The sequence below is a fragment of the Novosphingobium aerophilum genome, from assembly GCF_014230305.1.
In the GTDB taxonomy this organism is placed as follows: domain Bacteria; phylum Pseudomonadota; class Alphaproteobacteria; order Sphingomonadales; family Sphingomonadaceae; genus Novosphingobium; species Novosphingobium aerophilum.
In genome coordinates, this window is sequence record NZ_JACLAU010000003.1 from 57,672 (window position 1) to 115,342 (window position 57,671).

At 67.6% G+C, this 57,671-nt stretch carries 50 protein-coding genes (2 of these 50 cut by a window edge); 15 read left to right on the plus strand and 35 right to left on the minus strand.

From position 1 onward, the window contains the following. The 3 genes from trpD to lexA all read left to right on the plus strand — a co-directional run. On the plus strand, positions 1-814 hold the 3' portion of the coding sequence (gene trpD, locus H7F49_RS03755) for an anthranilate phosphoribosyltransferase (protein ID WP_185682232.1). The gene continues 182 nt to the left of window position 1, outside the view; 814 of the gene's 996 nt are visible here — the last part of the coding sequence; its start codon lies off the left edge, out of view; it ends in the stop codon at positions 812-814. Next, positions 811-1,605 carry an indole-3-glycerol phosphate synthase TrpC gene (trpC, locus tag H7F49_RS03760; protein ID WP_185682233.1) on the plus strand — a complete coding sequence of 265 codons (795 nt, stop codon included), beginning with the start codon at positions 811-813 and terminating at the stop codon, positions 1,603-1,605. The genes trpD and trpC overlap by 4 nt, the downstream gene beginning before the upstream one ends. 96 nt (positions 1,606-1,701) lie before the next feature. Then, on the plus strand, positions 1,702-2,388 hold the full coding sequence (lexA, locus tag H7F49_RS03765; RefSeq protein WP_185682350.1) for a transcriptional repressor LexA: 687 nt from the start codon (positions 1,702-1,704) through the stop codon (positions 2,386-2,388). Between the two features lie 43 nt (positions 2,389-2,431). On the opposite strand, the gene H7F49_RS03770 is transcribed toward lexA, so the two are convergent. Beyond that, positions 2,432-4,693: a ComEC/Rec2 family competence protein gene (locus tag H7F49_RS03770; RefSeq protein WP_185682234.1), complete on the minus strand. Its 2,262-nt coding sequence runs from the start codon at positions 4,691-4,693 to the stop codon at positions 2,432-2,434. 29 nt (positions 4,694-4,722) lie between these two features. Here H7F49_RS03770 and gltX point away from each other — a divergent pair, with 29 nt between their 5' ends. Together gltX and H7F49_RS03780 are read left to right on the plus strand one after the other, a co-directional pair. After that, the gene (gene gltX, locus H7F49_RS03775; RefSeq protein ID WP_185682235.1) at positions 4,723-6,177 is read left to right on the plus strand and encodes a glutamate--tRNA ligase; all 1,455 of its coding nucleotides are present in this window, start codon (positions 4,723-4,725) and stop codon (positions 6,175-6,177) included. An 18-nt stretch (positions 6,178-6,195) separates the two neighbouring features. Then, entirely contained in the window at positions 6,196-7,476 is a 1,281-nt protein-coding gene (locus H7F49_RS03780) for a citrate synthase (protein WP_185682236.1), read from the plus strand. A gap of 105 nt (positions 7,477-7,581) precedes the next feature. On the opposite strand, the gene H7F49_RS03785 is transcribed toward H7F49_RS03780, so the two are convergent. The 4 genes from H7F49_RS03785 to H7F49_RS03800 form a co-directional block, all read right to left on the minus strand. Continuing rightward, positions 7,582-8,952 (minus strand): sensor histidine kinase, encoded by a 1,371-nt coding sequence (locus tag H7F49_RS03785; protein ID WP_185682351.1) that lies wholly within the window; start codon positions 8,950-8,952, stop codon positions 7,582-7,584. Positions 8,953-8,957: 5 nt separating this feature from the next. Continuing rightward, positions 8,958-9,869: a hypothetical protein gene (locus H7F49_RS03790; RefSeq protein WP_185682237.1), complete on the minus strand. Its 912-nt coding sequence runs from the start codon at positions 9,867-9,869 to the stop codon at positions 8,958-8,960. 23 nt (positions 9,870-9,892) lie between these two features. After that, positions 9,893-11,068: a hypothetical protein gene (locus H7F49_RS03795; protein WP_185682238.1), complete on the minus strand. Its 1,176-nt coding sequence runs from the start codon at positions 11,066-11,068 to the stop codon at positions 9,893-9,895. A gap of 197 nt (positions 11,069-11,265) precedes the next feature. Further along, on the minus strand, positions 11,266-11,577 hold the full coding sequence (locus H7F49_RS03800) for an Hpt domain-containing protein (RefSeq protein WP_185682239.1): 312 nt from the start codon (positions 11,575-11,577) through the stop codon (positions 11,266-11,268). Positions 11,578-11,647: 70 nt separating this feature from the next. On the opposite strand from H7F49_RS03800, the gene H7F49_RS03805 reads away from it, so the two are divergent. Together H7F49_RS03805 and H7F49_RS03810 are read left to right on the plus strand one after the other, a co-directional pair. After that, entirely contained in the window at positions 11,648-14,272 is a 2,625-nt protein-coding gene (locus H7F49_RS03805) for an ATPase (RefSeq protein WP_185682240.1), read from the plus strand. 65 nt (positions 14,273-14,337) lie between these two features. Continuing rightward, positions 14,338-15,204, plus strand: coding sequence for a hypothetical protein (locus H7F49_RS03810; RefSeq protein WP_185682241.1), 867 nt, complete (start codon positions 14,338-14,340; stop codon positions 15,202-15,204). A 44-nt stretch (positions 15,205-15,248) separates the two neighbouring features. Here the strand turns inward: H7F49_RS03810 and H7F49_RS03815 are convergent, their stop codons facing one another. From H7F49_RS03815 to H7F49_RS03915, 21 genes are all read right to left on the minus strand, one after another. Next, complete coding sequence (locus tag H7F49_RS03815) at positions 15,249-15,533, minus strand: DUF1467 family protein (protein ID WP_185682242.1); 285 nt, start codon at positions 15,531-15,533, stop codon at positions 15,249-15,251. Positions 15,534-15,537: 4 nt separating this feature from the next. After that, the gene (locus tag H7F49_RS03820; RefSeq protein ID WP_185682243.1) at positions 15,538-17,172 is read right to left on the minus strand and encodes a ribonuclease J; all 1,635 of its coding nucleotides are present in this window, start codon (positions 17,170-17,172) and stop codon (positions 15,538-15,540) included. Continuing rightward, a complete protein-coding gene (locus tag H7F49_RS03825; RefSeq protein ID WP_185682244.1) occupies positions 17,169-17,948 on the minus strand; it encodes a type III pantothenate kinase in 780 nt (259 codons plus the stop codon). The genes H7F49_RS03820 and H7F49_RS03825 overlap by 4 nt, the downstream gene beginning before the upstream one ends. Before the next feature lie 12 nt (positions 17,949-17,960). Beyond that, positions 17,961-18,719: a biotin--[acetyl-CoA-carboxylase] ligase gene (locus tag H7F49_RS03830; protein ID WP_185682245.1), complete on the minus strand. Its 759-nt coding sequence runs from the start codon at positions 18,717-18,719 to the stop codon at positions 17,961-17,963. After that, positions 18,712-20,175, minus strand: a complete 1,464-nt coding sequence (gene nuoN / locus H7F49_RS03835) for an NADH-quinone oxidoreductase subunit NuoN (protein ID WP_185682246.1) — start codon at positions 20,173-20,175, stop codon at positions 18,712-18,714. The genes H7F49_RS03830 and nuoN overlap by 8 nt, the downstream gene beginning before the upstream one ends. Beyond that, positions 20,175-21,734 carry an NADH-quinone oxidoreductase subunit M gene (locus H7F49_RS03840; protein WP_185682247.1) on the minus strand — a complete coding sequence of 520 codons (1,560 nt, stop codon included), beginning with the start codon at positions 21,732-21,734 and terminating at the stop codon, positions 20,175-20,177. Before H7F49_RS03840 ends, nuoN begins: the two co-directional genes overlap by 1 nt. A gap of 31 nt (positions 21,735-21,765) precedes the next feature. Next, entirely contained in the window at positions 21,766-23,826 is a 2,061-nt protein-coding gene (gene nuoL, locus H7F49_RS03845; protein WP_185682248.1) for an NADH-quinone oxidoreductase subunit L, read from the minus strand. A gap of 6 nt (positions 23,827-23,832) precedes the next feature. Then, positions 23,833-24,138 (minus strand): NADH-quinone oxidoreductase subunit NuoK, encoded by a 306-nt coding sequence (gene nuoK / locus H7F49_RS03850; RefSeq protein WP_185682249.1) that lies wholly within the window; start codon positions 24,136-24,138, stop codon positions 23,833-23,835. A gap of 184 nt (positions 24,139-24,322) precedes the next feature. Continuing rightward, positions 24,323-24,940 carry an NADH-quinone oxidoreductase subunit J gene (locus tag H7F49_RS03855; RefSeq protein WP_185682250.1) on the minus strand — a complete coding sequence of 206 codons (618 nt, stop codon included), beginning with the start codon at positions 24,938-24,940 and terminating at the stop codon, positions 24,323-24,325. 12 nt (positions 24,941-24,952) lie between these two features. Beyond that, positions 24,953-25,438 carry an NADH-quinone oxidoreductase subunit NuoI gene (gene nuoI, locus H7F49_RS03860; RefSeq protein ID WP_185682251.1) on the minus strand — a complete coding sequence of 162 codons (486 nt, stop codon included), beginning with the start codon at positions 25,436-25,438 and terminating at the stop codon, positions 24,953-24,955. After that, positions 25,435-26,481 (minus strand): NADH-quinone oxidoreductase subunit NuoH, encoded by a 1,047-nt coding sequence (nuoH, locus tag H7F49_RS03865; protein WP_185682252.1) that lies wholly within the window; start codon positions 26,479-26,481, stop codon positions 25,435-25,437. The genes nuoI and nuoH overlap by 4 nt, the downstream gene beginning before the upstream one ends. A gap of 163 nt (positions 26,482-26,644) precedes the next feature. Further along, a complete protein-coding gene (gene nuoG / locus H7F49_RS03870) occupies positions 26,645-28,666 on the minus strand; it encodes an NADH-quinone oxidoreductase subunit NuoG (RefSeq protein ID WP_185682253.1) in 2,022 nt (673 codons plus the stop codon). 184 nt (positions 28,667-28,850) lie between these two features. Continuing rightward, positions 28,851-30,137: an NADH-quinone oxidoreductase subunit NuoF gene (gene nuoF, locus H7F49_RS03875; protein ID WP_185682254.1), complete on the minus strand. Its 1,287-nt coding sequence runs from the start codon at positions 30,135-30,137 to the stop codon at positions 28,851-28,853. 155 nt (positions 30,138-30,292) lie between these two features. Beyond that, entirely contained in the window at positions 30,293-30,961 is a 669-nt protein-coding gene (locus H7F49_RS03880) for a complex I 24 kDa subunit family protein (protein WP_185682255.1), read from the minus strand. Further along, positions 30,954-31,151 carry a hypothetical protein gene (locus tag H7F49_RS03885; protein ID WP_185682256.1) on the minus strand — a complete coding sequence of 66 codons (198 nt, stop codon included), beginning with the start codon at positions 31,149-31,151 and terminating at the stop codon, positions 30,954-30,956. The genes H7F49_RS03880 and H7F49_RS03885 overlap by 8 nt, the downstream gene beginning before the upstream one ends. Then, complete coding sequence (locus tag H7F49_RS03890) at positions 31,148-31,498, minus strand: nuclear transport factor 2 family protein (RefSeq protein WP_185682257.1); 351 nt, start codon at positions 31,496-31,498, stop codon at positions 31,148-31,150. The genes H7F49_RS03885 and H7F49_RS03890 overlap by 4 nt, the downstream gene beginning before the upstream one ends. Beyond that, positions 31,495-32,706, minus strand: a complete 1,212-nt coding sequence (locus H7F49_RS03895; RefSeq protein ID WP_185682258.1) for an NADH-quinone oxidoreductase subunit D — start codon at positions 32,704-32,706, stop codon at positions 31,495-31,497. The genes H7F49_RS03890 and H7F49_RS03895 overlap by 4 nt, the downstream gene beginning before the upstream one ends. A gap of 140 nt (positions 32,707-32,846) precedes the next feature. Beyond that, a complete protein-coding gene (locus tag H7F49_RS03900; protein WP_185682259.1) occupies positions 32,847-33,731 on the minus strand; it encodes an NADH-quinone oxidoreductase subunit C in 885 nt (294 codons plus the stop codon). Between the two features lie 106 nt (positions 33,732-33,837). Then, complete coding sequence (locus tag H7F49_RS03905) at positions 33,838-34,395, minus strand: NuoB/complex I 20 kDa subunit family protein (RefSeq protein ID WP_214647637.1); 558 nt, start codon at positions 34,393-34,395, stop codon at positions 33,838-33,840. Beyond that, positions 34,392-34,766, minus strand: a complete 375-nt coding sequence (locus tag H7F49_RS03910) for an NADH-quinone oxidoreductase subunit A (protein ID WP_185682260.1) — start codon at positions 34,764-34,766, stop codon at positions 34,392-34,394. Before H7F49_RS03910 ends, H7F49_RS03905 begins: the two co-directional genes overlap by 4 nt. A gap of 229 nt (positions 34,767-34,995) precedes the next feature. Continuing rightward, a complete protein-coding gene (locus tag H7F49_RS03915) occupies positions 34,996-35,508 on the minus strand; it encodes an SH3 domain-containing protein (protein WP_185682261.1) in 513 nt (170 codons plus the stop codon). Positions 35,509-35,721: 213 nt separating this feature from the next. Here H7F49_RS03915 and H7F49_RS03920 point away from each other — a divergent pair, with 213 nt between their 5' ends. Continuing rightward, positions 35,722-37,041, plus strand: a complete 1,320-nt coding sequence (locus tag H7F49_RS03920; RefSeq protein WP_185682262.1) for an ammonium transporter — start codon at positions 35,722-35,724, stop codon at positions 37,039-37,041. Between the two features lie 88 nt (positions 37,042-37,129). Here H7F49_RS03920 and H7F49_RS03925 read toward each other — a convergent pair whose 3' ends face one another. From H7F49_RS03925 to H7F49_RS03945, 5 genes are all read right to left on the minus strand, one after another. Continuing rightward, a complete protein-coding gene (locus tag H7F49_RS03925) occupies positions 37,130-37,576 on the minus strand; it encodes a hypothetical protein (protein WP_185682263.1) in 447 nt (148 codons plus the stop codon). Positions 37,577-38,032: 456 nt separating this feature from the next. After that, positions 38,033-39,439, minus strand: a complete 1,407-nt coding sequence (locus H7F49_RS03930; protein WP_185682264.1) for an NAD(P)H-dependent flavin oxidoreductase — start codon at positions 39,437-39,439, stop codon at positions 38,033-38,035. A 35-nt stretch (positions 39,440-39,474) separates the two neighbouring features. Continuing rightward, complete coding sequence (locus tag H7F49_RS03935; protein WP_407940286.1) at positions 39,475-40,227, minus strand: class I SAM-dependent methyltransferase; 753 nt, start codon at positions 40,225-40,227, stop codon at positions 39,475-39,477. Then, positions 40,224-41,351 carry a peptide chain release factor 2 gene (gene prfB, locus H7F49_RS03940; RefSeq protein ID WP_185682265.1) on the minus strand — a complete coding sequence of 376 codons (1,128 nt, stop codon included), beginning with the start codon at positions 41,349-41,351 and terminating at the stop codon, positions 40,224-40,226. The genes H7F49_RS03935 and prfB overlap by 4 nt, the downstream gene beginning before the upstream one ends. Positions 41,352-41,419: 68 nt before the next feature. Then, positions 41,420-41,962 carry a peroxiredoxin gene (locus H7F49_RS03945; RefSeq protein ID WP_185682266.1) on the minus strand — a complete coding sequence of 181 codons (543 nt, stop codon included), beginning with the start codon at positions 41,960-41,962 and terminating at the stop codon, positions 41,420-41,422. 371 nt (positions 41,963-42,333) lie between these two features. Here H7F49_RS03945 and H7F49_RS03950 point away from each other — a divergent pair, with 371 nt between their 5' ends. Then, positions 42,334-42,933, plus strand: coding sequence for a PEPxxWA-CTERM sorting domain-containing protein (locus tag H7F49_RS03950; protein ID WP_185682267.1), 600 nt, complete (start codon positions 42,334-42,336; stop codon positions 42,931-42,933). Positions 42,934-43,057: 124 nt separating this feature from the next. Here the strand turns inward: H7F49_RS03950 and H7F49_RS03955 are convergent, their stop codons facing one another. Both H7F49_RS03955 and H7F49_RS03960 read right to left on the minus strand, forming a co-directional pair. Then, positions 43,058-45,658 (minus strand): penicillin-binding protein 1A, encoded by a 2,601-nt coding sequence (locus H7F49_RS03955; RefSeq protein ID WP_185682268.1) that lies wholly within the window; start codon positions 45,656-45,658, stop codon positions 43,058-43,060. Positions 45,659-45,706: 48 nt separating this feature from the next. Further along, a complete protein-coding gene (locus H7F49_RS03960; RefSeq protein ID WP_185682269.1) occupies positions 45,707-46,645 on the minus strand; it encodes an N-acetylmuramoyl-L-alanine amidase family protein in 939 nt (312 codons plus the stop codon). A gap of 503 nt (positions 46,646-47,148) precedes the next feature. Between H7F49_RS03960 and H7F49_RS03965 the strand changes: the two genes are divergently transcribed. From H7F49_RS03965 to H7F49_RS03975, 3 genes are all read left to right on the plus strand, one after another. Continuing rightward, positions 47,149-49,941 (plus strand): Rne/Rng family ribonuclease, encoded by a 2,793-nt coding sequence (locus H7F49_RS03965; protein ID WP_185682270.1) that lies wholly within the window; start codon positions 47,149-47,151, stop codon positions 49,939-49,941. A gap of 393 nt (positions 49,942-50,334) precedes the next feature. After that, positions 50,335-50,970 carry a gluconate 2-dehydrogenase subunit 3 family protein gene (locus H7F49_RS03970; RefSeq protein ID WP_185682271.1) on the plus strand — a complete coding sequence of 212 codons (636 nt, stop codon included), beginning with the start codon at positions 50,335-50,337 and terminating at the stop codon, positions 50,968-50,970. Positions 50,971-50,981: 11 nt separating this feature from the next. Continuing rightward, positions 50,982-52,628 (plus strand): GMC family oxidoreductase, encoded by a 1,647-nt coding sequence (locus tag H7F49_RS03975; RefSeq protein ID WP_185682272.1) that lies wholly within the window; start codon positions 50,982-50,984, stop codon positions 52,626-52,628. Positions 52,629-52,659: 31 nt separating this feature from the next. On the opposite strand, the gene H7F49_RS03980 is transcribed toward H7F49_RS03975, so the two are convergent. Further along, positions 52,660-53,415, minus strand: a complete 756-nt coding sequence (locus tag H7F49_RS03980) for an SDR family NAD(P)-dependent oxidoreductase (RefSeq protein WP_185682273.1) — start codon at positions 53,413-53,415, stop codon at positions 52,660-52,662. A gap of 333 nt (positions 53,416-53,748) precedes the next feature. Here H7F49_RS03980 and H7F49_RS03985 point away from each other — a divergent pair, with 333 nt between their 5' ends. From H7F49_RS03985 to zapE, 3 genes are read left to right on the plus strand one after another with little or no spacing between them, the layout of a single operon-like run. Beyond that, positions 53,749-54,531: a succinate dehydrogenase iron-sulfur subunit gene (locus H7F49_RS03985; RefSeq protein WP_185682274.1), complete on the plus strand. Its 783-nt coding sequence runs from the start codon at positions 53,749-53,751 to the stop codon at positions 54,529-54,531. A gap of 1 nt (position 54,532) precedes the next feature. Further along, complete coding sequence (locus H7F49_RS19750) at positions 54,533-54,997, plus strand: PaaI family thioesterase (RefSeq protein WP_185682275.1); 465 nt, start codon at positions 54,533-54,535, stop codon at positions 54,995-54,997. After that, positions 54,994-56,136 carry a cell division protein ZapE gene (gene zapE, locus H7F49_RS03995; RefSeq protein WP_185682276.1) on the plus strand — a complete coding sequence of 381 codons (1,143 nt, stop codon included), beginning with the start codon at positions 54,994-54,996 and terminating at the stop codon, positions 56,134-56,136. The genes H7F49_RS19750 and zapE overlap by 4 nt, the downstream gene beginning before the upstream one ends. 336 nt (positions 56,137-56,472) lie before the next feature. Here zapE and H7F49_RS19470 read toward each other — a convergent pair whose 3' ends face one another. Next, positions 56,473-57,671, minus strand: partial view of an EAL domain-containing protein gene (locus H7F49_RS19470; protein ID WP_235981772.1) — the 3' portion only. Its footprint extends 1,054 nt past the window's final position; the window shows 1,199 of its 2,253 coding nt (coding positions 1,055-2,253); its start codon lies beyond the right edge, outside the window; it ends in the stop codon at positions 56,473-56,475.

The following is a 57,671-nucleotide window of genomic DNA, read 5'->3' on the forward strand; positions in this document are numbered from 1 at the left end:
GATGGTGCCGATTGCCGCCCCGGCGGGAGCGATCGACGTCTGCGGCACGGGCGGGGATGGGCTCCACACGCTCAATGTCTCCACCGCGGTCAGCCTGGTCGTGGCGGCCTGCGGGGTGCCGGTAGCCAAGCACGGCAACCGCGCCGCCAGTTCCAAGTCGGGTGCAGCCGACACCCTGGAAGCTCTGGGCCTCAACCTCGACCGGGTGGCCGAGACCGCCGAGGACACGCTGGCAGACCTCGGCATCTGCTTCCTCTTCGCGGGGCGGCACCACCCGGCCATGGGCCGGATCATGCCGATCCGCCGGGCGATCGGCCGACGCACGATCTTCAACCTGATGGGCCCCCTGGCCAATCCGGCGGGCGTCCGCCGCCAGCTCGTCGGCATCGCGCGTCCGGCCTATGTCCCGATCTACGCTCAGGCCATCGCCGCCCTGGGGACCGACCGGACCTTCGTGGTTTCGGGGGACGAGGGGCTCGACGAGTTGAGCCTGGCCGGCGGCAACGAGCTCGGCGTGGTCGAGCACGGACACGTGGCCATGCAGCGGGTCCAATGCGGTGACGCCGGCCTGCCTGCCGCACCGATCACCGCGATCCGCGGCGGCGATCCGGCGCACAATGCGGCCGCCCTCCGCGCCCTCCTGGCCGGTGAGCCCGGCCCCTATCGCGATGCGGTGCTGTTCAACGCGGCCGCTGCGCTCCTGGTGGCCGGTGAGGCCGGGGACTGGCCCTCCGCCGCCGAAGAGGCCGCCGAAGCCATCGACAAGGGGCTCGCCAAGACGCTGCTCGACTGCTGGATCAAGACCCTGAAATGACCGACAAGCTCACCGAAATCTGTACCGCCACCGGCGCCGAAGTGGCCCGGCGCAAGGCCCTGCGCAGCCTCGCCGAACTCGATGCCCTGGCCGCCGGGCAGTCCGCCCCGCGCGGGTTCGAGGCGGCACTGCGCCGGGCGGCAGCCAGCGGCTTCGGCCTCATCGCCGAAATCAAGAAGGCGTCGCCCTCGAAGGGACTGATCCGGGACGACTTCGATCCCCCGGCCCACGCCCGGGCCTACGAGGCCGGCGGCGCCACCTGCCTCTCGGTCCTGACCGATGCCCCCTATTTCCAGGGGCACGAGGACTATCTCGTCGCCGCCCGCGCCGCCTGCACCCTGCCCGTGATCCGCAAGGACTTCATGGTCGATCCCTGGCAGTGTGCCGAAGCCCGCGCGATGGGCGCCGACGCGATCCTGATCATCGTCGCCGCATTGGACGACGGGGCGATGGCCGAGATCGAGATAGCCGCGCGTGAACGCGGGATGGACGTGCTGGTCGAGGTCCACAACGAAGCCGAGATGGAGCGCGCCGCCCGGCTGTCGTCGCGCCTGATCGGGGTCAACAATCGCGATCTCAAGCGCTTCGTCACCGATCTGGGCACGACCGAACGCCTCGCCCCGCTCGCCCCCGAGGGGACACTGCTGGTGGCCGAGAGCGGGATCAATCATCATGCCGACCTGCTCAGGCTGTCGGCCTGCGGGGCGCGTTGCTTCCTGGTGGGAGAAAGCCTGATGCGCCAGGCCGACGTGGCCGCGGCCACGCGCGCCCTGTTGACCGGCGCCGCTTGACGCAAGGGCCAAAGTTGCCTAATTGTTCCGCGTTCGTTCACTGAACGATGCCGGAACATTCGCTTCCGCATCGCGCATGACGGGAGTGAGATGGCGATGCTGACCCGCAAACAGCACGAATTGATCCGGTTCATCCAGGCCCGCCTGGAAGAGACCGGGGTGTCCCCCTCGTTCGAGGAAATGAAAGAGGCGCTGGACCTGCGGTCCAAGTCCGGGGTCCACCGGCTGATCTCCGCACTGGAGGAACGCGGCTTCATCCGCCGCCTGCCGAACCGGGCGCGCGCGCTCGAGGTGTTGCGCCAGCCCGACGACGTAAGCGCGAAGGTGACGCCGCCCAAGGTCTGGGCCCCGGTCGCCCCGCAGACCCGCGCGCCGGCGATCCAGCCTGCCCCGGCCAACGACGTGATCGAAATCCCGCTGCACGGTCGGATCGCCGCCGGTGTCCCGATCGAGGCGCTGGAAAGCACCGCCACCCTGCCCGTCCCTGCGGCCCTGCTCGGTCCGGGGGAACACTATGCGCTTGAGGTGTCGGGGGATTCGATGATCGAAGCCGGCATCCTCGATGGGGACTATGCCCTGATCCGCCGGACCGACAGCGCCCGCGACGGAGAGATTGTCGTCGCGCTGGTCCGGGGCGAGGAGGCGACGCTCAAGTACCTCTATCGTGACGCCGGGCAGGTTCGGCTCGATCCGGCCAATGCGGCCTACGATCCGCAGTTCTATGCCCCGGGCGAGGTCATGGTTCAGGGCAAGCTCGCCGGACTGCTGCGACGCTATCACTGACAGGCCGGGCTGACCGGCTTCCACACAGCACGCAAGGGGCCGGTCAGACCGGCCCCTTTTGCTGTTGCGGAGGGCTGGTCCCGACCGGTGGCCGCGGGGTCGGCTGCGGCACCCAGCCATGATCGTCCGCCGGGGCGCGCACCGTCTCGATCCGTCCGGCAGTGAGCGTCAGGGCCAGGCCGCCGGTCCGATCGAGCAAGGCCCGATCGGCCTTCAGCCAGCGCGGGCGGCAGGCGGTCGGCAAGCGCCGATCGGCGATCACCAGGTCGGCCCGGTCGCAAGCGGCGACGATATCGCGCATCGGCGCGGGATCGTGTCCGCGGGCCAGCAGCAGGTGCCACACCCGATCGCCGCGCGGCAGCGCCAGGGCACAGAAATCTTCATTGCAGCGCACGCCCGGCTGGTCCGGCAAAGCGACGGGAGCGCCGTCGAGACCGGCCATCTCGTTCAAGGTGTCGCGGGCAAAACCGGGCCTGGGCTCGCGCAACAGGGCCAGCCGGCCCGGCATCATCCCGCTGACCGCCACGTGCCGTCCATCGGCCGAGACCAGGAGGTCGGGCGTGCGAACCAGCACCACCGCCGCGGCGCCCAGCGCGATCGGCACCAGCCCCCAGAGCCTGACCCGCCCCTGCCACAAGGCAAGCCACAGACCGCCCGCCAGCAGCAGGGCATAGGTCCCGCCCCCGAAGGCGGGGGAGAGCGTCACCGCCCCGGGTACGCGCGCCGCCGCATGGGCAAGATCGAGCAACAGGCCCAGCGCATGGCCCGCCAGCCACCACAGCGGCGCGCCCAGGCCCGTCAGATCGAAGGCCAGGGCCAACGCGACCAGCGGCATGATCACAAAGGTGGTCAGCGGGATCGCCACGACATTGGCCAGGGCCCCGATCAAACCCGCGCGGTGGAAGTGGAACAGGCCGATCGGCACCAAGGCCACTTCGACCACCACCCCGGTGATCAGCAGCCCGGCGGCCTTGCGCAGGGCCGTCGCCCACCACGCCTCCTCGCGCGGCTCGACCAGCCGGCGCATCCAGCCGGCACCGTGAAGGGCCACGATGGCCAGCACCGCCGCAAAGCTCAGTTGGAAGCTCGGCCCCATGATCGCCTCGGGCCAGACCAGCATGACAGCCAGGGCGGCCACGGCCAGCAGGCGCAGCGACAGGGGCTCACGGCCGAGCGCCACCGCGGCCATGATCAGCAGGGCGCCGACCATGCTGCGCACCGTCGGCACCTCGGCCCCGGTCAACAGGGTGTAGAACACCCCGGCCAGCGCGGCTGCCGCCGCCGCACAGAGCGGCAGGCGCAGGCGCAGGGCCAGCCACGGCCACAGCGCCAGCAGCCGCAGGACCAGCCAGTAACTGGCCGCCACCACCGCACTCACGTGCAATCCGCTGACCGACAGCAGGTGGCTCAGCCCGGCGTCGCGCAATGCCGCTTCGTCGGTCGGGGCGATGCCACCGCGATCGCCGCTGGCCAGGGCCGCGGCAATCCCGCCGCGCGAACCGGTCAGATGGGCGCCGATGTGTTCCGACAGGGCCGCGCGCAGCGGAGCCAGTCCGCCGACCGGCTGGCCCGGTTGCTCGACCGTCACCGGACCCAGGGCCGTGCCGGTCGCCGCGACCCCCTCGAACCAGGCGCTGCGGGCAAAGTCGTGCCCACCGGGCAGCATCGGGGGAGCGGGTGGCATCAACCGGGCTTTGACCCAGATCACCGCGCCGGCCCGCACCGCCGGGTCGGTCATCCCGACCGGCACGCGCAGCCGAACCCGGATCACCCGGTCGGCTCGACCCGGATCCCGCGTGACCAGGACGACCCGCCATTCGCCGCGGGCCGGGCGGTCTTCAACCGACAGCACCCGGCCGTTCAAGCTTCCGGCGAAAGGCCGCTGGATTGCCGGGACACCGACCTGGATCGACTTGTTCCAGACATGCGCCGTTCCCGCCGCCAGGGTCAGGCCAATCCCGGCCAGTCCCAGCCGGCAAAAGGGATAGGCCATGGCCGGCCGCAAACCCACCAGGCCAAGCGTGGCCAGGCCCAGCCCTGCGGCCATCAGCATGAGCCACTGCCCCGTGGTCGGCAGGACGAACCATGCCGCAATGCCACATCCGAAAGACACGGCCAGCCAGGGCGCCCGATCGAACGGGGCGTCGCTCAGAAACCGTTCGATCGGCCCGCAAATCCGGCCAAGCCCGCTGGACAAGGCGCCCCACCTGCGCCAAGAGGCGCGCTGCGCTGCAGCGCCGCCGGATGACGGAGTCTCGCCGGCGGGCGAGGAAGGTGCAAGCGCCGTGGCGGCAGGAACGGCCATGGCAGGATAAGGACAGGAAGGCGCGGATGATGGCAAGTGGCAGCGTGACCGGCGAAGCGGCTGCAGGCGGTCGCCGCGTCGTCACCCGCTTCGCGCCCTCGCCCACCGGCTACCTGCACATCGGCGGCGCCCGCACGGCCCTGTTCAACTGGCTGTTCGCCCGACACCATGGCGGCACCTACCTGCTGCGGATCGAGGACACCGACCGCGCCCGGTCGACCGAGCCGGCCATCGCCGCGATCTTCGACGGGCTGGAATGGCTGGGGCTGGCCGGAGATGAACCCGCCGTGTTCCAGTTCGCCCGCTCGGACCGGCACGCCCAGGTCGCCCATGCCCTGCTCGAAGCCGGGCATGCCTATCGCTGTTACCTGACCCAGGAAGAGCTGGCCGCCCGCCGCGAATGCGCCCAGGCCGAGCGCAAGCCATTCCGGATCGAAAGCGAGTGGCGTGATGCCGGTCCGGACCGCTGGCCGGCCGACCAGCCTTACGTCGTGCGGATCAAGGCTCCGCGTGAAGGCGAGACCGTGATCGATGACCAGGTCCAGGGCACCGTCACTGTCCGCAACGAGGAAATCGACGATTTCGTCATCCTGCGCAGCGATGGCACGCCAACCTACATGCTGGCCGTGGTGGTCGACGATCACGACATGGGTGTCACCCATGTGATCCGCGGTGACGATCACCTGAACAACGCCTTCCGCCAGTTGGTGATCATCCGCGCCATGCATGCCATCGAGGGCGGCTGGCCCGATCCGGTCTATGCCCACGTACCGCTGATCCATGGCTCCGACGGGGCCAAGCTGTCGAAGCGGCATGGCGCTTTGGGGGTCGATTCCTATCGCGACGAGATGGGCATCCTGCCCGAGGCCCTGTTCAACTACCTGTTGCGGCTCGGCTGGGGCCATGGCGATGACGAGATCATCAGCCGTGAGCAGGCCGTCGCCTGGTTCGACATCGCCCATGTCGGCAAGAGCCCGTCGCGCTTCGACCTCGCCAAGCTGCAGAACCTGAACGGCCATTACCTGCGCGAGGCGGACGACACCGCGCTCGCCGGGCTGGTGGCGGCGCGCATGGCCGGCCCTGTCGACCATGGCCTCCTGACCCGGGCCATGCCGGTGCTGAAGGTGCGCGCCAAGGACCTGAACGAGCTGGCGGCCGGAGCCGCGTTCCTGTTCGCCCAGCGCCCCCTGGCGATGGACGACAAGGCCGCGGCCCTGCTGACCGACGATGCGCGCGACCTGCTGGCCCGCATCGCCGCCATCCTCCGACCCCTGTCCGACTGGACAGCCGTCGAACTGGAGGCCAGTCTCAAGCAGGCCGCCGCGGACTGGGGTCTCGGCCTGGGCAAGCTGGCGCAACCGCTGCGCGCCGCCTTGACCGGGCAGACCACATCTCCCGGCATTTTCGATGTTCTGGATCTGCTCGGTCGCGACGAAAGCCTGGCGCGGATCTCCGCCCAGGCCGTGCCGGCCGAGCATGCATGACAACAAGGAGTTGAACAGGTGGGTAACGCAAAGCTGAATGCCGGCGGCACGGATCACGATTTCCCCGTTCTGAGCGGCTCGGTCGGTCCGGACGTGATCGACATCCGCAAGCTCTATGCCCAGACCGGCATGTTCACGTACGATCCGGGCTTCACCTCGACCGCGAGCTGCGAAAGCGCGCTGACCTACATCGACGGTGACGAGGGTGTGCTGCTCCATCGCGGCTATCCGATCGGCCAGTTGGCCGAGCAGTCGTCGTTCATGGAGGTCTGCTACCTGCTGCTCAACGGCGAGCTGCCGAGCCAGGCCGAGCTGAGCGATTTCAGCCGCACGATCACCCGCCACACCATGGTTCACGAGCAGCTGTCGAGCTTCTTCAGTGGATTCCGTCGCGATGCTCACCCGATGGCGGTGATGTGCGGCGTGGTTGGCGCGCTCTCGGCGTTCTACCACGATTCGACCGACATCTCCGACCCCGACCAGCGCCGGATCAGCGCCCACCGCCTGATCGCCAAGATGCCGACGATCGCGGCCATGGCCTACAAGTATTCGGTCGGTCAGCCCTTCGTCTATCCGCGCAACGACCTGTCCTACGCCGGCAACTTCCTGCGCATGACCTTCGGCGTTCCGGCCGAAGAATACGAAGTGATCCCGGCGGTCGAAAAGGCGATGGACCGGATCTTCATCCTCCACGCCGACCACGAGCAGAACGCCTCGACCTCGACCGTGCGGCTCGCCGGCTCGTCGGGCGCCAACCCGTTCGCCTGTATCGCGGCGGGCATCGCCTGCCTGTGGGGCCCGGCGCATGGCGGCGCGAACGAGGCCGCGCTCAACATGCTCAAGGAAATCGGCACGCCCGACAAGATCCCGCACTACATCGAGCGCGCCAAGGACAAGAACGATCCGTTCCGCCTGATGGGCTTCGGCCACCGCGTCTACAAGAACTACGATCCGCGCGCGACCGTGATGCAGAAGACCGTGCGCGAGGTGTTCGATGCGCTGAAGGTCACCGACCCGCTGTTCGAAACCGCGCTGCGGCTGGAAGAGATCGCCCTCAACGATCCCTACTTCGTCGAGAAGAAGCTGTTCCCGAACGTGGACTTCTACTCGGGCATCATCCTGTCGGCGATCGGCTTCCCGACCACCATGTTCACCGTGCTGTTCGCCCTGGCGCGCACCGTCGGCTGGGTGGCGCAGTGGAACGAGATGATCTCGGACCCCGGCCAGAAGATCGGCCGCCCGCGCCAGCTCTACACCGGGCCGACGCAGCGCGATTACGTGCCGGTCGCCCAGCGCTGAGGCGCGTGACCCGCACCCAGGTTGTGATCAGACAGAGCGGCGCCGACCTTGGGGTTGGCGCCGTTTCTCGTCGGGATCCTCTGGATTACCGCCGCGTGGCAGGCGTCAGTGGCCGGCCGGATCGGCGGCGGGAACCGTCAGGATGAAGCGGGCCCCCTGCCCCGGCGCACTCTCCACGGTCAGGTTGCCGCCCATCGCCCGGGCCAGCCGGCGCGAGATATAGAGGCCCAGTCCGGATCCGCCGTCGCCGCTCCGGCCCAGGCGCTCGAACTTCTCGAACACCTTGTCGTGCTGCGCCGGATCGAGCCCGGGCCCCTGATCGGCCACGATCACCCGCGCCATGGGGCCATCCTGCTCCAGCCGAATCCAGATCTGCGACCCTTCCGGAGCATAGCCCAGGGCATTGCCGACCAGGTTGAGCAGGACCTGCAGCACCCGGCGGAACTCCGCCACGGCCGGCAGGGCCTCACCCTCCTTGGGCGCATCGATGCGGATGCCGCGTTCGCGCGACTTGACCCCGAGGATGCCGGCCGCCTGCCGCGCCACTTCGGCCAGGTCGATCCGGTCGGGCGCCGTGGTGAAGTCATCGGCCTCCACCACCTCAAGGTCGGTCAGATCATCGATCAGGGCGAGCAGATGCTGCCCGGCCGTGGCAATATCGGCCGCATAGCCGCTGTATTCCTCGCTCAGCGGTCCGGCCAGGCGCGATCGGATCGTCTCGGCATTGGCGATGATCCGCGCGATCGGCTGGCGCAGCACGGGGGCCACCTCGCGCCCGATCATGCGGGCGCGGATCTGTTCGGCCACCGGGCTGGGCTCGGCCTGCTGCGGCGCGGGAAAGTCCGATCCGAGATACAGCTCGAACCCGGCGGGTTCCGCGCCGGGCAGACCGACCGGGACCAGCGTCGCCCGCCAGGGGCGGTCCGATCCGGCAACGGCCACCGGCGCGCCGTCCAGCAACCGCCAGTGCAAGGGTTGCTGGTGCGCGCTGCCCGGAATGGTGACGAAATCGGTCCAAGGCCGTCCGCGCCCGGCATCCATGCGAGCGGCCAGCTCGGCCAGCTCGGCAGTCTCGGCGGCGGCGTAGAGCACGTTCTGGCGCGCATCGAGGCGCGCGTGGAGCTCGGCAATCTGGCGTTCGGCCGCCAGCTTGCGCCGTGCGACATGGCCTTCGTCCTCGGCCGGCAGGGGTTTGGCGCGCCAGTGGCGAAACTCGATCAGGCAGCCGTCGTCCCGCGGATCGATCTCGACCCAGGCGGTCACGCTGTCGCCCCCGTCCTGCGCAATAATCGGTCGGGCCAGCTTCAGTCCCAGCATGCGGGCCTTGCCCACCGCTTCGCGCAGGGCCGGAATGGCGATCACGCCCGGCAGGTCCCCACCGCAGCGCAGTTGCAGCCCCAGCAACGGCTCATCGGCGGCGACCAGCCGGTCGGCGGCATCGGTGCGAGCGCGGGCGATGGAGGTGGACGCCGGCATATCGGTCACGCTGCCACGCCCTGCGCCAACAGCGCCGCGGCGCGGGCGGGATCGATCGTGAACCATTCCGCCGGAGGCAGTGCGTCCGGCTGGAGCAGCAGGACAGCAGCTTCGCGCCCGGCTGGCTCCACCCCGGCCGCCGCCAGCAGCAAGGCCAGGCGAAAGGGCCGGCCACTGGCCGAGGCCAGCACCACGTCGTCGCGCTCGTGCCCGGTGATCAGCGACAAGGCGCTGGCGAACAGCGAAAACCCGGCCTGCCGGGGATCGAGCGCCGCCGGAAAATCATCGCCCAGCCCCAGGCCAAGCTGGCCAAGAATACCGATCCGCCCGCGCCGCTCGTCATAGCCCGCCTTCAGGCCAGCCACCCCGGCGCCCTCTCCGCCGACGATGCGGGCGAGGGTCGACAGAGCGAGGTGGAGCAGATCGGCCGAGAGCTCGGCAGCTGTCAGCTCCATCCGCTGCTGGCGGCGCACGAAGCGGGTCTGCGCCGCCATCAGCGACATGGCCAGGGCCGCGATCTGCGGATCGGCCGCGCTGATCCGGTCCTGGATCAGGGGCGGCAGCAGCGGATCGACCCCCTGCAGGGCCATACGGCTGACGATCTGTCCTTCCAGCGCCAAGGCGTGAACGTGGCCGAGCAGCGGCGGGCTGTCGATCAGGGCGGCGATCAGCGCGTCGACCTGGCGAGCCCCCGGATTGTCGGATTCGAGCCGCGACAGTTCCAGCGCCAAGGACTCGAGCATCGCCCGCGTCCGCGCCACCGGCTCCTCGCCGAACAGGTCGTTGCTTTCCCCGGCGACAAGGTGACGCAGCACCGGCCCCACGGCCGCACGGTCGCGCCGGTCGCACGCCCATTCGTCCCACAGGGGATCGACGCCGGGAGCGGCATCCTTGATGGACGAACCGTCGGAATTCATGGCGGTGGAATAGAACAGTGTGGTTAAGCCCCGGTTATGATGCTGCGGTCGCCGCGGTCCTGACGACTGACCAAAAGGGCTGCCGTCGCCAGCAAGATGACACTGATCCCCAGGATCGCGGGAGCCACGACCCCGCCCGCCGCCAGCACGGCCAGAACCACGCTCAACACCAGGCGATCCTCCAGCCACGGCATCGCCGCCCCGGGGAGCGCCCGCGGGATGACCCGCAGCAGGCCCAGCAGCACGATCGGCGGGAAGGCGCGTTCGGCCAGGGTCTGGCCCGGTAGCGCGGGCATGGCCAGGATCAGCAGCACCGCCAACAGGCCATCGAACACCAGGCTGGCCACTACGGGCGCCCAGTCCCGCCGCGGGCCCTGACTGAGGGCGCCATGGTGCAGGGCCAGCAGGACAAGGCTGGTTGACTGGAACACCTGCGCCACCGCCGTCAGGCCGAGCGCGATGACAAGATGGCCGAACCATCCGGCCGCCAGCCCGAGCACGCCGAGCAGCAGCGCCAGGCCCATGCCGACCACGCGGCTGCTGCCCTCGTGGAGCATCGCCGCGCCGAACCGCCGGACGAGAAAGCGCGCGATCGCTGGCCCCGGGGTGCGGGGACCGGTTGCCGTGTGGCGCGCCATCCAGCGCTCTTCGGCCGCCTGGGCGTCGGCCTCGGTGCGGATCAGCAGCCAGTGGCCGCCACTGCGCACCGCTTCGGGCACGCCGCGCAGGGCAATCCCCGCCTGCAAGGCGATCCTCAGCAGCGCGGACACCGGATCGACATCGGCGGCCAGATCCATCAGCCGGTCCACCAGCCGTCCCGGGACCAGCATCATGCCGGCCCAGGCGTGAGTCAGGTCAATCCGCTCGAATCCCGCAGCCGTCCCGACATCGGCGGGGAGCACCATGGCCCCCTGCCCGCCCACCAGCAGCGGCAGGGCATCGCCCGGTGTGGGCAACAGGCCCTCGGCCAGGACCAGCACCTCATCCGCGGCGGTCACCAGCCCGGACAGTCCCCGCGGCGCGGAGACGACATGGAAGGATGCTCCGGCGGTTTCCGCATCGCGCTGCAGACTGGCGAATTCCGCGGTGAAGTCGCGCGAGACGATCACAATGCGGCGGCATCCCGCCGCCAGCGCCAGGGCCAACTGATGGCGGATGACCAGAGCGCCGCCGACCAGGCGGAAGGCTGGCGATGCCACCTCCCCCGCCAGCGCCGGTTCGCTTGCGGTCAACAATCCGACGCGCAGATCCTGTCTCCTGCCTGGCCGCAGACCCAACGGGGCCGGCCACCGGGGCGAGGTTGTAGAACCGCCTCCGGCACGTGCCAAGCCTAGCCCGGTTGACCGGAAATGTTAACGCTGAAGATGGGATGGGCCGGGCGGCCCCGGCAAGGCCGTCAGGACGTGCCTGCGCCCTTCAAGTCGGTCATGAAGCCACAGAGTGCCCGCACCACGGTGGGCTCGCCCGGTGCGGCCGACAGCGCCGCGTCAGCCAGTTCGATCAGCGGCTGGACCTGGAAGCTGGCGGCCAGGCCCCGGATGCGCAGTACCGCGGTCCGCCAGTTGGCGTCGCATCGGGCGCGTTGCAGCAGATCGAGATGATGGCCGAGGCTCTCGGCAAAGGCGCTGCGCAGCTCCAGAAACAGGGCCGGATCATTGCCCGCGGCTGCGGCCAGGGTTTCGTCGAGAGCGCCAGCGTGAAGAACCATAGCCGGGGCATAGGGCAACAAGGTTAAACCAGGGTTTCTTGCGCGGGGGCATCCGTGGTAGCGACGCACCATGACCGGGGGAAAGCGCATCGTAGCCATCGGATCGGGGGGCGAAGCCTTGCCGACAGACGAAGACATGGGCCAGGCCGCCGCTTCGGCGGCCGACCAGGCCGACCAGGCGACGGCCGATTGGGACGAACCCGCCGCGGCCGCGCCGGGCGCCGGGCGCGGCCTGATCGCGCCCGTCCTGGCTTTGATCGCGGCCCTGGGCTGGACCGGGTTCTACCTGTGGGCCGAACAGGCCGCGCTCCGAACGGGCGTCACGCCGCATGACGCGATCCGTCTGGTGGTCGACTGGGCCGTGCCCCTGCTGCTGATCGGCGTCGGCTGGCTGCTCGTCCTGCGCACCAGTCGGCGCGAAGCCGCGCGGTTCGGCGATGCGGCGCGATTGCTCGCCGCCGAATCCAGCCAGCTCGAGGCCCGCCTGACGGTGGTCAATCGCGAGCTCAGCCTGGCCCGGGAATTCATCGCCGCCCAGGCCCGGGATCTCGATTCGCTGGGCCGCATGGCTGCGGAACGGTTGTCGGAGCACGCCGGCCATCTGCAGGACCTGATCCGCGACAATGGCGCGCAGGTAGAAGCGATCGCCGGCGTTTCGACAACCGCGCTGGACAACATGGAGCGCCTGCGCGGCCAGCTTCCGGTCATCGCCAGTTCGACCAAGGATCTGGCCAACACGATCGGCCATGCCAGCAATGCGGCCCAGACCGCGCTGGATGACCTGATCGCCGGGTTCGATCGGCTGGGCGAGGCCAGCACCACCAACGCTTCGCGGGTCGACGGCCTGCATGACCGGGTCGAGGCCTCGCTGGCGCTGTTCGATGCCCGGCTTGACCAGATCCAGACCTCGGTTTCGGCGCGGCTGGAAATGCTTGAGCATCGCGGCACCCAGCTCCGCGACCGCCTGAGTGCCGACGAAAGCGATGCGCTGGCCGCGCTCGAACGGCGCTCGACGCAGCTTGGCGACGAATTCACCCGCACCCGCACCCAGCTTGAGCAGCACGAGGCCGAGGCCCTGACCTCGCTGCGCGCCCGGCTCGCCGCGCTGCGCGATGAGGGCAATGCCCTGGCCCGGTCGCTGCGCGAAGGCGAAAGCAGCGCCCTCACCGCCCTGCTTGCCGCCAAGGACCGGGTCGAGCAGGAGATCGCCGGCGTGGTCGAACGGCTCGACCGGCTTGACCGCGAGGCGCTGGATGCTGCCACCCGGCGGATCCAGAAGCTGTCCGACGAAGCGCTGGAGTTCGACAAGCGGCTGGCCGAGCGCAACCGCTTGTTCGCCGACGAGATGGAACAACGCCTCGCCCAGGCGCGCGAGCGGCATGATGCCGAAGCCGCCCGCCTGGCCGGGCTGTTCCGCCAGCTCGACGAGGACCTGGCCCAGCGCCTCGCCCGTCAGGGCACGGCCCAGCAGGAACTGGCCGACGCCGCCGCCGCGATCACCGCCCGGCTGGAAGCCCTGTCCGAACGAATCGCCGGCATCGCGGCCTATGGCAATCAGGCCGAGGAAACGCTGGGGACCAGCCTCGCCACACTCACCGAGCGCCTGGCCGGCAGCCGCGAGGCGCTGACCGGAACCGGGGGCACCATCGCCCAGCTCACCGACGGCGCCGTGCGCTTGCTGGAGCTGCTGCAGGCCAGCACCCGCCAGTCCGGACAAGACCTGCCCGCAGCCCTGGCCACCGGCGAGGCAGGCCTGCGCGAGTGGGAGGCGCGGGTCAGTGCCCTGCGCGAGGGCGTGGGCGCGGCGGAGGCCCAGGGCACAGCTCTCGCCCAGTCGGCCGAGAGCACCCGGCAAACGCTCAAGGCCACCATGACCGAGCTCGACAAGCTGCAGAAGTCATTGCTCACCAAGAGCCAGGACCATGGCGGCCGGATCGACCTGATCCGGGAATCGCTGGCCGAGATCGGGGCGACCAGCGATGCCCTGGCCGAACGCGCCGCCGGCGAGCTGGCCGCCGCGATCGCCAGCCTGGAAACAGCCGCCCGGGCCGCAGTGGCGACGCTCTCCGACGAGACGTCCGGGGCTGTGACGGCCGTGGCGGAACGCCTGGGCGAGGAAAGCGCGGCAGCCATCGATCGGGCCATGCGACTGCGACTGGCCGAGGCGGTCGGCGTGCTGGAACAGGCGGCGAGCCATGCCGCCGGGGTCAGCCGCGAAGCCACGATCCAGTTGCGGGACCAGCTCGGCAAGGTCAACGAACTGACCGGCAACCTCGAACAGCGCATCGCCCGCGCCCGCGAACGCGCCGAGGAGCAGGTCGACAACGATTTCTCGCGCCGGGTCGCGCTGATCACCGAATCGCTCAATTCCAACGCGATCGACGTGGCCAAGGCGCTGTCGACCGAGGTGACCGACACATCGTGGGCGGCCTATCTGAAGGGCGACCGCGGCGTCTTCACCCGTCGCGCCCTGCGCCTGCTCGACGCGACCGAGCAGCGCGAGATCGTCCGCCTCTATGAGGACGATCAGGAGTTCCGTGGCCACGTCAGCCGCTACATCCACGATTTCGAGGCGATGCTGCGCCAGTTGCTGTCGACCCGCGACGGGCATGCCCTGGGGGTGACGCTGCTGTCGTCCGACATGGGCAAGCTCTATGTCCTGCTGGCCCAGGCGATCGAGCGGCTGCGGACCTGAAGGCCATGGGTTGCGGATGGACAAGGCAAGCATCGTCGCCGGCTCTGGCCAGTCTCGCCTTGCTGATGTCGATGGTTCCGGCGGGATGCACCAAGGCTGATCAGACTCCAGCCCCTGAGCTGACTATCGTGCCATTTTCTGCAGTTCCGGCGGAAAGCCCGCTCACCTCGGGCTTCAGAATGGGCAAGCAACTCTTCCCCCAGCTCTCGAAGCGGTTGGGAGATCGTGAGCCGACGCTGTTCAGCATCCAGTTGCTGGAGAGCTACCAAGGATCCCGGATTCTGGTCGCAGCGGTCGATCCGACCGGCGGGGCATTCGCCCTGGTCCCGCTCGATCCCATCGCGCGAGGCAAAAGCCCCGTACCCGTGTGCTGGTTCAGCATCCGCTGGCCTGGTCCCGATGCCGCTCAATCGGTGGCGGGATTGAGCTGGACCGATCCTTGGTGGCCTGACCGCGAATGCAAGGTTCGTCCCCAGTCCGAGAACACGTGGCAGAAGGACTCCGACGCGGCCGGGCACAAGGTCACGCGAAGGCTTGGAAAAGCCATCATTGTCACCACCGGAAAGCACACCGATACCCGCTTCCCCCCCGACCTCAGGGCCGCTTTGCGCCTGGCGATGCAGCCGGGCGAACGACTGACCCGGATCGTTCCCCTCCCCGAAACCCGAGACGACAAGGCCATCGGCTGGACGTCCAGCGGTCGCACCCTGTTCGCTGTCGGTTTTGGCGGACAGCGGTCTTCTGCCCATATGTGCGTCATCTCAGCGCCAGCATGGTCCGACATTGTCAGGACCGATCAGGCTGTCCTGCAATCGCCCGAACAGGAATGCGATGCCGCACTCAAAGAGGCCGAAGCGGCGGACTTGAAGGCTCTGCTGGCTTCTCCTCCCCGGATCGAGGTTGTGCCTGTCCAGCCACAGCAGGGTTCTTAATTCAAGATCGCCAAAGCGCGGCAAGCCTTGCCGTGCCGCCTGGCTCAGGTCCGCGCCGGTCCGTGATAGAACCGGCTGACATCCAGATCCGCCGCCACGATCCAGCCGTTGACATAGTTCAGGTAGAACAGGGCGAACAGCACCAGCGAAACCACGGTGGCCCGCTTGGCCACGCGGGCGAAGGAGAAGTTGGCCGGGGCGCTCTCGGCCTGGCCGGCCACCTTGGCCTGCCCTTCCTCCTCGCCCGTCCTCACCCCGAAGGGCAGGACGAAGAAGGCGGACAGCACCCAGAACAGGCAATAGATCGCCAGGATCGACGTCCAGCGCATCGGCTCAGGCCTCCAGCAACATGACCTGAACCTGCGGCTTCTTGCCGCACCAGCGGGTTGCGGCGCGCCGGGCGGCAAGCCGGGCCGCCTCGATCCGCCCTTCGCGGTCCTTGCGGGCGCCACCCCTCAGCGCACCCAGCGCCTTCTTCACGTCCTCCGCCGCCTCGGCGCAGAAATCCGCGTAGTCCTCTTCCAGCGGCAGGCCAACGCCCGCCACCTCGACCTGGCCGCGCCCGTCGAGCGCCACCACCACCAGCCCGTTGAAGGCCAGACGGCGGCGCATGACGATGCCCGGCCCATCGGCCGGTGCGATGATATCGCCGTCCAGCACCAGCCGACCGGCCCGGACCTCGCCAAACTTGCCCGGCTTGCCCGGGGCCAGGCGGACGAGGTCGCCGTTCTTCTGCACCACCTGCCGGGGAATGCCCGCCTGCTTGCCGAGCCGGGCCTGCTCGCTCATGTGGCGCATCTCACCGTGGACGGGCACCAGGATCTGCGGGCGGATCCAGCCATAGAGCGCCAGCAGCTCGGGCCGCCCCGGATGGCCTGAGACGTGGATCGGGCTCTGCCGGTCGGTGATGATCGTCACCCCGTCGGCCGCGAGCCTGTTCTGGATGCGGCCGATGGCGATCTCGTTGCCCGGGATCTGCCGGCTGGAGAACAGGACCACGTCCCCCCGCTCCAGCGCGATATCGTGGTGCCCCTCGGCAATCCGCGCCAGAGCCGCGCGCGGTTCGCCCTGGCCGCCGGTGGCAACGATCAGCACGTCACCGCGAGGCAGGTTCATCGCGGTGTCGGCATCGACCAGATCGGGAAACCCCTTCAGGTAGCCGCTCGCCTGGGCCGCGCCGATGATCCGGTCCAGCGAGCGCCCGGCCACGCACAGCCGCCGCCCGGTCGCCTCGGCCACGTCGGCCAGGGTCTGCAGCCGCGCGACGTTGGACGCGAAAGTGGTGACCAGCACGCGCTTGCCGGCGTGCTTCTCCACCTCGGCCAGCAGCCCGCGACGAACCTCGCCTTCGGACCCGGAACCCTCGGGATTGAACACGTTGGTCGAATCGCAGACCAGTGCCAGCACGCCCTCGTCACCGATCGCGGTCAGTTCCGCGGTGGTGGCGGGCACGCCGATCTGGGGCTCATCATCCAGCTTCCAGTCGCCGGTGTGGAAGATCTTGCCGTAAGGCGTGTCGATCAGCAGCGCGTTGCCCTCGGCGATCGAGTGGGCCAGCGGAACATAGCGGATGCCGAACGGCCCCAGCTCGAACCGGTCAAGATGGTCGATCACGTTCAGCGTGACCCGATTGGCGATGCCGGCCTCGTCCAGCTTGGCGCGGACCAGCCGGGCGGTGAACGGCGTGGCATACAGCGGAACGCCCAGATCCTCGGCGAAATAGGGCACGGCACCGATATGGTCCTCGTGCGCATGAGTCAGGACCACGCCGATCAGATTGTCGCGTTCCCGCTCGATGAAATCGAGATCGGCGAAGACCAGATCGACGCCGGGATACTCGTTGCCGCTGAAGGTCATCCCCAGATCGACCATCAGCCACTTGCCGTCACACCCATAGAGGTTGACGTTCATGCCGATTTCGCCCGAGCCACCGAGCGCGCAGAACAGCAGTTCCTTGCCGGGGGTCACTGGGCGTTCGCCCTTTCGGCCAGGAGGGCCAGACCGTCGAGCGTCAGATCGGGATCGACCGCGTCGAAGATCGTGGTGTGCTTGTCGAACAGGACGGCGAGCCCCCCCGTGGCGATGACCTTGGCCGGGCGGCCCACTTCCCGTTTCATCCGCTCGATCAATCCTTCCATCATCGCGACATAGCCCCAGAAGACCCCGATCAACATCTGGTCTTCGGTGTTGGTGCCGATCACGCTGGTCGATCGCGGCGCCTCGATCGCAATGCGCGGCAGCTTGGCGGTGTTCCCGACCAGCGCATCGAGCGACAGGTTGATCCCGGGGGCGATGATCCCGCCCTTGTAGGCCCCGTTGAAGTCCACCACGTCGAAGGTGGTTGCCGTGCCGAAGTCCACGATCACCAGATCGCCGCTGTAACGCGCATGAGCAGCCACGGCATTGACCGCGCGATCGGCGCCAAGCGAGCGCGGCTGGTCGACGTCGATCGCCATGCCATAGTCCGCTGCGCCCTCGCCCGCCACCAGCGGGGTGACGCCGAAGTACTTGTCGGCCAGGACCTTGATGTTGTGCAGCGCCCGCGGAACCACCGTGGACACGATGATCTGATCGATCGCGCTGCGCTCGATCCCTTCCAGCACCAGCAGTTGCGAGAGCCACACCGCATATTCGTCACCGGTGCGCCGGGGATCGGTGGCGATGCGCCAGCGCGCGCGGATCTTGCGGCCTTCGAACAGCGCGAAGACCACGTTGGTGTTGCCGAGATCGATGGCGAGCAGCATCGTGGGGTCCTGTCAGTCTGAAGCGGCGAGCCGGACTTCGCCGGCGTGGATCGTGCGCGTCGTGCCGTCGCCAAGGCGCAAGCGCAAGGCCCCATCGCCATCCAGCCCGGCGAAGCTGCCCGCAAGGGCCGGCTCCCCCGGTTCACCGACCAGCAGCGGGGTCCCGACGGGATGGGCGGCGGCGAGCCAGCGGGCGATCACCGGATCCAGGCCATAATCCCGCCACCGGGCCAGATCGGTGGCGAAGGACCGTGCCAGATCGGCGGCGAAGGTGTCCCGGTCGGGCGCCGGGCCGAAGGCGGACAGGGCCACGGTCTCGCGGCCCTCCACCCCGGGCGCCACGGCGAGATTGACGCCGATGCCGATCACCACCGCGTCCCCGCTGCGCTCCAGCAGGATCCCGGCCAGCTTGGCCGGGCCGATCAGCAGATCGTTGGGCCATTTGAGCTGAGCCTGCACCGGCGCCGGCAGCCGCGGTGCGACCACCTCCAGCAGGGCCAGACCGGCGACCAGCGCCAGGGTGTGCAGCGGCGGATCGGTCGGGCGGACACGGACCAGGGTCGAGCCCATGAAATTGCCGTAGCCATCGCTCCAGGCCCGGCCCTGCCGCCCGCGCCCGGCGGTCTGCCGGTCGGCCACCAGCCAGGCCCCCTCCGGTAGCACATCGCCCGCCGCCAGGCGGGCCAGCAGGTCGGCATTGGTGGAGCCGGTCTCGCCGACCGTCTCGACCCCGGCAGCCGCACGGCCGCTCGGGGCGAACGGATCAGGCAAAGTGGTACAGCGCCGCGGCGGCGTGGCCGGTCAATCCGCCCAGCCACTTGGTCAGCAGGTAACCCAGGGGCGAAAGGAACAGGCTGGTGCCGATCAGCAGCGCACTGTGCACCAGCTCGCTCTCGCGGCCCACCTTCCCGGCAGGCTCGTCGAAGAACATGACCTTGACGACCTTGAGGTAGTAGAACGCGCCGATCACCGAGGCGGCGATACCAATCGTGGCCAGCGGCATGAAGCCAGCATCGACCGCAGCCTGGAACACGACGAACTTGCCCCAGAAGCCGAACATGGGGGGGACCCCGGCCAGGCTGAACATCAGGACCAGCATGACCCACGCGAGCAGGCGATTGGTGGTCGAAAGACCCGCCATGTCGGCAAGGTCCTCGACCGGTGCACCATTGTGGTCACGCAGCGCCAGCACCACGACGAAGCTGCCCACCGTCATCGCGACATAGATCGCCAGATAGGTCAGCATCGCCGCCGAGCCCTGCGGGGTGGCGATGGCCAGGCCGATCAGGATGAAGCCGACATTGTTGATCGACGAATAGGCGAGCAGGCGCTTGATATTGCGCTGCCCGATCGCGCCGAGGGCACCGATCACGATCGAGGCCACGGCCGCGAAGATCACGATCTGCTGCCAGGCTCCCGCTGCGCTGCCGAAGGCGACGATCGCCACCCGCATCAGCATGCCCATCGCGCCGACCTTGGGGGCCGTGGCGAAGAACAGGGTCACCGGGGTCGGTGCGCCCTCGTAAACGTCGGGCGTCCACATGTGGAAGGGCACCGCGGCGATCTTGAAGGCGATCCCGGCCAGGACGAAGACGATCCCGAACACCATGCCGGTGTTCAGCCCGCCACCCAGCGCAGCATGGACGCCGGCAAAGCTGGTCGTGCCGGTGAAGCCGTAGGTCAGGCTGATCCCGAACAGCAGGATGCCGCTGGCGAGCGCGCCCAGCACGAAGTACTTGAGCCCCGCCTCGGCCGAGCGGTCGTCGCTGCGCAGGAAGGCGGCGAGGACGTAGCTGGCCAGCGAGTTCATCTCGAGCCCGATGTACAGCGTCAGGAAGTCCCCGGCCGAGACCATCATCCCGGTGCCGACCGCGGCGAACAGCACCAGCACCGGATACTCGGCGCGCATGGCCCGGACCCGATCGAAGAAGCTGGGGGCGACCACCAGGGCGACAGCGGCGGAACCGTAGATCAGCAGCTTGGCAAAGCTGGCGAAGGCATCGGCGCGCATCTGCCCACCGAACGCCGCGGTCTCCGGGCCCATGGCGCCATTGCACAGCGCCGGGGCGACCAGCGCCATCGCGGCGACCAGTGCGGCGACCGCGGCGATCGAGATGGCCCGCGCGGCCTTGTCCCCCGCCCAGGCGGCGACGAGCAACAGGATCAGCCCGGCGACGGACAGAGTTTCTTCAGGCGCGATAAGGCGCAGCGACTGCGACCAGTCCATCAGTGAGCCCCCTCGGGCGCGGCGCCATGCTCGGCATGGGCGGCCCCGTGTTCTTCGGCGTGTACAACGGGTTTGCCGGGCGTGACTTTCGCATCGCCAGCCGGCTTGGCCCGGGCGACGCGCGCGTCCAGCGCGGCGATGTCGGCGCGCATCGGCGCCAGGAAGCTTTCGGGATAGACCCCCATCCACAGCACCGCGAGAGCGAGCGGGACAACCATGGCCAGCTCACGCGGGGTCAGGTCGGTCATGGCGGCCGCATCGGCGTGCTTCTGGTCCCCGAAGGCCACGCGGCGATAGAGGTAAAGCATATAGGCCGCGCCCAGGATGATGCCCGTGGTGCAGACCAGCGCCACCCAGCTCGACACCTGGTAGATCCCGCCGAGCGAGAGGAACTCGCCCACGAAACCGCTGGTCCCGGGAAGGCCGATCGAGGCCATGGTGAACAGCAGGAAGAACAGGGCATAGCGCGGCATGTTGATCGACAGGCCGCCATAGCGGTCGATCTCGCGGGTGTGCAGCCGGTCGTAGATGATACCCACGCAGAGGAATAGCGCGCCGGAGACCAGCCCGTGGCTGAGCATCACGATCATCGAGCCTTCCAGGCCCTGCACGTTGAAGGCAAACAGGCCGATGGTCACGATCGCCATGTGCGCGACCGACGAATAGGCGATCAGCTTCTTCATGTCGTGCTGGACCAGCGCGATCAGCGAGGTGACCACCACCGCGATCATCGACAGCGCGAAGACCAGTCCCGAAAACTGCGCCGAGGCTTCGGGGAACATCGGCAGCGAGAAGCGGATGAAGCCGTAGCCGCCCATCTTCAGCAGCACGCCGGCCAGGATCACCGACCCGGCGGTCGGCGCCTGGACGTGCGCATCGGGCAGCCAGGTGTGGACCGGCCACATCGGCATCTTCACCGCGAAGCTGGCAAAGAACGCGAGGAACAGCCAGGTCTGCGCGGCGGGCGCGAAGTCATAGGCCATCAGCGTCGGGATGTCGGTCGTCCCGGCCTCATGCGCCATCCACAGCATCGCGATCAGCATCAGCACCGATCCGAGCAGGGTGTAGAGGAAGAACTTGTAGCTGGCGTAGATCCGGTCCTGCCCGCCCCAGATGCCGATGATCAGGTACATCGGGATCAGGCCGGCCTCGAACATGATGTAGAACAGGTAGAGGTCCTGGGCCGCGAAGACGCCGATCATCAGCGTCTCCATCAGCAGGAAGGCGGCATAGTATTCGCCGACCCGCTTGGTCACCGCTTCCCAACTGGCGCCGATGCAGATCGGCATCAGGAAGACCGAGAGCAGGATCAGCAGCAGGGCGATCCCGTCGATCCCGAGCGCCCAGGAGAACCCGGCGAACAGTGGCACATGCTCGACGAACTGCCACTGCGGCCCGCCGATCTGGAACTGCGCCCAGAGCACGGCACCCAGCGCCAGATCGATCAGCGTCGCAACCAGCGCGATCTGCCGCGCAGCCTTGTCGCCGGAGACGAGGCAGCCAACCGCACCGGCCAGCGGCACGAGCAGCATCAGCGTGAGGATGGGAAACCCGGACATTACTTTCTACCCCCGCTCATGGCCGCGCGCATCACCGCGCCACCACGTAGCTGATCGCCGTCACCAGGCCGATGAGCATGACCAGCGCATAGCTGTACAGATATCCCGACTGGACCCGCTGCGCGACGCGCGAGCCCTGCGCCACGACCCAGGCCGCGCCGTTGGGACCGAACCGATCGATGATGCCAACGTCGCCCTGCTTCCAGAACACCTTGCCGAACCAGAAGGCCGGACGGACGAACAGGAAATCGTAGAGTTCGTCGAAGTACCACTTCTTGAACACGAACTGGTGCAGCACGCCGAACTGCTCGACGAAGGCGGCGGGCAGTCCGGGGTTCTTCAGGTAGGCATACCAGGCCGTGACAAAGCCCAGCGCCATCACCGAGAACGGCGCCCACTTCACCCAGGTCGGCACCGAATGCATGGCGTGCAGCGTGTGCTCGGCGAACACCAGACTGCCCTTCCAGAACTCGCCCGTGCCTTCGCTGATGAAGGCATGGTGGAAGACGTAGCCGGCGAGGACCGCCCCCAGGCTCAGCACGATCAGCGGCACCAGCATGACCAGCGGGCTTTCGTGCGGGTGATAGCCGCCTGTCCCGTCGTGCGCGGCATGATGGTCGTGGCCATGATCGTCGTGGCCGTGGGCGTGATCGTGGGCATGATCGTCGTGGCCATGGCCATGGCTGTCATGCACCGCGTGCTGGATATGCTCGGACGCGGCCCAGCGCGGCTTGCCATAGAAGGTCAGGAAGACCAGGCGCCACGAATAGAAGCTGGTCATCAGCGCGGCAGTGATCCCGCACCAGAAGGCGAAGCTGCCCAGTTCGGTGCCGGCGCCATAGGCCGCCTCGAGGATCGAGTCCTTCGAATAGAACCCGGCAAAGCCGAACACGTCCACGATACCCACGCCGGTGATGGCCAGCGTGCCCATCATCATCGCCCAGAAGGTGACCGGGATCTCCTTCCGCAGCGCGCCGTAATACCGCATGTCCTGCTCGTGGTGCATCGCGTGGATCACCGAGCCGGCTCCCAGGAACAGCAGCGCCTTGAAGAAGGCGTGCGTGAACAGGTGGAACATGGCCGAGCCGAAGGCGCCCACGCCCGCGGCGAAGAACATGTAGCCCAGCTGCGAGCAGGTCGAATAGGCGATCACCCGCTTGATGTCCCACTGCGTAGTCCCCACCGTGGCGGCGAAGAAGCAGGTGGCGGCGCCGATGAAGGTGACGAAGCCCAGCGCGGTGGGGCTCACCTCGAACATCGGCGAAAGCCGGCAGACCATGAACACGCCGGCGGTGACCATGGTCGCCGCGTGGATCAGGGCCGAGACCGGGGTCGGGCCCTCCATCGCGTCGGGCAGCCAGGTGTGCAGGCCCAACTGCGCCGACTTGCCCATCGCGCCGATGAACAGCAGCACGCAGAGCACGGTCATGGTGTCGAAGCGATAGCCCAGGAAGCCGATGGTCGATCCGGCCATTGACGGCGCGGCGGCCAGGATCTCGGGGATCGAGACAGTGTTGAACACCAGATAGGTGCCGAAGATGCCCAGCATGAAGCCGAGGTCACCCACGCGGTTGACCACGAAGGCCTTGATCGCGGCGGCGCTGGCCGAGGGCTTGCGGAACCAGAAGCCGATCAGCAGGTATGAGGCGAGGCCCACCCCTTCCCAGCCGAAGAACATCTGCACCAGGTTGTCCGCCGTCACCAGCATCAGCATGGCGAAGGTGAAGAGCGACAGGTAAGCGAAGAAGCGCGGCTGATCGGGCTCCTCGCTCATGTAGCCCCACGAATAGAGGTGCACGAGCGCCGAGACACTGGTGATCACCACCAGCATCACCGCGGTCAGCGTATCGACCCGCAGCGCCCAGTCGAAGGTCATCGAGCCCGACTGCACCCAGTGCAGGACCGGAGTGACGCTGGCCTCGGCCGAACCGGCCAGGAACGACAGGAAAATCGGCCAGGACAGCGCGCAGGACACGAACAGCGCGCCGGTGGTCACCACCTTGGCCGGAACATTGCCGAGTTGCTTGTTGCCCAACCCGGCGACGATCGCTGCCAGCAGCGGCAGGAAGACGATGAAGAGAATGGCGTTCACGAAACCTTACCCCTTCATCCGGTTCACATCATCGACCGCGATGGTGCCGCGGCCACGGAAGTAGATGACCAGGATCGCCAGGCCGACCGCCGCCTCACCCGCCGCCACGGTCAGGACGAACATGGCGAAGATCTGGCCGGTCAGATCGCCCAGGAAGCTCGAGAAGGCGACCAGGTTGAGGTTCACCGCGAGCAGGATCAGCTCGATCGCCATCAGGATGATGATCACGTTCTTGCGGTTGAGGAAGATCCCCAGCACGCCCAGCACGAACAGGATCGAGCTCACCACGACATAGTGTTCGACGCCGATCATGGCCGCACAGCTCCCCTGAATTCGTCATGCTGAACTTGTTTCAGCATCCATGCCGCCCCACCGCGCCGGTTGTCGGGCAGGCACACTGCGGAGGCGCCGCTTACCCTTGCGGGGCACCGAGCCTGGCCGAACGATGGATCCTGAAACGAGTTCAGGATGACGGCGGGGTTTGGGGACCTCGGCCTCACAGCGAAACCCCCTTGCCCACTTCCGGCTTGACGTTGTGCGTCGCCTCGTCCGGACGCCGCGCGTTCTGCTTCGCGATGTTCTGGCCGCGCACGTCGCTGCGCTGGCGATGGGTCAGCACGATCGCGCCGATCATCGCGACCAGCAGGACCAGGCCGGCTGCCTCGAACAGGAACAGGTAGCGGCTGTAAAGCAGCGCGCCGATCGCCTCGATGTTGTTGGCCCCGGCGAGCGGAGCGGCGGTGCCGTCGGGCGTCCCCAGCTTGAGCGCACCGGCCCGGTAAGCGCCGATGCCCAGCACCAGCTCCATCAGCAGGACCAGCGCCAGGGCGAAGCCCAGCGGGAAGTTGCGGATGAACCCGGCGCGCAGCTCGGCGAAATCGATGTCCAGCATCATGACCACGAACAGGAACAGCACGGCGACGGCCCCGACGTAGACGATCACCAGCAGCATCGCGATGAATTCGGCCCCGACCAGCACCATCAGCCCGGCGGCGTTGAAGAAGGCGACGATCAGCCACAGCACCGAATGGACCGGGTTGCGGGCCAGGATCGTGAGGGCGCCGGCGGCGATGCACAGCGTGGCGAAGAGGTAAAAGGCGATGACTTGGATCATGTGCGGGCGCCCCTACCGGTACGGTGCATCGGCTTCAAGGTTCGCGGCCAGGGCGCGCTCCCACTTGTCCCCGTTGGCGAGCAGCTTGGCCTTGTCGTAGAGCAGCTCTTCGCGCGTTTCCGTCGCGAATTCGAAGTTCGGCCCCTCGACGATGGCGTCCACCGGGCAGGCTTCCTGGCAGAAGCCGCAGTAGATGCACTTGGTCATGTCGATGTCGTAGCGCGTGGTGCGGCGGCTGCCGTCCTCGCGCGGTTCGGCCTCGATCGTGATCGCCTGGGCCGGGCACACCGCCTCGCACAGCTTGCAGGCGATGCAGCGCTCCTCCCCGCTGGGATAGCGGCGCAGCGCGTGCTCGCCACGGAAACGGGGCGAAAGCGGGTTCTTCTCGAAGGGATAGTTGATGGTCGCCTTCACCTTGAAAAAGTACTTCAGGGTGAGGAGGTGAGCCTTCACGAATTCCCAGAGCGTGAAGCTCTTGATGAGCTGGGCAACGGTCATGCGAAGTGTCCGGTGAACATGAGATAGCCGCTGACGATGACGACCCACGCCAGCGAGACGGGCAGGAACACCTTCCAGCCCAGCCGCATCAGCTGGTCATAGCGGTACCGCGGGACGGTCGCCTTCACCCAGCTGAAGATGAAGAAGAAGAACAGGATCTTGCCGAGCATCCACACGAGTCCGGGCACGGCATAGAGCACCGGGATGTCGAGCGGCGGCAGGTAACCGCCCCAGAACAGCACGGCGTTGAGCGCGCACATCAGCAGCACGTTGGCGTACTCGCCCAGCCAGTAGAGCGCGAAGGCCATCGACGAATATTCGGTCTGGTACCCGGCGACGAGCTCGCTCTCGGCTTCGGTCAGGTCGAACGGCGCGCGCTGGGTCTCGGCCATGCCCGAGATCAGGAACATCACCCACATCGGGAACAGCAGCGGGTTGGCGACGAAGCCGTTGATGATCCCGAAGACGTGGCCCTTCTGCGCTTCGACGATGGTCTGGAGATTGAACGACCCGGCCCACAGCACCACGCAGATCAGGATGAAGCCGATCGAGACTTCATAGGAGATCATCTGCGCCGAAGCGCGCATCGCCGAGAAGAACGGGTACTTCGAGTTGGACGACCAGCCCGCGATCACCGTGCCGTAGACCCCCAGCGACGAGATCGCGAGGATGTAGAGCAGCCCGACGTTGATGTTCGAGAGGATCGCGGTCGCGCTGAACGGGATCACCGCCCAGGCCAGCAGCGCCACGGTGAAGGTGATGATCGGCGCGATCAGGAACAGGCCCTTGTTCGCCGCCGAGGGGATGATCGTTTCCTGCAGGAACACCTTCAGCCCGTCGGCGAAGCTCTGCAGGATGCCGAAGGGGCCGACCACGTTGGGGCCCTTGCGCAGCGCCATGGCCGCCCAGATCTTGCGATCGAAATAGATCACGATGGCCACGGCCAGCATCACCGGGAAGGCGATCAGCAGGATGCCGGCGACGGTGGCAATGGTCCAGGCCGCCTCGAACGAGAGGCCGAGCGATTGGAAGAATGCGGTCATCAGTCAATTCCTCCCCGGCACGGGGAGGGGGACCACCGCAGGTGGTGGAGGGGCACAGGCCCCGTCACGCCAAGACTGCGGGAGGCGCCCACCGGCACCTGCCCCTCCACCATGCTGCGCATGGTCCCCCTCCCCGTTTCGGGGAGGAACTCCGGCAGCGTCATCATTCCGCCGCCTCCGCGAAGTCTTCGCCGTGGATCAGCTCGGCCGAGCAGCGCTGCATCGTCGCCGAGGCGCGGGCGATCGGGTTGGTCAGGTAGAAGTCCTTGATCGGATAGGCGATCGTGCCTTCCGCGGTTGCCGTCTTGTCGGCCTTGGGCAGGGCGCCGTAATCCGCCAGCCCCTCCACACCCAGCGCCGGGACCGCCGCGATCATCGCCGCGCGCAGATCCTCGAAGCTGTCGAAGCCGACCGAAACGCCGAAGGCATCGGCCAGCGCGCGCAGGATCGTCCAGTCCTCACGGGCATCGCCTGGCGCGAAGACGGCCTTCTCGGCGAACTGCACCCGGCCCTCGGTGTTGACGTAGGTCCCGGCCTTCTCGGTATAGGCCGATCCGGGCAGGATGATGTCGGCGGCATGGGCGCCCTTGTCGCCGTGGTGGCCGATGTAGACCACCATCGACCCAGCGAAGCGGGTGTAGTCGACCTCGTCCGCGCCGAGCGACAGGACCAGCTTGGGCTTGGCCGCGACCAGATCGGCGATCCCGCCGGCCTGGGCATAACCCAGCATCAGCCCGCCCATCCGGCTGGCCGCCATGTGCAGCACGTTGAAGCCGTTCCAGGCGGTGCCATCCTCCAGCGTGCGCACCAGGTTCCACTGCTCGGCCAGGGCCAGCAGCGGACCGAGCGCGCCCTTGGCGAGGCCCGCCCCGCCCAGGATCACCGCCGGACGCTTGGCCGCCCCGAAGGCCTCGCCGACATGCTTGGGCAGCTTGCCGAGCAGCGCGGCATCGTCGCCCAGGAACTCGGCCTTGTAGGTCAGGTCATATTCGGGGCCGACCACGAAGACCTTAGCGCCGCGCTTCACCGCCTTGCGCAGGCGGGCATTGAGCAGCGGGGCTTCCCAGCGGACATGGCTGCCGACGATCAGCACCGCATCGGCCAGCTCGATCCCGGCCAGCGTGGTGTTGAAATTCACCGCAGCCAGGTTGTCCGCAGCGTAGCTCATCCCGGTCTGGCGGCCTTCGAGCAGGCTGGAACCCAGCGCGCCGAGCAGGGTCTTGGCCGCGAACATCGTCTCGCAATCGACCAGGTCACCGGCCACGGCGGCAATGCTGCTGCCCGGCTTGATCGAGGCGACCGCGGCGAAGGCCTCGGCCCAGGTCGCGGGGGTCAGCTTGCCGTCGCGGCGGATCCACGGCCGGTCGAGCCGGCGCTTGGTCAGGCCATCGACCTGATAGCGGCCCTTGTCGCTGAGCCACTCCTCGTTGACGTCGTCGTTGACGCGCGGAAGGATGCGCAGCACCTCGCGCCCCCGGCTGTCGAGCCGGATGTTGGCACCGATCGCGTCGGACACGTCGATCGACAGCGTCTTTTTCAGCTCCCACGGCCGCGCCTCGAAGGCATAGGGCCGCGAGGTCAGCGCGCCGACCGGGCAGAGGTCGATCACGTTGGCGGACAGCTCATGCTTGGCGGCGTGCTCGAGATAGGTCGAGATCTGCATGTTCTCGCCGCGATAGAGCGCGCCGATCTCGTCGACCCCGGCCACCTCTTCCGAGAACCGCACGCAGCGGGTGCAGTGGATGCACCGGGTCATCTGCGTCTTGATCAGCGGGCCCATGTACTTGTCGGTCACGGCGCGCTTGTTCTCGTGATAGCGCGAGGCGCCGCGGCCATAGGCCACCGACTGGTCCTGCAGGTCGCATTCGCCGCCCTGGTCACAGATCGGGCAGTCGAGCGGGTGGTTGATAAGGAGGAACTCCATCACCCCTTCCCGCGCCTTCTTCACCATCTCGCTGTCGGTCTTGATGACCTGGCCCTCGGTGGCGGGCAGCGCGCACGACGCCTGCGGCTTCGGCGGCCCCGGGCTCACCTCGACCAGGCACATCCGGCAGTTGCCGGCGATGGAGAGGCGCTCATGATAGCAGAAGCGCGGGATTTCCTTGCCGGCCAGCTCGCAGGCCTGGAGCACGGTGGCGCCGGCCGGGACCTCGAGTTCGGTGCCGTCTACGGTGACTTTAGGCATCAGCGGTTCCCCCGCACAGATTCGTCATGCTGAACTTGCTTCAGCATCCATCGCGCCCCGCGCGCCGAAGCGCGGTGCTGACGCGAAACCGCGCCCCCGTTCCCCACCGCTACACTCCGGCGCGAGTGGAGACATGGATCCTGAAACGAGTTCAGGATGACGGTATGAGTGGTCGACGTGTCGGTCACTCCGCCGCCTCCCGCGTATTCTCCGCAATCCGCCGCTCGATCTCCGGACGGAAATGGCGGATCAGGCCCTGGATCGGCCAGGCGGCCGCGTCGCCCAGGGCGCAGATGGTGTGGCCTTCGACCTGCTTGGTGACCTGCTGCAGCATGTCGATCTCCTCGACCGCGGCGTCGCCGGTGCGCAGGCGTTCCATCACGCGCCACATCCAGCCGGTGCCTTCGCGGCACGGGGTGCACTGGCCGCAGGACTCGTGCTTGTAGAAGTAGGACAGGCGGCTGATGGCGCGAACGATGTCGGTGGACTTGTCCATCACGATCACCGCCGCCGTGCCCAGGCCCGAGCCGAGCGCGCGCAGGCCGTCGAAGTCCATCGGCGCGTCCCAGATCTGCTCGGCCGGGACCAGCGGGACCGACGAGCCGCCCGGGATCACCGCCAGCAGGTTGTCGCGCCCGCCGCGGATGCCGCCGCAGTGCTTCTCGATCAGCTCGTGGAAGGGGATGCTCATCTCCTCCTCGACCACGCAGGGCTTGTTCACGTGCCCGCTGATCTGGAAGAGCTTGGTGCCCTTGTTGTTGTCCCGCCCGAAGCTGGAGAACCAGCCGGCGCCGCGGCGCAGGATGGTCGGCGCGACGGCGATCGATTCCACGTTGTTGACCGTGGTCGGGCAGCCATAGAGCCCCGCCCCGGCCGGGAACGGCGGCTTCAGGCGCGGCTGGCCCTTCTTGCCCTCGAGGCTTTCGATCATCGCGGTCTCTTCGCCGCAGATGTAGGCGCCCGCGCCGCGGTGGACGAAGACGTCGAAGTCATAGCCCGAACCGCAGGCGTTCTTGCCCAGCAGCCCGGCGTCATAGGCCTCGGCCACGGCGGCGAACAGCGTCTCGGCCTCGCGGATGTATTCGCCGCGGATGTAGATATAGGCCGCCCGCGCGCGCATCGCGAAGCCCGCAACCAGCGCGCCCTCGATCAGCTTGTGCGGATCGTGGCGGATGATCTCGCGGTCCTTGCACGAACCGGGCTCAGACTCGTCGGCGTTGATCACCAGGAAGCTCGGCCGACCGTCGCGGCTTTCCTTGGGCATGAAGGACCACTTCATGCCCGTCGGGAAGCCGGCGCCGCCACGGCCGCGCAGGCCGGAATCCTTGATTTCCTGAATGATCGCATCCTGCCCGCGGGCGAGCAGGGCCTTGGTGTTATCCCAATCGCCCCGCGCCATCGCGGCCTTCAGGCTCCACGGCTGATAGCCGTAGAGATTGGTGAAGATGCGGTCCTTGTCCTGCAAGCTCACAGGCCTACCTCGTTCGCAAAGACCCGCTCAGCCTGAGCCTGTCGAAGGCCACACGCTGCGGGTTGCCCCTGGGTCCACTGCCGCGCGTGCGCTTCGACAAGCTCAGCGTGAGCGGGCGTGGGGATTTGGTTCAGGAAACAGATGGCAGCCATGGCTTACCACTCCCCCCGGTAGTCGTGATTGGCGTCGACCATCGCGGTCAGCGTGGTCGGCCCGCCGACCGGCTCGACCGTATGACGACCCGGCTCCTGCGTGCCGGTCTTGGGCTGCTCGCCCCGGGCTAGCGCGTCGAGCACGGCATCGAGCCGCTCGGCGGTCAGGTCCTCGTAATTGTCGTCATTGATCTGGACCATCGGCGCCGAGGCGCAGTTGCCCATGCATTCGACCTCGGTAAAGGTCCAGAGACCGTCCGCGGTGGTGTGCCCGGGCTTCATCCCGCGCTGCTGGCAGGCCTTGATGATGTCGTCCGAGCCACGCAGCATGCACGGCGTGGTCCCGCAGACCTGCACGTGAAAGCGGCCCACCGGGACCAGGTTGTACATGGTGTAGAAGGTCGCGACCTCAACCACGCGGATGATCGGCATGTCGAGCTGCGCCGCGATCACCTCCATCACCGGAATCGGCAACCAGCCCTGGGTCTGGGTCTCGGCACCGACCTGGCGCTGGGCCAGATCGAGCAGCGGCATCACCGCCGAGCGCTGGCGCCCTTCGGGATAGCGCGCGATGATTTCCTGCGCCTTGGCCGCGTTCTCGGGCGTCCAGGCCCAGTTGCCCCAACGCGCGCGCAGCTCGGGGCTATCGGGTTCGATGTAACGGTCAGCCATGCTGGCGGCTCCGCTTCAGCCAGAGGTCCTGGGCATAAAGCGCCAGTTCGAACCCGCCGATCGCGCCAATCAGCATGGGCAGGGTCTCGCTCATCGCGACGCCGAAGGCCAGCGCGCCGAAGTAGCAGGCGGTCAGGACCAGCCCGGTCAGCGCCGCCCAGACGCGCATCAGATCGAATGTGGACTTCACCGGATAAACTCCACGCGAGAGCACTTGTCGCCCTCAAAAGAATAGACTGCCACCACGTCGAACGGCTCGACCAGCGGAGAGCCGTCGGTGGCGGGGCCGCGCGTGACATGCTCGCGCATCAGGACGTAGCTGCCGATGGCCTGGGCCTCGACGATCTCGGCATGGTTCTGCGGCCAGCGGGCGAAAGCGGCGGCAAGGCCCGAACGGGTGCCTTCCTTGCCTTCGCGCACCACATCACCGCGGTAGTTCGCCTCGCAGGCGTCCTCGGTCATGTACGAGACGTAGGTGTCCACGTCCTGCGCGTTATAGGCGGCGATCATCGCCTTGGCGGTGGCGAGGTTGCTCACCGGTCACACTCCCCGAATACCACGTCGATCGCGCCGAGGATGGCGGTCGCGTCGGGGAGCATGTGACCCTTGGACATGAAGTCCATCGCCTGGAGGTGGCTGAAGGCGGTCGGGCGGATCTTGCAGCGGTACGGCTTGTTGCTACCGTCGCTGACCAGATAGACGCCGAATTCGCCCTTGGGGCTCTCGGTGGCGACATAAACCTCGCCGGCGGGCACGTGGAAGCCTTCGGTGTAGAGCTTGAAGTGATGGATCAGCGCTTCCATCGAACTCTTCATCTCGCCGCGCTTGGGCGGGACCACCTTGCGGTCGGTGCTGGCGACCGGACCTGACGGCATCTCGGCCAGGCACTGGCGCATGATCCGGGCCGACTGGCGGACCTCCTCGACGCGCACCATCATCCGGTCATAGCAATCCGAATTGGTGCCCACCGGAATCTCGAAGTCCATCCGGTCGTACACATCGTAGGGCTGGCTCTTGCGCAGGTCCCACGGAATGCCCGCGGCACGGATCATCGGGCCCGAAAAGCCCCAGGCCAGCGCATCCTCGCGGCTGACCAGAGCGATGTCGACGTTCCGCTGCTTGAAGATGCGGTTGTCGACCACCAGGCTCATTGCGTCCTCGAACAGCGGGAACAGCCGCTCGTCGATCCAGTTGCCCAGATCGACCAGCAGCTTTTCCGGCACGTCGCGGGCGACGCCGCCCGGGCGGTACCAGGCCGAATGCATCCGCGCGCCGCTGGCCCGCTCGAAGAAGTTCAGGCAGTCCTCGCGGATCTCGAACAGCAGCAGGTTCGGCGTCATCGCGCCGACGTCCATGACGTGCGAGCCGATGTTGAGCATGTGGTTGCAGATGCGGGTCAGCTCGGCGAACAGCACGCGCAGGTACTGCCCGCGCAGCGGCACCTCGAGGTTGAGCAGCTTCTCCACCGCCAGGACGTAGCTGTACTCCATCGCCAGCGGCGAGCAGTAGTCGAGCCGGTCGAAGTACGGCAGCGCCTGCAGGTAGGTCTTGTGCTCGATCAGCTTTTCGGTGCCGCGGTGAAGCAGGCCGACGTGGGGATCGATCCGCTCGATGATCTCGCCGTCCAGCTCCATCACCATGCGCAGCACGCCGTGCGCCGCCGGGTGCTGGGGCCCGAAGTTGATCGTGTAGTTGGTGATGACCTCGTCGCCGGTGGTGGGCGACTGCTCGAGTTGCATGCTCATCGGGACACACCCCGCATAACACACCCGTCATCCCGGACTTGATCCGGGATCCATCGCGCCGAACGCGATGCTGGTGCCAGGGGAGAGATGGACCCTGAAACAAGTTCAGGGTGACGAGGAAGGATCAGGCTGGTCATGGGTCAGCTACCCTCCGGCGCGGGGCCAGCCCCGCCCTCATCGCCAGCCTTCCTGGCGCGCGGCTTGCGCGCGGGCCGGGCTTCGGTGGCATCGGGCGCCGCTGCGGCCGCGGCCTTGGTCGTCCGCGCGCGCTTGGGCTTGGCCGCCTCGGCATCGGCCTTTTCGCCGGCACCGGTGGCGGCGGGCGTATCGGTGGTCTTGGGCGTGTCCACCTTGGGCGCGCCGCCGGTGACCGGGGCGGTCGCGACAGGCGCGGGAGCCGGCGGCGGGGGTGCCGCCTTCTCGTCGCCCGGCAGCACGTAGTCGGCGCCTTCCCAAGGGCTCATGAAATCGAAGGTGCGCAGGTCCTGGGCCAGCTTGACCGGCTCATAGACGACGCGCTTGTCCTCTTCGGAATAGCGCAGTTCGACATAGCCGGTCAGCGGGAAGTCCTTGCGGAAGGGATGCCCCTCGAAGCCGTAGTCAGTGAGGATGCGGCGCAGGTCGGTGTTGCCCGAGAAGAGCACGCCGTACATGTCGAACACCTCGCGCTCGAGCCAGCCGGCATTCGGCCAGATCGTCGTCACGGTGGGCACCGGAGTGTTCTCGGCGGCGCGGACCTTCACGATCACCCGGTGATTCCGTGTGACCGACAACAGCATGTAGACCACTTCGAACCGCTCGGCGCGGGCGGGGTAATCGGCCCCGGCGATCTCCATCAGCTGCTGGTATTCGAACCGGTCGCGCAGCGTGGTCAGCACGGACACGATCGCCTCGCGCTGCACGTCGAGCACGGTCTCGCCGTATTCCTCGCGCGCGGCGACAAGCTGGTCGCCGAGGGCGGCGGCCAGACGATCCAGCAGGCCGTCCTCGGCCGCGAACCGGGGGGCGGAATGAAGCACGGTCATCAGGACAAAACCCCCGTTCGTGTCGAGCGAAGTCGAGACACGTCAGCGCGGCGTGTCTCGACTTCGCTCGACACGAACGGCTGTGGGAAACTGGAAAACAGGGAGATCACCGCTCGATCGTCCCCACGCGGCGAATCTTCCGCTGCAACTGCATCACGCCATAGAGCAGCGCCTCGGCGGTCGGCGGGCAACCCGGGACATAGATGTCCACCGGCACGATCCGGTCGCAGCCGCGCACGACGCTGTAGCTGTAGTGATAGTACCCACCGCCGTTGGCGCAGGACCCCATCGAGATGACGTACTTCGGGTCCGACATCTGGTCATAGACCTTGCGCAGCGCCGGAGCCATCTTGTTGCACAGCGTGCCCGCGACGATCATCACGTCCGACTGGCGCGGCGAGGCGCGCGGGGCGACACCGAAGCGCTCCATGTCATAGCGCGGCATGTTGACGTGGATCATCTCCACGGCGCAGCAGGCCAGGCCGAAGGTCATCCACCACAGCGAGCCGGTGCGGGCCCACTGGAACAGCTCCTCAGTGCTGGTGACAAGAAAGCCCTTGTCCGAGACCTCGCTGTTGAGGCCGTCGAAGAACGACTGGTCGGGTGGAACGATGGCCCCGGTGGAACCCGGGAAGGTGGCGGGAGCGGCAGTCATGTCGGTCATTCCCAATCCAGAGCGCCCTTCTTCCAGGCGTAGATGAACCCGATCACGAGCTCGAACAGGAACAGCATCATGGTCAGCCAGCCGGCCAGGCCCGTCTCCTTCAGGCTCACGGCCCAGGGGAACAGGAAGGCGGCTTCCAGGTCAAAGATGATGAACAGGATCGCGACCAGATAGAACCGCACGTCGAACTGGCTGCGCGGGTCCTCGAAGGCCGGGAAACCGCATTCGTACTCCGAGTTTTTCTCGGTGTTCGGGTTATGCGTCCCGGTGAGTCGCGACACCCCCATGGGGAGGAAAACGAAGGCTGCCGAGAGCGCGAGGGCGATGACCAGGAAGATCAGGATCGGCAGGTATTGGATCAGGTCGACCAAGGGGCTGACTCGTCTTGCTGAGCTATGGGGGCGCCCTAGTCCGCTGCCGCGTCCGGCGCAAGTGCTGTGCGGCGCAATATGCACCCCTCATGCTGCAAACGTTGTGAGCCAGCAGGGGAGACCGGCCGAATCGTCGCACCGATCGCGCAATGTCGAACGATTCAAATACGTTCTTGTACGCAGGAGGCCCGGCCCTTGACCGGGCTGGCGCGACCTATGGGCCTGACGATCAGGGCTGCCCGGCCCCCCACACGGCATCGGCGCGCACGAAACCCTGGTGCCCCGCGGCATCGAACTCGCACCACCCGTCGACACAGTCGCCGAGCCGGCCGGTCACGCCGGGCTGAAGCCGCCAGAGCAGCTTGGCTCCGGGCTCGCTGCCCGCGCGCATCTCGGCCAGCCAACCGGCCGGGGCCCCGTCCGGGGCGCGCACGATCGCGCCGCGTTCGCGCTTGAGGAAGCGGGCCAGCATCCACCCCCGCACCCCGTCGGGATCCTGGACCAGGCGCCAGCCCTCCATGACCCGCAGGACCTTCATCGGCAGGTGCTCACGGTGGTAACGCCAGGCGATGCGGTAATCCTCGCCCGGTCCGACCCGCAGGTTGGCTTCCCGGCCCCGCAGCGAGGCCCAGTAAGGCACCCCGGTGTCCTGGGCCCGCACCGGGGCACCGGTGAGCATTCCGGCCAGGCTGAGGGCAAGGGCAAGGACTATCAGCAAGTTGCGCGAGGGGGAGACGACCATTCGCGATCCCTTAGCCTGTCCCTTGCGCCACCTTCAAGGCGCCTGTGGCCCTTCGTCCTTCTCACGCCTCCTCCTCCGTCCCCGCTTGGCCAGGGGCCCCGCGCGGGCGATCATGGCGAGCGGTTGCGCCGGTCGCTTGCGCGACCCGGGGCTTGTGCCTAATCCCCCGCGCGGAGGGTCGACCGGGAAACCCGGGACCTGGAGGGACAATCGATGATCACACGGACCGCGCGGACCACCGCGGCCTCGCTCCTGCTGGCCGCAACCCTGGCGCCAAATGCCGCCCATGCGCAGGAAGGCGCGCTGGACATGGCCAATTCGGGAGATACGGCCTGGCTGCTGGTATCGGCCGCCTTCGTACTGCTGATGGCGGCGCCGGGGCTCACCCTGTTCTACGGCGGTCTGGTCCGGGCCAAGAACTTCCTGTCGGTCATGGTCCAGTGCGGAGCGATCGTGGCGATTGCCTCGATGCTGTGGATCATGGTCGGCTACACGCTCGCCTTCGGCCCGGTCACCAACGGCTGGCTCGGCGCCGGGACTGCCACGATGCTCAACAACCTTGGCAATGTTCGCGCCGGAACGCAGGTGCCGGAAAGCGCCTTTGCCCTGTTCCAGATGACCTTTGCGGCGATCACCCCGGCGCTGATGGTCGGAGCCTGGGTCGACCGCGCCCGGTTCGGCTGGGTCGTGGCCTTCGGCGCGCTCTGGGGGCTGGTGGTCTATGCCCCGGTGGCGCACTGGATCTGGGGCGGCGGCTGGCTCGCCACCAAGCTGGGCGTGCTCGACTATGCCGGGGGCATCGTCGTCCACACCACGGCCGGCGTCTCGGCGCTGGTGGTCGCGGCGCTGATGGGACGCCGCACCGGCTTCCCCAAGACGCTGATGCTGCCGCACAGCCCTGCCCTGACCATGGCCGGCGCGGCCCTGCTGTGGATGGGCTGGTTCGGCTTCAACGGCGGTTCGGCGCTCGCGGCCAATGACGATGCCGCCGCAGCGATCATCAACACCCATGCCGGCGCCTGCGTCGCGGCTCTGGCGTGGATCCTGATCGAACGCTTCCACGTCGGCAAATCGACCTCGATCGGTTTCGCCACCGGGGCGATTGCCGGGCTGGCGACCGTCACGCCCGCGGCCGGGCTGATCTCGCCCGGCGCGGCCTTCGTGTTCGGAGCCGTTGCCGCCGTGGTCTGTTACCCGATGATCCATCTCATCAAGTTCCGCCTGCAGATCGACGATTCGCTGGACGTCTTCGCGGTCCACGGGGTGGGCGGGATGACCGGATCGCTGCTGCTTGCCCCCTTCCTGGCCCCCGCCCTGGGCGGAACCGGCTATGCCGGCCAGATGGGCATGGTCAGCCAGGGCGTGGCCCAGGCGGTCGGGGTCGGACTGGTCGCGGCCTTCTCAGCCGTGGCCACGGCGATCCTCGCGCTGGGGCTCAACCTGTTCCTGCCGATGCGCGTCTCGGAAGACGCCGAGCGCGAGGGGCTCGACCTGTCGAGCCATGGCGAGCGCGCCTGGGAAATGGTCGACTGACCGGCGCACCGCGTCACGCACCGAAAAGGGGCGGGAGATACCAGGTCTCCCGCCCCTTTTTGCGTCTCCGGCCTATTGCCGCGCGGGATCAGGGTTCGAACCGGCCGTCCCTGGCCAGCATGCCGAAGAACTCGTGCATCTTGGCATAGCCGCTCTCGCTGATGCGGACGACCACGCGGCGCAGGTCCTTGCTGTCACTGGCGAGGCGAACCAGCCCTTCCCGCTCGAGCACACGCAACCAGCGCCAGGCGGTGGTATAGGGCACGCCCGAGGCGAGGCACACCGACTTGACCAGACTGACCCGGCCCTGACGCTCGGCGATGAACAGGTCGATCAGCATGTCCCAGCCGGGTTCGCCCAGCAGATGCGACGCCAGCACCTGGTTGCGGGCGCGGCGGGCCTCCCACACGCGGAGAGCGGCAAGGTCGATCGCCTGCTCCTGTTCGACCTCGGTCAACGGCCGGCGCGTCGAATAGCGTTCGATCACGCCGCAAAGGTCTTTGATCAGACTGGCGTCATGTTCCACATGCAGCATTGCAACCCCCATAGGTCAAACAAGACCACGCGGTTTCCCGGCCGCGACGAGACAGTTGTTAACCATCCCGTGAACAAGGTTTACCATTGTCCACGGGGTCTTTGTCAATCGATCAGAATGACCGTATCCAATTTATTTTATTCGGATTTTTGGCGTAAATAACACCAGACGGGCGCCTCGTCCGGACCATGCCCGGGGCGCCTCGATCGCTGGATGGTCGCACCATCCCTCGCAGCGGCTGACCACCAGACATGGCTGGGCCAACAGCGCTCGGGACGTTCGGAACCGTCACTTATAGCCCAATTGGGGCGCGACCTTCGCTTTTGTGATAAATCAGCTTTTACCTGCCGACAACGATCAATCCCACCCGTCTCTGCGGGCAGGTCGTCGCAATTACGCGTATTGTTCCGCAACCGGCCACGCCGGGGGCGCTCCGGGCCGGCGCCCCCGGCCGGCTCAGTCGCCGGTCAGGATCCGATCGACCAGTTGCTTCACCGTGGGCGTGAAGTTGTTCGAATAGAACGGATCCTGCTTGAACCGATAAGCGGCATGGCCGGCAAACATCAGATTCTGGTCGATCTCACCGCCATGGGCGATGTCCTGCAGGGTCTTCTGGATACAAAAACTCCGCGGATCGGCGAGGCGGCCGGTGGTGTAGTCGTCGTGATCCTTCCACGACGAGAAGCCGCAGTGTGACAGGCAGCCCATGCAGTCCGACTGATCCTTGCGGATCTCCTCGCGCTCGGCCGGGGTGACGAAGACCAGCGTGTCGTCGGGGGTGCGCAACCCTTCGGTGAAGCCGGCGCCGAACCAGGCCCGCGCCCGATCCCGATCGGCGGGGGTAACCCAGAAGTTCTTGCCCTTCACCGCCACGTCGAGCTGCACGGTGTGCTCACCCGCGCTGACCTTGGAATAGGGAATCTGGCGCTCGGACCGCGCTTCCAGGTTGCGCAGGAACGGATTGCGCACGGCCGAGCTGTAGAACCCGGTGGGCGAGAAGCGGTGGAGCAGGACATCGCCCGGCTCCAGCGTGCGCAGGTGGTCCTTCCAGGCCTGCGGGATCGGGCTTTCCTCGGTCAGCAGCGGACGGGTGCCGAACTGGAAGGCGATCTGCCCCAGCTCGGGATTGTCGATCCAGTTGTCCCACTCGCGCAGGAACCAGACCCCGCCGGCCATGACGATCGGCACGCTGTCGGGCACGCCTTCGGCCCGCATCGTCTCGCGCAGGGCCTTGACCCGGGGATAGGGATCCTCGGGCTTGCGCGGGTCCTCGGCGTTGGACAGGCCGTTGTGCCCGCCCGCCAGCCACGGATCCTCGTAAACCACCGCGGCCATCAGGTCGGCCACCTTGTGGTAGGCCCGCTTCCACAACGCGCGGAAGGCCCGGCCCGAACTGACGATCGGCAGGTAGTTGACGTTGAACCGCGCCGCGATCTCGCTCAGCTTGTAGGGCATCCCGGCGCCGCAGGTCACCCCTGTGACCAGGCCGCGGGTCTTTTCGAGCACGCCTTCCAGCACCTGCTGGGCACCGCCCATTTCCCACAGCACGTTGATGTTGATCGCGCCTTTGCCGCTGGCGATGTCATAGGCCCGGCGGACCTGCTCGACCGCGCCGTCGATGGCATAGCGGATCAGCTCCTCGTGGCGTTCGCGGCGGGTCAGCGCATTGTAGACCTGCGGCACGATCTTGCCTTCGGCGTCGTAGCTGTCGGCATTGACCGCGCTGACCGTGCCGATGCCGCCGGCCGCCGCCCAGGCGCCCGAACTGGTGTGATTGGTCGCGGCCACGCCCTTGCCGCCCTCGACCAGCGGCCAGACTTCACGTCCGCCATAGAGAATCGGCTGTAGTCCCTTGAATGCCATTGTGCCTTGTACTTCCCCGTCACCCACAAAAATCATCAATGCCCGATTGTGGTTCCATCTGCCGCGAGCCGGCAGGGCTTGATCGCCTTGGGCGCCGGACGCGGTCCGGAAGCCTCGAATTTCGCATAGTACCCCGCCATGGTCGGTTTACGGACAAATTCGACCAAGCGGAAGCCCACCGCCCCAAATTCGCAGAGCAGCAAGGCCGGCGGTGTGCCATGCCGCCCGGTCGGGCGATCGGTGTCGACCACGATCACTGCACCGCCCGGCCGCAGCGACGGCCGCAGGTTCCACAGGAAGGCGTAAGGCTCCGCCACTTCGTGATACATGTGCACCATGAACACCCGGTCGAACGAATTGGCCGGCAGGCGCGGATCTTCGGGCGTGCCGAGCCGGATCGAGACATTGTCGAGCCGCTGCTTCTCGACGCGCATGCCCAGCCGTTCGATCGCGCCCTTGTCGATGTCCTCGGCCAGCACCCGGCCCTTGGCGCCGACCCGTTCCGCCAGGCGGACCGTGTAGTAACCCTCGCCCGCACCCAGATCGGCCACGGTCATGCCCGGCGCGATCCGCGCCAGGTCCATCACGGTGCGCGCCTCGCCCATGCTGTCGCGCAGGTCTTCGGTGGAAAACTGGGTGACCCCGATGTTCGAGACCGGCCGATCCGCACGCGGGAAGCCGCGCGCCGCCTCAGGCCGGTCGGCATCGGCGGTACGCCACTGGCAAGCGCCCAGCGGCACCAGGACCGGCAGCAGCAGCAAGACTGCGCGGCCGCGCCACCTGGTCAATCGACATCCTCCACCGCGACCTTGTCGCCGGTCACCCGCTGGGCCAGCGCGGCCGCCATGAACGGGTCGAGCGCGCCGTCCAGCACGTCGTCGGGCGAGGTCGAGGTCTGGCCGGTGCGCAGATCCTTCACCAATTGGTACGGCTGCAGCACGTAGGAACGGATCTGGTGGCCCCAGCCGATCTCGGTCTTGGCCTGGTACTCGCCCGAAGCCGCGGCCTCGCGCCGGGCCAGCTCGGCCTCGTAGAGCCGCGCCTTCAGCATGTTCATCGCGATTTCGCGGTTCTTGTGCTGGCTGCGGTCCTGCTGGCTGGCGACGATGATCCCGCTGGGGACGTGAGTGATGCGCACCGCCGAATCGGTGGTGTTGACGTGCTGCCCACCGGCGCCCGAGGCGCGATACGTATCGATCTTCAAGTCGGCCGGATTGATCTCGATCGCGATGTTGTCGTCGATCACCGGATAGACCCACACCGAGCTGAACGAGGTGTGGCGCCGCGCCGAGCTGTCATAGGGACTGATCCGCACCAGCCGGTGGACGCCGCTTTCGGTCTTGGCATAGCCATAGGCGTTCTCGCCCTTGATCAGCAGCGTGGCGCTCTTGATCCCGGCGGCCTCGCCCGCGTGATAGTCGACCAGTTCCACCTTGTAGCCGTGCCGGTCGGCCCAGCGGGTGTACATCCGCTGCAGCATCTCGGCCCAGTCCTGGCTTTCGGTCCCGCCGGCCCCGGCGTGGACTTCCAGATAGGCATCGTTGGCGTCGGCCTCGCCCGACAGCAGCGCCTGGACCTTGTCCGAATCCGCCCGCTCGGCCAGGGCCGCCAGACTGGCGAGCCCTTCGGCGATCGTGTCCTCGTCGTTTTCCGCCTCGCCCAGTTCGACGAACTCGACGGCATCGGCCATCTCGGCCGAGATCTGGTTGACCGCACTGACCGAGGCATCGAGCCGGCGCCGCTCGCGCATCACCGCCTCGGCATCCTTGGGATTGTCCCAGAGCTTGGGATCCTCCACCCGGGCGTTGAGTTCATCGAGCCGGCGCAGCGCGCGGTCCCAGTCGAGCGAACGACGGACCAGCGCCAGCGCGGCATTGATCCGGTCGATATGAGCCTGCCCTTCGGCACGCATGACACAAGCACTCCAGAAAAACGAACGGCCCGCTTAGCGGGCCGCGCGTGTTTGTAAAGCGGGTGCGCTTACTTGCCCTTGAGCGCCTCGACCGCGGCCAGCGTCCTGGCGACGTGCTCTCGCCAGTCCATCTCCGAATGGACCATCACGATCTTGCCGTCGCGCGCGATGACGTAGGAGGTGCGGTTGGTCATGCCACCGATCCCGGCGGGCAGCAGCGAAACCTTGTAGGCCGAAACCACCGCCGATCCTGCGGTCGCCACGCCGAACTTGCTGCGGCAGGCCTCGGTCGAGAACTTCTGCAGGGTCGGCAGGTCATCGGCCGACATGCCGACGATGGTCGCCTTGGCCGCGGCGAACTTGTCGCTGGCGTCAGCAAAGGCCTTGGTCTCCAGGGTGCATCCCTGGGTGAAGGCCTTGGGGAAGAAGTAGAGCACGACCGGCCCCTTCTTCAGCGCCTTCTGCAGATCAAAGGTGAAGGTCTTCCCGGCGATCGCCCCCTGCGTGACGATCTGCGGCGCCGGAGCGCCGACAGGCAGCGCGGCCATGGCCGGGGCGGTGGCGACAAGCGCGGAGAGCGCGGCGACGGGGGCGATGAGGGTGCGGTTCATGGGGGGAGAATGACTCGGATGGCGGTCGAGGTAAAGCGGCACCTAGGGGAGAGCCCAACCACACGAACGCTTAAGCCCCCCGCAAGTATCCGGACCGCGCAGCGCCCAGCCCAGACCTTCCGTTCAGGCCCCTCCCCAGCCATCCATCAAGGCAGCTTTGCAGTCCGGAACAAGCACATGCGGCTAAATGCATGCCAGGAACCGCGACGGCGACAGACAAGCCGGCTGTGCCAAACCGACACGCTCACGTTTCAAGATAGTCGTTCAACCAACCTCTAAATGCGTTATCATGCCGTTTACCAAGTTATATCGAGACCTCGCTGCAAGAAACCGGCGATGGGTTTGCGATCAACTTGGTGGAAGGGGGCCAAATGCGCAAGAAAATCATCGGGTTAACTACAGCAACCCTGGCCACGCTGATGGCACCGATGGCAGAGGCTGCCACCCTGGTCGATACGGGCACACCAACGACGCTGGGCTCCGCCCTTGCGCCCGGAGGCACCCTGGCCGGCAAGTTCACGCTTGGCTCGGCCAGCACCATCACCGGCGTTCAAGGTTACATCGGCGGGGCTGGCGGGCACACCATCACCGTCTCGCTGTTCGGCCCCGGCACGCTGCCCAGCTACGCCAACACCCTGCAGACCACATCGTTCACCTCAACCGGCAGCACGGGCTCGTGGCAGGGTGTCTCCGGCCTGAACTGGTCCCTTGCGGCGGGCGATTACTGGATCGGCTTCGACAGCAACGGCAACGACGCCATGGGTGGCGGGTCGCCCAACCCTCTGAGCAGCTATGCCTACGGGGTCGGCGGTACGTTCTACCCCTACAACGTTCTGGGCTTCGGCGTGCAGATCACGGGCGTGACTGCGGCGGTGCCGGAACCCTCCACCTGGCTGTTGATGATCTGCGGGATCGGTCTGGTCGCCGCGGCGCAGCGCCGCCGCCCCAGGGCAAGGCTCGGCTTGACCTGAAACTGGGCACCCGCTCGGCAATGCGAACCGCGGCTAGGACGAATGGCGCGCCGGCCCCGGTTCGTTTGGGGTTCCGTCGAGCGGTTCGTCGCCCACCTCTGCGCAAATCCGTTGGCGCCCAGCCTCAATAGACCCCGCCCTGCTGCTCGACGAAGTCCGCCCCTTCCTCTTCCCCGGGCATGGCCTCGTCGCTCTGCACTTCGCGCAGCTTGCGGATCGCGGCGATGATCGCCTCGCGCTCGGCGGCGAGCTGGTCCTGGCGGGTCGCCCGTGGCGGTTCGGTGTCGGCCTTGAAGGCCTCCCAGATGATCGACGACTTGGGATCCTCGGTCGGCTCGCCGCCGAACACCCGCTTGCCGGTGACGCGGTCAATCTTGACCATGCGCACATCGGCGGGAGCGGCAAAGGGCGTATGGCTCCAGCGCGCCTTGGTCTGGCTGACGAACTGGCGGAAGATCGGCGCCGCGAACGTGCCGCCCTGGGCATAGCCGCCTAGCGAGCGCGGCTGGTCGAAGCCCAGGTAGACCCCACCGACAATGTCCTGCGATCCGCCGACGAACCAGACGTTGGTCGGACCCGAGGTGGTCCCGGTCTTGCCGAACAGCGGCAGACCCAGGTCGCGCAGCACGGTGGCCGTGCCGCGCTGGACCACGCCTTCCAGCATGTGGACCACCTGGTAGGCGGTGCGCGGATCGAGCACCTGCTTGCCGCGCGGGGTCAGGCGGGGCATCGGCTTGCCATCCCACTCGGCCATCGAGCAGCCGGTGCACGGGCGGGTGTCGGCCCGCCAGATCACCTTGCCGGTGCGGTCCTGGACATAGTCGATCATCGACTGGGCATACTGCACGCCGTTGTTGGCCAGCGCGGCATAGGCGTTGACCATCTGTGCCACGGTGGTCTCCCCCGCCCCCAGCGCGAAGCTGAGATAGGGATCGTACTTGCCGATGCCGACGCGCTGGATCGTGTTGACCACGCGCGGCATGCCCGTGTCGTTGGCGATATGCACGGTCATCAGGTTGCGCGACTGTTCCAGCCCCCACCGCATCGTGTGGACACCGCCGGCGCCGCGCATGTCGAAATTGCGGAAGCACTTCTGGCCCAGCCCGGCGCCCTGGTAGACGCAGAACGACTGGTCGGGGACCATTGTCGCCGGAGTCATCCCGTAATCCAGCGCGGTGGCATAGACGAAGGGCTTGATGGTCGAGCCGGGTTGACGCAACGCCTGGGTGGCCCGGTTGAACGATCCCAGCCCGGCATCGAAACCGCCGGCCATGGCCAGGACCCGGCCCGAGCGCGGGCTTTCCACCACCATGCCGCCCGACACTTCCGGAACGATCCGCAGGCCCCAGGTGCCGCCGCCAAGCGGCGCCGCCGCGACCACGTCGCCGCGCTGGAGCTGGTCGGGAATCCCGGTCAGCGGACCGCTGGTGCCATCGCTGAAGCCGATCGTGGCGCTCGGCCCGCGCCGCTGGACAATCACCCCGACACGCCAGTTCTGGTAGCGCAGCGAGAAGTTGTTGCCGATCAGCTGGGCCTGCCAGTCATCCTCGCCCAGCTTCAGATGGGCGATCGGACCGCGCCAGCCCTTGCCCGCGTGATAGCGCAGCATGCCGGCGCGCAGGGCGTCCTGCGCGGCATGCTGCAGCTCGGGATCGAGCGAGGTGCGCACCCACAGGCCGCCGGCATAGATGCTGTTCGGGCCGTCATCGGCGTTCTCGCCATAGCGGTCGATCAAGCGGCGGCGCACCTCCTCGACGAAGTAGCCGACATTCGGGTCCCAGCTTTCCACCCGGCGCGGGATCAGTCCCAGCGGCTGAGCCTTGGCAAAGGCGGCCTGGGCGGGTGTGGCCAGCCCGTTCTTCACCATCTGGTCGAGCACCCAGTTGCGCCGCTCGAGCGCGCGACCAGCGTGGCGGGCGCGGCTGTACGTCTCGGGTGCCTTGGGCAGGATCGCCAGGAACGCCGCCTCGTGCAGTTGCAACTGATCGACGTCCTTGCCGAAATAGGCCTGGGCCGCCGCCTGCACCCCGAAGCTCTGCCGGCCGAGCGGGATCTCGTTGAGGTACAGCTCGAGGATCTGCTGCTTGCTCAGCACGGATTCGATTCGCCGCGCCAGGATCATCTCCTTGAGCTTGCGCGTGATCGAATACTCGTTGCTGAGCAGGATGTTCTTGGCCACCTGCTGGGTGATGGTCGATCCGCCGCGGGCGCGTTCGCCCGAGCCGACCTTGGTGGCGAAATCCACCACCGCCCCGGCCAGGCCGGTCAGGTCCACCCCGCCGTGGGTCCAGAAGGTCTTGTCCTCGGCCGACAGGAAGGCGTTGATCACCGGCTTGGGAAAGTCGACGAAACGCAACTGCACCCGCCGTTCGCGGGCGTAGGAATAGACGATCTCGCCGTTCACGCCGCGCACCATGGTCGGCAGCGGCGGCTGGTAGGTCAGCAGGCCATCGGCCGAAGGCAGGTTGCGCGCCACGGTGACCCAGACCAGCAGGTAGCCGGCGAGCACCACGCCCAGCGCCAAGCCGACAAAACGCACCAGCGCATAACCGCGCCACAGCTCCGTGACGCGGGTCGCCAAAGGAGCGAACCGGTCGCCCAGGCGGGTGCGCAGCGCGCTGAGCGGGCGATCGAAGATGCGGGCGAAGATGCGGGCGAACAGGCCCAGGGCCTCGCGGCGGATGCGGACCCGCTGGGTCTGGTCGGGTACGGGATCGTCGGCCATCGCCGGGCCTCTAGCACGCGCCGCGCGGTCGAAGCCAGACGGTTTGGCTCACGGCGCACCGGTCGCCGCGGCGCCACCGCCGGTTGCCTCTGCCCCAGCCCCCGCCCCGGGCTCGGACTGGCGCGCGAAATAGACCCGCACGGCCCGCGCCAGGGTGGTGGCGATGGCCTTGCGCCCCTGGCTCGAGGTCAGCCGCGCCGCGTCCACGGGGTTGCTGATATAGCCGGATTCGACCAGGACCGAGGGCAGGTCGGCCGACTTGAGCACGACGAAGGCGGCCGACTGCATCGACCGTTCGCGGAACGGCACGAGGCCCTGGCCCTCGCGCAGCACCAGTTCGGCGAAGCTGGCGGACCGGGCCCGGCTGTCGCGCTGCGACAAGTCGACGAGGATCGCGTTGACATCGCCGCTCTGCCCGCCGAGTTCGACCCCGTTGACCGTGTCGGCCCGGTTCTCGAACTCGGCCAGGCGCGCGGCGTTCTCGTTCGAGCCGCGGTCGGACAGGGTGTAGATCGTCGCTCCGCTGGCGCCCTCGGCGGTCGCGCTGTCGGCATGGATCGAGATGAACAGATCGGCCTTCAGACGACGGGCAATGCCGGCGCGTTCCTCGAGCACCAGGAAGCTGTCATCCTCGCGGGTCAGCGCGACGCGGATTCCGCCGTGGGCGAGCAGTTCGTCGCGCAGCGCCTTGGCCAGCGCCAGGGTCAGGGTCTTTTCGCGGACCGCTCCGGCCCCGGCGCCGGGATCGTGCCCGCCATGGCCGGCATCGATCACCACCAGCGGGCGGCTGGCGTCGAGCGGGCCGCGGACCTGCGGCAGGCCGATCTCGCCCGCGACCGGCGGCAGCTTGATCCGCACCACGTAGCCCAACCCGCGCCCCGGTGCACCGAACCTGCGGTCAGCCGCGACCATCGCCGCGAAGACCGCGATCGGTGCAAGCACAAGAAGTGCGATGGCCAGCAGGCGAGACCCGTCGGGGCGGTGCATGCATGCTTCGTTAAGACTTTGGCAGGTATGTCGCAATCGTCTCGCAAGGGCATTGTTCTGTCAGATGTGCAACAACTTGCCGTCCGGTTGGAGCGATGCTACGCAGCGGGGCAGGGGCAGTTCTGCCACCGCCAACCCTCCATGCTTCGGCCTGCCTCCGCGCGGCCAAAGCCGCTTCCGGAAACGGTCGCACAAGGGTTTGGGCAGGCCGCACCCACCGCCGGACACCTTGTCCGGCGTCCTGAACCGAGTTGATGCTGGTATGAGAAGTCGTTCGCTGTCCTGCCGTCCCTTGCCCTTCGGGGCGACGGCGCTGGTGGCGACGGGTCTTCCCACGATCGCGCGTTCGATTTCGCCGCGCCTTCCCCTGCCCGCAGACACGCAACCCCACCATCGCAGTTCCGCCGCAGCAACCCACCGTTGCCGCGGCGTTTTCGCACAGGAACGCGCCCGCCCGGCCTCCGTCAGGAGGAACGGGCCGCGGCGCGCACGGAGATACGTTGATGACCACGCGCATGCTGATCGATGCGCGCCACCAGGAAGAAACCCGGGTGGCGGTGCTGAAGGGCAACCGGATTGAAGAGTTCGACTTCGAGTCGGCCGAACACAAGCAGATCAAGGGCAATATCTACCTTGCCAAGGTAACCCGGGTCGAACCGTCGCTGCAGGCGGCCTTCGTCGACTTCGGCGGCAACCGGCACGGGTTCCTCGCGTTCAGCGAAATCCATCCGGACTACTACCAGATCCCCAAGGAGGATCGTGAGCGCCTCCTGGCCGAAGAGGCCGCCCACGCCGAGGAGGAGGCCGCCCTGCGCGCCGTCGCCGAGGGCGAGGAAGATTTCGTCGGTGACGACGAGCTGGGCGAGAGCCTGGCCGACGACATGGCCGGAACCGACCACGATCATCACGACGACGATTACGGCGGCGTGACAGAGATCGACACGTCCGAGAAGGACGAGGTCGCCACGATCGAGGACGGCCACGTCGAAGGCGCCTTCGACCATGACGGCGAGGAAGCCGCCGAGGCCAAGGAACAGCCACGCCGCCGCGGCCGCCGTCGCCAGGGTGGCGATAAGGGCCGGGCCCACGCCAAGCAGGCCGACGAACTGCGCGACAAGCGCATGGCCCTGCGTCGCCGCTACAAGATCCAGGACGTGATCCACCGGCGCCAGGTGCTGCTGGTCCAGGTCGTCAAGGAGGAACGCGGCAACAAGGGCGCTGCCCTCACCACCTATCTCTCGCTGGCCGGCCGCTATTGCGTGCTGATGCCCAACTCGAGCCACGGCGGCGGGATCAGCCGCAAGATCAGCTCGGCCGCCGACCGCAAGCGCCTGAAGTCGATCATCGCCGAGATGGACCTGCCCAAGTCGATGGGCTGCATCGTCCGCACCGCCGGCCTCCAGCGCACCAAGACCGAGATCAAGCGCGATTTCGACTATCTGGCCCGGCTGTGGGACGGGATCCGCGAAACCACGCTGAAGTCCAGCGCCCCGGCGATCATCCATTCGGACAGCGACCTGATCAAGCGCGCCATCCGGGACATCTACAACCGCGACATCGAAGAGGTCGTGGTGGAAGGAGAAGCCGGCTACCGCGCCGCGCGCGATTTCATGAAGCTGCTGATGCCCAGCCACGTGCGCCGGGTGAAGGCCTATGCCGATCCGGTGCCGCTGTTCCAACGCTATGGCGCCGAGGACCAGCTCACCGCGATGTACGATCCGGTGGTCCAGCTCAAGAGCGGCGGCTACCTGGTGATCAACCCGACCGAGGCGCTGGTCTCGATCGACATCAACTCGGGCCGCTCCACCAAGGAGCACGGGATCGAGGCGACCGCGCTCAGCACCAATCTTGAGGCCGCGCGCGAGATTGCCCGCCAGTTGCGCCTGCGCGACATGGCCGGGCTGGTCGTGATCGACTTCATCGACATGGAATACGGCTCGAACGTCCGCAAGGTCGAGAAGGCCATGAAGGACGCGCTCAAGGACGATCGCGCCCGCATCCAGGTCGGTCGCATCTCGGGCTTCGGGCTGATGGAGATGAGCCGCCAGCGCCTGCGCACCGGCGTGCTCGAGGCCACCACCCGCGCCTGCCCGCACTGCGACGGTTCGGGCCTGGTCCGCACCGCCTCGAGCGCGGGGCTGTCCGCCCTGCGTCTGATCGAGGACGAGGCGGCCAAGGGCAAGGGTACCGTGATCTCGCTCTATGCCTCGCAGGAAGCGGCGGTCTACGTGCTCAACGCCAAGCGTGCCGACCTGCAGGAGATCGAGCACCGCTATGGCGTGCGCGTCGAGGTGATCCCCGAGGGCGAGAACGAGGGCGCCAAGATGCGCGTCGCCTCATCCGGCCCGCGCCCGACCGTGCTGCCGCGGTTCGAGCCGATCGTCGAGCCCGAGGACGACTTCATCGAGGACGAGGATTTCGCCGAGGACGAGGCCGAGGAGGAAGCCCGCGACGAGGGTCGTCGTGGTGATCGCGGCGAGCGTCGTCCGCGGGACGAAGCCGACGAGGACGGCGAAGGCGGCGGTCGCCGCAAGCGCCGCAAGCGCCGCCGTGGCGGACGCAACCGCAACCGGGGTGAAGGCGAAGGCGAAGGCACCGAAGGTCGCGAGACCGATGGTGACGAGGATGGCAGCGACGCCGAAGAGACCGAGGGCGGCGCCGAGGCCGGCGAGACCCTGGGCGAGAACGGCTCCGACAGCGGCGAGGAAGGCCCGCGCAAGCGTCGCCGTCGCGGTCGTCGTCGGCGCGGTGGCCGCAACCGCGAGGGCGGTGAGCAGGCCGAGGGAGCCGAGGGCGGCGAGGATGAGGGCGATGCGCCCGAGGCCGTGACCGAAGAGGCCCCCGTGGCCGCCGAACCGGTCGAGGCCGAGCCCGCTCCCAAGAAGCGCGCCAGCCGCAGCCGCAAGAAGGCTGACGCCGAGGCTCCGGCCGAAACGCCGGCCGAGGTGACCGCCGAGGTGGCCGCACCGGCTGCCGAGGACGCCCCGGCCCAGGAACCCGCGCCGAAGAAGCGCGCGAGCCGCAGCCGCAAGAAGGCCGACGTCGAGGCTCCGGCCGAAACGCCGGCCGAGGCTGCCGAGGCGGCAGCGCCTGTGGTCGAAGATGCCCCGGCCGAGGAAGCCCCGAAGAAGCGCGCCAGCCGCAGCCGCAAGAAGGCCGACACGGTCGCCGCCGAGTCCCCGGCCGAGGTGGTGAGCGAAGCCGCCGCACCCGAGACCGAGGCCGCACCGGCCGAGGAGGACAAGCCCGCCGAGCCCCCGCGCCGCGGCTGGTGGCAGCGGACCTTCGGCGAGTAAACCGCAAGCTCAGCAACGCACAAGGCGGCGCGGAACCCCGGTTCCGCGCCGCTTTGTCATTCCGGGTCAGCCGCGCCACCGCCTGCTCCCACAATCGTCCGGGATCGCGGGTCCGGCTGGGCTTCATTCCCCGCGCCCGCTCAGCCTGAGCTTGTCGAAGGCCACGCGCCGACATCACCCCACACTCGGGCGCAGCAATCGCTGAGCGCTGCACTCGGGAACCAAGCCCGTCGTCCTGCGTGGGCTTCGACAAGCACAGCCTGAGCGGGTCCGGAGTGCAAGGTGGCTCACCAGAACCGCCCTCCGCCCCCCTATGCGCAGTCCAACGTATATCCCCGGCCCGCCGCTCCATGCTCTCTCTGCTGGTCTTTACCCGACTCCCGCGGAGTGCCCATGGATCAGCACGTACCCTCCCGCCGCCAGTTCCTGACCGCCGTCGGCAACCTGGCCAGTGCCAGTTGGGTCGCGCTCAATTGGCCGTCGATCGCGGCGGCGGCCGAGCCGATGCAGCATGGCCACCATGCCATGGCAATGGGCGATGAGGCTCCGCCGACGGCGATCACCACGCTGGCTCCGTCCGAGGCCGCCGATGTGGAGGCCATCGCCGGGCTGATCGTGCCCAGTGGCAAGACCCCGGGCGCGCGGGAAGTCGGGGCCCTGCTGTTCATCGACAATGCCCTGGGCAGCTTCTTCAAGGACCAGTTGGCCTCCTTCCGCAAGGGCCTGGGCGAATTCCAGGCCGGTTTTGCCCAGCAGCCCGGCGTCACCACGCCCTTCGCCAGGGCCCCCGAAGCCCAACAGACCGCCTGGCTGGCCCAGGTGGATAAGACCCCGTTCTTCCTTGCCGTGCGCCGCCTCACCGTGCTCGGCCTGCTCGCCTTGCCCAAGTACGGCGGCAACAAGAACAACATGGGCTGGACCCTGATCGGGGTGGAGGACAACCACTACTGGGAACCGCCGTTTGGCTACTACGACCGCGATTATCCCGGTTTCCAGCCCTATCCCGGCACCAAGCCCTACACCGCCTGACGGAGCCGATCATGCCCAAGACATTCAAGACCAGCGAGATCGTCGACTTCGTGGTGGTCGGCTCCGGCGCCTCGGGCGGGATCATGGCGCGCGAACTGGCGCTGGCCGGCCATTCCGTGGTGGTGATGGAACAGGGCCCGCGCATGGCGGCCTACGAGTTCGAGCACGACGAGCTCAAGTACCGCAACCTGTCGGGCATCACCAACAATCCGGCGACCAACCCGCAAACCTTCCGCAGCGATGCCACGCAGACCGCCAAGCAGATGAACGGGCGCAACCCGCTGACCTATGCCCGGGTGGTCGGCGGCAGCAGCGCGCACTTCAACGCCAATTTCTGGCGCCTGCACGAGATCGACTTCATCGAGGGCAGCAAGTGGGGCCCGATCGAGGGTGCCAGCCTGGTCGACTGGCCGATTACCTATGCCGAACTGGAACCCTATTACACCAAGGTGGAATGGGAGGTCGGCGTGTCGGGCCTGGCCGGGGCCAGCCCGTTCGATCCGTGGCGGTCGAAGCCCTACCCGATGCCGCCGCTGCCGGTGAAAAGCTCGGGCGTGCTGTTCGAACGCGGCGCGCGCAAGCTGGGGCTGCACCCCTTCCCCTCGCCGATGGCGATCAACTCGATCGACTACAAGGGCCGCCCGCCCTGCGCCCAGTGCGGCCTGTGCGGCGGCTTCGCCTGCGAGGTCATGGCCAAGTCGTCCTCGGTCTGGACGATGATCCCCGAGGCCGAGGCCACCGGCAACTGCGAAGTCCGCTCCGAAAGCTATGTCTTCCGCATCGGCATGAGCGCCGCCGGGCGCGCGACTGGGGTGCACTATTTCGACAAGAACAAGGTCGAACAGTTCCAGAAGGCCAAGGCCGTGGTGGTCTGTGCCAATGGCGCCGAGACGCCCAAGCTGCTGCTCAATTCGGCCACCAACAGCCAGCCGGAAGGGCTGGCCAACTCCAGCGGCAAGGTCGGTCGCTATCTGATGTTCAACAAGGGCGGCGGGGCCATGGCCCGGTTCGAGCACCCGCTGAACGAGTACAAGGGCGCCAACGTCACCCGCATCCTCCACGATTTCTATGACAGCGATCCCAAGCGCGGATTCTATGGCGGCGGCGGGTTCGACGCGCGCTCGGGCGGGCCGCTGACCTGGGGCCAATCGGTCCCGCCCGGCACGCCCTCATGGGGCCAGGGGTTCAAGGACTATCTCGAATCCTACACCTACTGGATGAACTGCTCCGGCCACGGCACCTCGCTGGCGCAGGAGACCAACCGGGTCGACATCGATCCCGAGCTCAAGGACGCCTGGGGCGTGCCCGCCATCCGCGTGACCTACAAGGACCATCCGGACGACATCAAGCACGCCAAGTGGCAGGTCGAGCGCGCCGTGGAAATCATGGATGCGGCGGGAGCCAGCCAGATCGTGCCGGGCGAGGTCGGCGCGGCCAGCGGTGGTGTCCACCTGCTCGGCACCTGCCGGATGGGCAACGATCCCGCCACCTCGGTGATCGACAAGTACCATCGCACCCACGATGTGAAGAACCTGTTCCTGTGCGACGGATCAAGCATGGTCACGTCGGGGCGTGGCCAGCCGACCCTGACGATCGAGGCCCTGGCCTTCCGTGCGGCAGATCACATCAACCGCTTCGCCAAGGCGAACGCGATCTGACGGGGCACCGGCCGGAAGGGTCCGGCCTGGCCTAAGGTTCGATCCTCGCCCCGTCCCAGGCGAAGCAGCCGCCGCTGTCTGCCGGGGCGAGGCCATCGATGACCCGCAACAGGTGGGCCGCCGACACCGCGGGGGTGAACAACCGGTCCTGCGGCACGCCTTTCTGGAACGGCTCGGACAAGCCCGTGTCGACCGTGCCCGGATGCAGGCCCACGCAGATCGCCTGGCGATGGGTGCGCGACAGCTCGATGGCGAAATTGCGGATCAGCATGTTGAGCGCGGCCTTGCTGGCGCGATAGGCGTGCCATCCACCCAGGCGATTGTCGCCGATCGAACCCACCCGCGCGGACAGGGCCGCGAACACCGCCCGGCGATCACGCGGGAACAGCGGCAGCACGTGCTTGGCGATCAGGGCCGGACCGATCGTGTTGAGCGCGAAGGCCTGGGCCATGGCCGCGGGATCGATCTGCCGCAGGCTCTTTTCCGGGCCCGTTCCGTCCGGCAGGGTGAGCACGCCGGTGGCGACCACGCACAGGTCGATCGGCGACCCGATCCTTGCCACAGCCGCGGCAATCGACGCCTCGTCGGTCAGGTCGAACGCGATGGGCTCGACCGTGGGGTGATCGATCGCGGGATGATCGATCGAGGGGGAGGCCGCCGGGCTCCGGCTCAGGGCGTAGACCTTGTCGATATCATTGCTTGATATCAGAGCCTGGACCAGAGCCGCGCCGATGCCACCACTCGCCCCGAACACGGCAGCCCGGCGGAGGCTCGTCGAGGTGGTCATCCTTGTCACTCCTTCGCTGTCCTACCCTGGCGGGTTGCGTCACAATAGGCGGATGGATGACCGCCCCCCCCCGCCTTATTCGCCGCCCTCTTCGCCGCCATTCCTCACGTCCGGATTGGGCTGCTAATATCCTGCGATCTCATCGGCCTGACCCGTTCGCGCGGTGATTGCCCTGGACCGTGTCAACCGTGTCAACCGGATGCCCCCGGGACAACCCCGCCTAAGGGGCGAGAGGGATCACCTCGACGATCGGACAGGCTTGCCCTCGCGGCTCGAATCGCTAGAGAGACCTCCACCAGCGGTGTTGCGCCGCAGCAGTGACGGACTTGGCAGATGGCAACTTTCACCCTTCCCAAGAACAGCAAGATCACCGGCAAGGGCCGGGTTCACAAGGCCGAAGGGGCCACCCGGATCAAGACCTTCACCGTCTATCGCTACGATCCCGACACGGGCGAGAATCCGCGCTACGACAAGTTCGAGATCGATCTCGACAACTGCGGGCCGATGGTTCTCGACGCGATCATCAAGATCAAGAACGAGATTGACCCCACGCTGACCTTCCGCCGCTCGTGCCGCGAGGGGATCTGCGGGTCCTGCGCGATGAACATGAACGGGCGCAATGGCCTGGCCTGCACCACCGCGATCGAGGACCTCAAGGGCGATATCCGCATCACCCCGCTGCCGCACATGGAAGTGATCAAGGACCTGGTTCCCGATTTCACCCACTTCTACGCGCAGTACGCCTCGATCCGTCCCTGGCTGCAGACGGTCAGCACCACGCCCTCGGGCAAGGAGCGGCTGCAGTCGCCCGAACAGCGCGAGAAGCTGGACGGTCTCTACGAGTGCATCCTCTGCGCCTGCTGCTCCACCTCGTGCCCCAGCTACTGGTGGAATTCGGACAAGTTCCTGGGTCCGGCGATCCTGCTCCAGGCCTATCGCTGGCTGGCCGACAGCCGCGACGAGATGACCGGCGAGCGGCTCGACGAGCTGGAAGACCCCTTCCGGCTCTATCGCTGCCACACGATCATGAACTGCGCCAACGTCTGCCCCAAGGGTCTGTCGCCGGCGCGGGCGATTGCCGAAATCAAGAAGATGCAGGCCGAACGTCACATCTGACGTGACGGGGTCCAGTACCGGCCGGTTCACGCTTGCCCCCAGCCCCGTCCACAAGGGCTGGCACGATTTCCATGCGCCGGGCGAAGCGGCCTACAACCGCGCCGTGCTGGGACCCACGCGGCTGCGCGGTGAAGGCCCTGCCACCGTGCGGGTGCGGATCGAGCCCGGACCCCAGCTCGCCAATTCGAGCGGGGTGGTCCACGGCGGGGCGCTGCTCGGCCTGATCGATCTAAGCCTGTTCGGCGCGCTGATGCTGTTGACCGGTCGCGATCCGACCGACGCGATCACGCTGGACCTGACCAACCAGTTCATCGCGCCGGGCGCCATGGACCGCCCGATCGACGCCGTGGTCGAACGGCTGCGCGAAACCGGACGGCTGGTCTTCCTGCGCGGCGTGGTCGAGCAGGAGGACACGCTGGTCTGCGCGTTCCAGGCGACGGTGCGCAAGCTGGGCCCCTCGGCATGAGCGGTCTGCTCGACCGCTATCACGCGCTCGTCGCCGCGGGCGAACTTCGCCCCGATGCCGAGCAGGCTGCAGCCGCAGCGCGCCTGGCCGTGTTGCAGGACGAGTTCGAAAGCAGCAGCGCCCAGCCGCAGACGGTCGGACTGCTCGGCCGCTTGCTCGGGCGCAAGCCCTCGCCTCCGCCGCGCGGGATCTACCTGTGGGGCGGGGTGGGCCGCGGCAAGTCGATGCTGATGGACCTGTTCCACGCCACCCTGGACATTCCCGAAAAGCGCCGCGTCCACTTCCACGCCTTCATGCTCGAGGTGCACGCGCTGCTCCGCGAGGAGCGCAAGAAGGAAAGTGGCGATCCGATCCCGCCCGTCGCCGCCGCCCTCGCCCGCGACCTCAAGGTCCTGGCCTTCGACGAGATGGTGGTGAACAACAGTGCCGACGCGATGATCATGAGCCGCCTGTTCACCGCGTTGATCCAGACCGAGGGGGTCACGATCGTGACGACCTCCAACCGGCGGCCGGGCGAGCTTTACAAGGATGGGCTCAACCGCGAGCACTTCCTGCCGTTTATCGACCTGATCGAGCGCGAGCTGGACGTGCTGCCGCTCAACGGCCCCACCGACTATCGGCTGGACCGGCTCGGCGGGATCGAGACCTGGCACGCACCGGTCGGCCCCGAGGCAACCGCCCAGGCCCGCGAGGCCTTCTTCCGCCTGACCGACTACCCGCCCGAGGACAGCGCCAACGTCCCCTCGGCGGAGCTCGACGTGGGCGGCGGACGCAGCCTGTTCGTGCCCAAGAGCCTGAAGGGCGTGGCGGTCTTCAGTTTCAAGCGGCTCTGCGGGGAAGCCCGGGGCGCGAGCGACTATCTGACGGTCGCGCGGACCTATCACACGGTGATCGTGGTCGGCATTCCGCAGCTCGGTGCCGAGCTGCGCAACGAAACCGCCCGGTTCGTTACCCTGATCGATGCGCTGTACGAGAACCGGGTCAAGCTGATCGCCACCGCCGCGACCCGACCCGAGCAACTCTACGCCTCGGCAGGCGGAGGGGACGACAACGGCCGGTTCGAATTCGACCGCACGGTCAGCCGCCTGATGGAAATGCAGAGCGAAGCCTACATGGCGCTCGGCCATGGCGAGGACTGAGGCGAGGACTGATTCGCGCAGCGCGGGCTAAAGGCAGACGCTGTTGCCAGCCAACTGGCCTTCCGCCCCGCGCCATTCCCGAAGCCCAGAAAAAATCACCCCGTACTAGCCGGGGTGATCTTGTTTGCAAGCCATCGAGCGTGCCTGGTTAGGCTGCCTTCCGGCGAATCGCCGGTTTTCGGTGCCCGTGATTTCCGATTGCCGTTTGAGAGACTCTCTAAACAGCGGAAATCATGCAGGGTCGCCGAGAAACCACTTCCAGAAGTTCCACATGTCACGAGCCTCCATTGGTATGGACGACTCGTCGTTAACACTAACGGCTGTGGTTAACAAGATTTAACGCTTTTGCGCTCTCGCGGTGCCCGGCTCGGCCATGGTCGCATAGCGCGACAACAGCAGTTCCAGCGGTTCGGGCTTGGCGATGTGGTACCCTTGCCCAACATCACAGCCGAGTTGCCGGAGCAGTTCGAAGGTGGAGAGGTCCTCCACCCCTTCGGCCACGACGATCTGGCGCAGGGCATGGGCCAGATTGATCGTGCTGGCGACAATATGGCGTTCGCGCTCGTGGTGGACGATCTTGGACACGAAGCGCCGGTCCAGCTTGAGTTCGTCGCTCGGCAGTTCGGCGAGATAGGACAGCGAAGCCTCGCCCGTGCCGAAATCGTCGATCGACAGGCGGAAGCCCATCGAGCGCAGCGCCTGAAGGTTGCGAATAGCCGCAGGGCGATTGCACATGCCGGCCGTCTCGGTGACTTCCACCGTGAGCAAACGGCAGTCGATCCCACGGCGCCGGACGATCTCGGCAACCGAACTGATCAGGGACGGCTTGTCCACCAGTTGCGCCGAGAGGTTGATGCTCACCTGGAATGTCGGCCCCAGGGCATTGAAGCGCTCAGTCGCCGTGATCGCCTGGTCGAGCACCCAGTAGGTCAGGGCATCGATGCGGCCAGCCTGTTCGGCCTGGAGGATGAATTCATCCGGCCGGATCGGGCCGCGCACCGGATCGTTCCAGCGGATCAGGGCCTCGGCCCCGCTGATCCGCCCTTCCCGATAGTCCCACTGCGGCTGGTAGGCGAGCCAGATGTCGCCGTTGCGCATGCCCTCGTCGATCCGGGTCAGCAGCGAAAGCTCCCAGGCGGCGTTGGCCAGGCGCTGCGCCTCGAACAGTTCCACGGTCCGGCCGCGCTTGAGCGCTTCGGTCGCGCTGGCCACGGCCGTGTTGACGCGGGTCAGGCCATCGAACTCGTGATTGCGTTCGAGCCCGAAGTGAACATTGGTGTCAAACACGTGCTGGCCGACCAGCAAGGGTGCCGCGAACAGGGCGCGGAGACCCTCCAGGTTCTCGATCTGCTGATCGAGCGGCCGGGTCGGCTCGATCCAGGCGAACAGCCCGCCTTCGCCATGGCAGATGTCCCGAGCGCCGCAACCGACCGCGAAGCGGCGGGCGATCTGGCGGGCGCATTCCCCATGCAGGTCGGCGGGAAGGGTCGCCAGGAACTCCTCGTAGCGACCAATCACCGCCACGATAACATCGT

Excerpts from the sequence above, each read along its gene's own strand:
- H7F49_RS03915 (WP_185682261.1), bottom strand. The coding sequence starts at position 35,508 with ATGGTCGTCTCCCCCTCGCGCAACTTGCTGATAGTCCTTGCCCTTGCC.
- gltX (WP_185682235.1), top strand. The coding sequence starts at position 4,723 with ATGGCAAGTGGCAGCGTGACCGGCGAAGCGGCTGCAGGCGGTCGCCGC.
- H7F49_RS03900 (WP_185682259.1), bottom strand. The coding sequence starts at position 33,731 with ATGACCGTGCTTCATTCCGCCCCCCGGTTCGCGGCCGAGGACGGCCTG.
- nuoI (WP_185682251.1), bottom strand. The coding sequence starts at position 25,438 with ATGACCGTTGCCCAGCTCATCAAGAGCTTCACGCTCTGGGAATTCGTG.
- H7F49_RS03880 (WP_185682255.1), bottom strand. The coding sequence starts at position 30,961 with ATGGCTGACCGTTACATCGAACCCGATAGCCCCGAGCTGCGCGCGCGT.
- H7F49_RS03770 (WP_185682234.1), bottom strand. The coding sequence starts at position 4,693 with ATGGCCGTTCCTGCCGCCACGGCGCTTGCACCTTCCTCGCCCGCCGGC.
- H7F49_RS03855 (WP_185682250.1), bottom strand. The coding sequence starts at position 24,940 with ATGATCCAAGTCATCGCCTTTTACCTCTTCGCCACGCTGTGCATCGCC.
- H7F49_RS03945 (WP_185682266.1), bottom strand. The coding sequence starts at position 41,962 with ATGAACCGCACCCTCATCGCCCCCGTCGCCGCGCTCTCCGCGCTTGTC.
- H7F49_RS03955 (WP_185682268.1), bottom strand. The coding sequence starts at position 45,658 with ATGGCCGACGATCCCGTACCCGACCAGACCCAGCGGGTCCGCATCCGC.
- prfB (WP_185682265.1), bottom strand. The coding sequence starts at position 41,351 with ATGCGTGCCGAAGGGCAGGCTCATATCGACCGGATCAATGCCGCGCTG.
- H7F49_RS03925 (WP_185682263.1), bottom strand. The coding sequence starts at position 37,576 with ATGCTGCATGTGGAACATGACGCCAGTCTGATCAAAGACCTTTGCGGC.
- H7F49_RS03950 (WP_185682267.1), top strand. The coding sequence starts at position 42,334 with ATGCGCAAGAAAATCATCGGGTTAACTACAGCAACCCTGGCCACGCTG.
- H7F49_RS03960 (WP_185682269.1), bottom strand. The coding sequence starts at position 46,645 with ATGCACCGCCCCGACGGGTCTCGCCTGCTGGCCATCGCACTTCTTGTG.
- nuoN (WP_185682246.1), bottom strand. The coding sequence starts at position 20,175 with ATGGACTGGTCGCAGTCGCTGCGCCTTATCGCGCCTGAAGAAACTCTG.
- nuoK (WP_185682249.1), bottom strand. The coding sequence starts at position 24,138 with ATGATCGGCGTCGAACACTATGTCGTGGTGAGCTCGATCCTGTTCGTG.
- H7F49_RS03825 (WP_185682244.1), bottom strand. The coding sequence starts at position 17,948 with ATGCTGCTCGCCATCGATCTCGGCAACACCAACGTGGTCTTCGCGCTG.
- lexA (WP_185682350.1), top strand. The coding sequence starts at position 1,702 with ATGCTGACCCGCAAACAGCACGAATTGATCCGGTTCATCCAGGCCCGC.
- H7F49_RS03785 (WP_185682351.1), bottom strand. The coding sequence starts at position 8,952 with ATGCCGGCGTCCACCTCCATCGCCCGCGCTCGCACCGATGCCGCCGAC.
- H7F49_RS03985 (WP_185682274.1), top strand. The coding sequence starts at position 53,749 with ATGGCAACTTTCACCCTTCCCAAGAACAGCAAGATCACCGGCAAGGGC.
- H7F49_RS03980 (WP_185682273.1), bottom strand. The coding sequence starts at position 53,415 with ATGACCACCTCGACGAGCCTCCGCCGGGCTGCCGTGTTCGGGGCGAGT.
- H7F49_RS03930 (WP_185682264.1), bottom strand. The coding sequence starts at position 39,439 with ATGGCATTCAAGGGACTACAGCCGATTCTCTATGGCGGACGTGAAGTC.
- H7F49_RS03790 (WP_185682237.1), bottom strand. The coding sequence starts at position 9,869 with ATGAATTCCGACGGTTCGTCCATCAAGGATGCCGCTCCCGGCGTCGAT.
- H7F49_RS03805 (WP_185682240.1), top strand. The coding sequence starts at position 11,648 with ATGACCGGGGGAAAGCGCATCGTAGCCATCGGATCGGGGGGCGAAGCC.
- H7F49_RS03920 (WP_185682262.1), top strand. The coding sequence starts at position 35,722 with ATGATCACACGGACCGCGCGGACCACCGCGGCCTCGCTCCTGCTGGCC.
- nuoH (WP_185682252.1), bottom strand. The coding sequence starts at position 26,481 with ATGACCGCATTCTTCCAATCGCTCGGCCTCTCGTTCGAGGCGGCCTGG.
- H7F49_RS03895 (WP_185682258.1), bottom strand. The coding sequence starts at position 32,706 with ATGAGCATGCAACTCGAGCAGTCGCCCACCACCGGCGACGAGGTCATC.
- zapE (WP_185682276.1), top strand. The coding sequence starts at position 54,994 with ATGAGCGGTCTGCTCGACCGCTATCACGCGCTCGTCGCCGCGGGCGAA.
- H7F49_RS03975 (WP_185682272.1), top strand. The coding sequence starts at position 50,982 with ATGCCCAAGACATTCAAGACCAGCGAGATCGTCGACTTCGTGGTGGTC.
- H7F49_RS03810 (WP_185682241.1), top strand. The coding sequence starts at position 14,338 with ATGTCGATGGTTCCGGCGGGATGCACCAAGGCTGATCAGACTCCAGCC.
- H7F49_RS03800 (WP_185682239.1), bottom strand. The coding sequence starts at position 11,577 with ATGGTTCTTCACGCTGGCGCTCTCGACGAAACCCTGGCCGCAGCCGCG.
- H7F49_RS03970 (WP_185682271.1), top strand. The coding sequence starts at position 50,335 with ATGGATCAGCACGTACCCTCCCGCCGCCAGTTCCTGACCGCCGTCGGC.
- H7F49_RS03965 (WP_185682270.1), top strand. The coding sequence starts at position 47,149 with ATGACCACGCGCATGCTGATCGATGCGCGCCACCAGGAAGAAACCCGG.
- H7F49_RS03905 (WP_214647637.1), bottom strand. The coding sequence starts at position 34,395 with ATGACCGACATGACTGCCGCTCCCGCCACCTTCCCGGGTTCCACCGGG.
- trpC (WP_185682233.1), top strand. The coding sequence starts at position 811 with ATGACCGACAAGCTCACCGAAATCTGTACCGCCACCGGCGCCGAAGTG.
- H7F49_RS03840 (WP_185682247.1), bottom strand. The coding sequence starts at position 21,734 with ATGTCCGGGTTTCCCATCCTCACGCTGATGCTGCTCGTGCCGCTGGCC.
- H7F49_RS03815 (WP_185682242.1), bottom strand. The coding sequence starts at position 15,533 with ATGCGCTGGACGTCGATCCTGGCGATCTATTGCCTGTTCTGGGTGCTG.
- nuoG (WP_185682253.1), bottom strand. The coding sequence starts at position 28,666 with ATGCCTAAAGTCACCGTAGACGGCACCGAACTCGAGGTCCCGGCCGGC.